This window comes from Joostella atrarenae (genome assembly GCF_021764745.1).
GTDB classification, from domain to species: domain Bacteria; phylum Bacteroidota; class Bacteroidia; order Flavobacteriales; family Flavobacteriaceae; genus Galbibacter; species Galbibacter atrarenae.
Window position 1 is genome coordinate 634386 of sequence record NZ_JAETXX010000001.1, and the last position, 57671, is coordinate 692056.

Sequence of the window (57671 nt, forward strand, 5' to 3'; positions counted from 1 at the left end):
TGATACGTTCAGGACGTATAATTATACGTGGTATAACGTATCCAGATAGGTCCCATACCCCTCCGTATCCGTTGCTGTACGTATCCAAATACATTCGGAAGCCCTATAAATAGGTGTATTGACGTGTTCGGAGGTGTTTTTCACCCCTTCAGATGGGTTTTATACGTATGGAAAGGGGTGTTGGATGTATATTTTGGGGTTGTTTGGTGCTTTTTATGGGGAGAAATATCTAAAAATGGTGACATCCTCAGGGTGATTGTGATGAAAATATGCATAGAGAAACTGGATTAATGCATCTCATAGGAATCGTTGTTGATTAATTTTTCTTTTGATCAATCAGTGTTCTTAAGCTTGTTATCGGATTCAAATTTTCAATATTTGATTCGTCCAATTTAACCCAATCAATCCAGTCTATCCCCATCGTAATATCATACTCTCCGATTAAACCGTCCAATAAGATATAAACAGCATTTTTCGTTTGATTATTTCCGTCATAGTCACTAATGTTTAATTCAATTCCAAGTTTTCCATATTGTCCATCTATGTATCTAAAATAGATGTCCGAATAACCAATTTTAAAATCCCCATATTGAATATGAATGTCATCTCCTGGAATTCTTTGTCTGAAAGCATTGAATTGCCAATTCTTAATTTCAGGTGCTTTTTCTATTAATTTCTCAACAGTAGGAAAAAGATCTTTAATCCCTTCTGCAGAAACGGTAAATTCTCTAATTCCATTTTTGTAGATCGGACTAAACTCAAAAACTAAATCTTGATTAATTTTTTTTAATTCAGTCGATAATTCACTAAATATTCTTTCTCTTATTTCAAGATTTTCGATTTCATCGTAATATACTTTCTGGTTTTTAGCAAACCAATTCCAAAACTTGTCCTCTTTTGTTTGTTTGGTGAATAAAGAAAATCCCATTGATAAAATTATGATTAGTAATATGATTAAGTCCGAAGCCGTATTGTTTATAGGTCGTCTTCGCTATAGTTCTTTTTCAAATTCACTTTTATTTTCTTTGAACACTTCTAAAAGTTCTGGAATAAAATCTTTCCACATTGGATATTTTTCTCGGTTATTTTCATATTCAAGTACTTTTTTTTCTAATTGAGGAATGAAGATAAAGTGTTCTTGATTTGTATGGTAATTACGTAAATATTCAGCTCGTTCTTTATCATTTTGGATTTCCGCAACTCTAATCTCTCCTAAACGTACAAGACTTTCTATTACATAAACTTTCCAAGTTTGTATACCTTTTGACTCCATCTTCTTTTTTAGTTTATCTGTAAATAGATATGAAGAGCTTTCAATTTTTTCTTGATACGATTCAAGTTCTGAATTCACAAAAGAATGCCCAAATTCGTGTACAGTTAGTGTTATTGCTCTTGGTTTGTAGTCAAAGCCAAATTGGTTGTAGTCTTCATTATCTGAGTCAAAAGGAACTTGTACGTATGGACTCATAATTTCATAAACAATCTTGCTATTTTTATGTTCGACTGTTGCCCCAATTCCACGACCTTCATTATCTTCTATTGGCCAAATCATCATAGGACTTACCAACGCAATGTATTTTTCTCTGCTGTCTCCGTAGTAAAATTCCATAGCATCTGTAAACCCTTTTGGTATATGGGATTTAACTTCATTGATTGCACCATTATAAAAGTTGGCATTTCTCGTGTAAAAATCTTCAAGTTTTTCGGTATGGTAAAAACCGAAAAGTGATTGTAGATAATTGGAAATTAACTGCTCCAATTGTATTTTCGGTTCGCCTTTTAAATGTGTTTGTGAAAATTTGAATTTTGAAGGTTCTTTTTCAAGGTTGAATTCAGGTTGTTCTAATAAGATTCCCATCATAACATCATTTCCATATCCAAAACTGGCCAAAGTGTCGTTCAATTTAGCAGTTTTTATTGCAATTTCACTATTTGTTTTATCACCAAAATGAGCTAAAGCGTTTCCAACAATCGGCTGATATTCTTTACAGGTTTTTAATTTGTATTCTTCCCATTGCTTATTAGTTTTTCTATGATCAATAGAAATTAACTCGGCAAGAAAATATGTTTCTATATTTCTATTGAACTCAACGTTGAATTTATCGGTATTCTTTTCTATTTTGCAAGAAAGGAATGAGATTAAAATACCTAAAATCATTAGTTTTCGCATTACGTTTGCTTTTATGTTCTATTATGATAGACGCAAGTTTTTGTGAAATGGTTGTATGATGACAGAATTTTTTTAGATCTGGCACAGCAACCATAACAAACGCAATTGCGTTTATTTATCATAAATATAGTCATTCAAATAAGAAACCGTTTACGGTAATCCACATTAAGAAGAATTAAAGTTTTTTAAGCATAAAGCATAAAGCTTAAGGCATAAGGCCTAAGGCCTTAGGCTTTATGCAATAGGCTAAAATCTACATCCCGCGTTCCTTCTGGATCTGTTCATAGGCGCGTTGTACTTCTTTAAACTTTTCTTCGGCACCTTTTTTAATAGCCTCATCGTTGGTACGGACTTTATCGGGGTGGTATTTTTTTACCATCTGTCGGTATGCAGCTTTTACATCGGCATTACTTGCCTCTTTCCTTACCTCAAGAATTTTATAAGCATTATCTGCAGACTCAATAAACATAGCCATAATACTTTCAAAATCTCTGTAATGCACTTTTAGGTATCCTGCAATTTCTCGGATCTTTAAAGTCTCCGATTCTGTAACAGCACCATCTGCTTTTGCTATTCCGAAGAGAAAATGTAGCAATTGTACACGTACTTCATAACGGGTACGCTGGTTTAAATAGGTGCAAATCCGCTCTGTAGAAATCTCTCTCTTTTTAATAACTTCATTAAAAGTTCTAAAAATAGCATTTGCCTTTTCTTTACCATAAGTAGACACAAAGTAGGCACGTACATATTGGAGCTCGTTATCGTTTACCTTTCCATCTGCTTTAATAACAATAGAACATAGCGAGAGTAAATTAAGTTCGAAATCTGCAGGAGATACTTCTCTACGGTCATTAAAAACGGTATCTACACTAATTCCGCCTCTTCTAAAGCTATCAATTACATTTCCTACTATAAAACCAATAATAGCCCCTGGGAACCTTAAAAAAAAGTATCCGGCAAAGGCAAGAATCCATTTAAACATAGTTTATTTTTTTCCCAAAAGGGGTTGTTTATAACGCAGTGCGTTTAAAAAAGTTTATTTATCTGTTTGTATACTTTTTGGGGTTTTATATCCGCACAAGTATTTAAAATAGAGTTCAAATATAAGTTTAATTTGTTTTTGAGTAAAGGAGATGCGCTTCATTGTTTATATTTAAAAGGAATCTTATTATTTTAGAGGATTGCTTTTTAATGAGATAGTCTAAAAAGTGTATGTTTTTCTTTACCTTTGCGACTTAGTATTATAACTGAAATAAAAACCTTAAAATATAGCGATATGTATCCAGCAGAATTAGTAAAGCCAATGAAAGAAGACCTTGTTGTTGCAGGTTTTCAAGAGTTACATACAATTGAAGATGTAGATGCTGCCATGAAAAAAGGAGGAACTACTCTTGTGGTAGTAAACTCTGTTTGTGGTTGTGCAGCTGCAAATGCAAGACCAGGAGCTAAAATGAGCTTAAAAAATGCAAAGACACCAGATAATTTATTTACTGTTTTTGCAGGTTTCGATAAAGAGGCTACAGATAAAGCAAGAGAGTATATGCTTCCATTTCCTCCATCTTCACCATGTATGGCGTTGTTTAAAGATGGTGAATTAGTGCATATGTTAGAAAGACACCATATTGAAGGTCGTCCTGCAGAAATTATAGCAGACAACCTTACAGAAGCTTATAACGAGAATTGCTAAGAATTAATAATTGTTTGATGCAATTTAAGAGTAAAAAGACCACGTTTATACGTGGTTTTTTTATTTTTGCTGAAGACTATTAAATCATAATTTTGGAAGAACGAATATTATTTATTTGTACTGGAAATTATTACCGAAGTAGATTTGCAGAAATGCTATTTGATCACTTAGCAGAAAAGGAAGGCCTGCCGTATAATTCATATTCTAAGGGATTGCGATTATCAAAACGGAATAAAGGACCGCTTTCTGTGTATACAACAGCGTATTTAAAAGATCATAATATAGATTCTTCTTATTTACTTAGAATGCCGATTCCAGTGTCTAGGCAAGATTTTGATTATTATGATCGTATCATTGCAATGGATGAAAAGGAGCATCGCCAACTGATGAAACAGTTTTTTCCGGAGCAAGCAAATAAGATAGAATACTGGTCTTTTGCAGATGATTATATTGAGGATCCTAAACTTGTATTACCAAAACTAGAAACCAAGGTTCGTGATTTTGTAAACCAATTAAAAAAATAATTTATTTCTATAACTTAAGATGAGAAAGATTCTTGCATACCCACTTACGGTAATATATTTACTCGTTTTCGGACTTTTCTTAGTGATTTTTCACCCTATTCAATGGATTTGCTTTAATGTATTTGGGTATCAAGCCCATAAAAAGAGTGTAGATGTGCTCAACTTCTTTTTAACATACTCTCTTTTATTATTGGGGGATAATGTAATTTTTAGAAATCCCCATAAAATAGCTACAGATAGACCTTGTATTATCGTTGCGAATCATCAAAGTATGTATGATATCTCTCCGATTATTTGGCATATGCGTAAACACCACCCTAAGTTTATTAGTAAAAAGGAATTAGGAAAGGGGATTCCAAGTATTTCATATAATTTAAGACATGGAGGTTCTGCTTTAATAGATAGAAAAGATAGAGAACAAGCTTTAAAAGCAATTATAAATCTTGCTAATTATGCTAAAGATAATAACCGATCGGTAGTTATTTTTCCTGAAGGTACTCGTAGTAGAGACGGAAAACCAAAGCCTTTTCAAACGGGAGGATTAAAGATTCTACTTAAGAAAATGCCAGATGCGCAAGTAGTTCCTATCTCTATTAATAACTCCTGGAAAACACTACGCTATGGTAAATTCCCAATGGGAATCGGTTCTAGTATTACTTTTGATGTACATGAGCCAATGGGAGCTAGAGATCTTCCTGCTGAAGAACTGATTGCCAAAATTGAAACTACCATAAGTAGCAGCATAAAATACTAAGTATGAATAATCCAGCTATTATTGAGCAGACTATTGCTTTTGTAAAGGAAACGCTAACAGATGCTGAAGGCGGTCACGATTGGTTTCATATCCAACGGGTTTTTAAGAATTCTCTTTTAATAGCCAAAGATGAGCCTAAATCGGATCCTCTGGTGGTAGCATTGGGAGCTTTATTGCATGATATTGCCGATGCTAAGTTTTATGACGGCGATGAAACTGTAGGCCCTAAAATGGCACAGGCTTTTTTGGAAAGTATAGATGTAGAGGCTTCCGTTATAGAGCATGTTGTAAATATTATTGAAAACATCTCTTTTAAAGGAGGTAATTTTAATCAGAAGTTTAAATCTTTAGAGCTCGATATTGTTCAAGATGCCGACCGATTAGATGCTATTGGTGCCATTGGTATCGCTAGATGCTTTAATTATGGAGGTTTTAAAAACAGAAAGTTATACGATCCTGAGATTGCTCCTAAAATGAATATGACTAAGGAGGAATATAAAAAAAGCGATTCTCCAACGATTAATCATTTTTATGAAAAGCTTTTATTGCTGAAGGATAAAATGAATACCAAATCTGGAAAGGCAATTGCCAAAAAGAGACACGCATACATGGAGACTTTCTTAAAACAATTTCATGATGAAATCAACGGAATCGTTTAAATATTTTACAGTAAAAGGCGAGCTTTCTGATGCCTTAATAACATCGATCTTAGATATTAATAACGCTGTTTTTGGAGCGTATCAATTGGAAGCTTTTGTTGAAAAAGTAACTGCTGCCAATAATTTATTTTGTGCTTTTGCTGAAAATGAAGGTGTTCTTATTGGTTTTAAAATAGGATATGAGCTCTCGGATGGTGTTTTCTATAGTTGGGTTGGCGGAGTAAGAGAATCATATCGCCAAATGGGAATTGCTAAGAAACTACAGGAGATGCAAGAAGAATATCTTGTTGCACATGACTATAAGATACTCCGTACAAAGTCTACAAATAACTTTAAACCCATGGTAATCTTTAACCTTAAGAATGGTTTTGATATTGTAGGTGTTGAGAATAGCGAACACGGTTTAAAAATTATGTTCGAAAAGGAATTGCCTTAGTTCAATTCCTTTAAAAACTCATGTAAGTTCTCTTCTGTCTCCAGATTTAGCTTTTTCCGTAGTCTATATCGCAATGTTTCTACTCCTCTAATAGAAATATTTAATAAAGGAGAAATCTCTTTATTAGTAAGATCCATTTTTATAAATGCACATAAACGCAAGTCTTTTTTAGATAACTTCGGATTTATTTTATTTAGCTTTTCAAAAAACTGATGATGTACATTTTCAAAATTCACATCAAAGACTTCCATGTATTCTTCTCCAATTTTATGTTGCTGTAGTTTTCGGAAGATGTCTGATATTTTATCTTTAGAAAGTTGTGTTTTTACAAGCTGTCTTAATTCTTTTAAATCTCCTTGGAGCTCTTGTACAATGTCCTTTTTATTGACCAATTGCATGGTATAATTGGCAAGTTCTTTACTCTTCGTAATAACGTCTTTTTCTAATATCTTTTTATCTTCTTCAACTTTTTCTTTATCGTGCTTTAATTTTAAACGCTCTATTTCTAGTTCGAGGAGCTTCTTTGCTTTTAAATTTTCAGCTTGAATCTTGCTATTCTCTTTTTCTAAACTTCTCCTAATTAGCAAGTATCCAATCCATAAAGAAAAAAGGAAGATTAAGATTAATAACACTTTAAATAACGTTGTTTGATACCATTTTGGAGTTACTGTAAATGTGTAAGAGGCAATGTTTCCTTTTCCTCCTTTTAAATCTCTACTTCTTACATTAAAAGTATAATCTCCTGGTTGTAGATGTGAATATTCTTTAAAGTTTGTCTCCGTCCATTCAGACCAGCCTAAATTAAGCCCTTCGAGTTGGTATTGGAACTCTATTTCGCTCCCTGAGATTAAATTTGGGGTTGCAAAATCTATTCTCAGTACATCGGTGTCGTTTGGAAGTTTATGAGAGCTCTCTTCTTTTATAGGAACTAAGGTTTTATGCTGACCTTGAAACATAGTAACTTTTGTGATGTTCGTTTCTACATTTTTATCCTTATTTGCGTTGAGGTTAAATAGGTATACTCCATCTGTAGTTCCTATTAAGACTCTATTTTCTGGTAATGGAAGGATGCTTTCCATCCCGCGGTTTAGTTGTCCTTTTGCTTTTAAAAATGGACGCGTATTTAGTTTGTGTAAAGAATCGCTTTCAGTAAGAAAAGTGATCTCATCATCTTGAACGGCCCATGTAGTATCCCTCTTTTGAAGAATTTTACGTGTGTTTTTTGAAGCATCGAAAATGGAATTTAGTTCCTCGTAAGGTTCAAAAGTATTAATGCTATTATTGTATTCAAAGATTCCCGTGTTACTGGTAAAAACTATATCTCCATTCCATCGGAAAACATTAATATTAAACGGAGATTCAAAGCCATTGGTATCTGTATAATGGTCAATGGAGTACACGTGGTTGTAGGCATTGTTGATTTTAATTTTAAAAACTCCCTTGTAACCATGGCAGATCCAGTAAGTATTCGCTTGATCTGCAGCAATAATATCTCTCGTAGACTCTTCAAAACCAATAATTTTATTTACTAGTTTAAAGCTGTCACCTTCTTTTTTTATTAATTGTAATCCGGTGTAACCACAAGCTAGTAATTCGTCCTCTTTATTAGGGATTATTATAGTTTTCCATGTTCCAGAAGTGGTAATTCTTTCTGCCTTATCGTCTATTATATGGTACAATCCTTTATGATGGCCTATTAATAGTTGCCCTTTGTATTCATCGAATGTCCATGCTTGCCCTTGAAGATCTTCTATTAATTTAAATGATACCTTTTTAGGGTTTTCTGCTTCAAAAGTGGATACATATACGCCTTTATTTGTAGCTACATAGAGTTTATCGTTGAATAATTTGAGGTCATAGATTTTAGAAGACTCAAAGAATTTAAATGAAGAGGTGTCGTAATTTATAAAATCTAGTCCATTGTATTGCATTACCCAAAGACCATTTTCTGTAGTCATAAAATTTAATACCGAGGGATTCTGGATCTCATTAAATGCTTCTGGGTGCGAGGTGAGTTTACCATTAGCATCAAGCATTTTTATTCTGGAACCTAATGTTCCAATTAAATAGTTATCGCCTTTTTTTATGGTACTAACTACAAGGTCTTTATGTTGGTCAGGGAATATGTCTTCCCATAAAGTAAGTTTCTTAGTTTTTAAATTTCCTTTATATATTTTTCCATTTTCTAAGATTATTAAGAGCTCATTAATGTTGTTTGTAGGGAGGATTCCTTTTACTGAAACATTTTTTAAGTCTTCGTTTTTTAATACTAAAGAGAGTTCATTTTTATTTGGGTCAAAGCTTAATATTCCAACGGTCATATCTTGCACATAGTAAGTATTATTCACTATAGAGGCGTGCATGAAATCTGTTGTGGAAGGAATAATAGTTTTTCTATTTTCACTCATCACGATGAGTTCTTTATAGAACCTGAAAATAATATTGTTATCTATTTCGTGTGCTTGTTCTAAATTTTCTAACTCTTGTCCTTCTAATCTAAGCTTTTTTATAAGCGAAGAGTAGTGGTAATTTCCTAAACTATCTCTTGATAATGTTCCGAATTCATTAAACCCTCCCGCATATATGGTACCGTCTGTAGTAGTAAGTAATGAGCGTACGGAAGAGCTGTTTGGAAGCTTTATTTTTTGCCAATCTTCACCGTTGTAAATGAGTATTCCGTCATTGTTTCCGAAGTAAAGTACCCCATCATTACCTATACAAGAGGACCAAAATTCGGTATCACCTTTAAAGTCGTTTCTATAGTAGTGGATAACTTCCGGCTGTGTCGAGATTTCATTAAATATTTCTGAAAAATTCGACTGTGAATGCGCCTCATACGCAAAAATGGATAGTAATAAATGAAAATATAGTAGGCTTAACTTCATCTTAACATTAAATAAATGCCAAAATAACGCTAATAATTTTTAAAATGCCAACGAAAAGTTAAAAAATGTGCTTTTTTAAATAGCTATAAATCAATTAAATATTCTATTTGACGTAGTAAATGAGTAGCTGTTTTTCTACTTGACGTAATTAAAGTGTATGGCTATGTTTATGCAGTAGATTGTTAAATTCTAATTTAGAACCACTAGAATTTATGTCGAAATCGTTTTCGCCTACGGCTAATTTATCAATATGATAATTATAGTCTTAAAAAATGCGATTTTGGCAACAAGCAAACTAACTCATTTAATTCTAACTATTTATGAAGATTAACAAGTATTTATGGTTGTTCTTTATGTTTACAGTAACCTTAGCGGTTGCCCAAACGAAAGAAATAACTGGAACTGTATCAGAAGAAGGTGGAGTCCCTCTACCTGGAGCTAACGTAATTGTAGAAAATTCATCTAAGGTTACTATTACAGATTTTGATGGAAATTATACTATTGAAGCTCAAGAAGGAGATGTATTGAAATTCTCTTACATCGGGTTTACTCCTAAAACGGTAACTGTTGGCGCTGAGGCAACAATTAATGTGTCTTTATCTACAGATACTCAAGCACTAGATGAAGTTGTAGTAGTTGGGTATGGTACACAAAAGAAAAGTGTGGTTACTGGAGCAATATCAAGTGTAAAGTCGGAAGATTTAGAAGATTTACCAATTACAAGAGTTGAACAATCTCTACAAGGTAGAACTTCAGGTTTAACTATTGCTGCCAATTCTGGTCAGCCAGGATCTGCTTCTACAGTTCGTGTTCGTGGAATCACGACTTTTGGAAATAACGATCCGTTATGGGTTGTAGATGGTGTAGTTGTAGATGCAGGTGGTATAGGTTACTTAAACCAATCTGACATTGAGTCTATTGAGGTTTTAAAAGATGCTGCTTCTCAAGCAATTTATGGTGCTCGTGCTGCAACTGGGGTAATTTTAATTACTACTAAGAAAGGTAAATCAGGGAAATTATCTGTTAATTATAACGGTTATACTGGTTTTTCAGGTCCTGCAAGAGAACTTGATTTATTAAATGCTGAAGAGTATGCAACTTTAATGAATGAATCTTCTGTTAACGGTGGAGGAAGTATTTTATATCCAGATCCTTCAGCTTTAGGAGAAGGAACAGATTGGCAAGATGTTATATTTAATAACAGTGCTAAGCGTATCGGTCAAGAAGTAAGCTTGAGTGGAGGTAATGATGTATCTACTTTTTATGCTTCTTTTGGATTGTTAGAGCAAGAAGGGATTGTAATGCCTGAAATCTCTCAGTATAACAGAAAAAATATCCGTTTAAATTCTTCTCATAAAATAACTAAGGCCATTACATTCGGTCAAACAGTTGGTTATTCTCATGAGAAAAATATTGGTATCGGAAATACAAATAGTGAGTTTGGAGGGCCTTTAAGTTCTGCAATAAACTTAGATCCTTTAACTCCAGTTGTAGAAACAGATCCAAATGTAATTAATAGAACTCCATATACAAATGAAGGGGTGATGAGAAATAGTGAGGGGTATCCATACGGAATATCATCTCTTGTTGGTCAAGAAATGACAAACCCGCTAGCTTATCAGCAGACAAGAATAGGAAACTATGGTTGGTCTGATAATTTTGTTGGGAATGCATATATTCAAGTAGAGTTTTTACCAGGATTAAAGTTTAAAAGTACTTTAGGTGGTAAGTTGGCTTATTGGGGTGGTTATAGTTATACTCCAGTTTCTTACCTTAATGCTTCTAATATTAATGCACAAAACAATGTTTCGAAAAACAGCAATAGAGGTTTTGGATGGAATATTGAAAATACATTAATGTATGATAAGAAGTTTGGAAAACATAATTTAAGCGTTCTTTTAGGTCAAGGTACTTATGTAGATAATGATACTAATGGATCTGGAGTTACTTATTATGATATTCCTGCAGATAATTTTTATGATTCTTCTTTTAATTTTGATGTTCCTACAGATCAAATCGATGCTTATGGATATGAAAATCCAGAGCACAGAGTGACATCATTATTCTCAAGAGTAAATTATGATTACGATGAGAAATATATTTTCACAGGAATTATAAGAAGAGATGGTTCTTCAAGATTTGGATCAAATAACAAATATGGTATTTTCCCTTCTTTCTCTTTAGGATGGGTGCTTACAAAAGAAGATTTTTGGAATCCTAGTGAAGTAATCAATCAGTTGAAAATCCGTGGAGGTTATGGTGTAACTGGTAGTGATGCTATTGGAGATTTTAGATACTTATCTACTGTTGGTGGCGGTAGAAATTATACCATCGGAACTTCAAGCTCTGTTACAATTGGTAACAGTCCGGATGCACCAGCAAATCCAGATTTAAAATGGGAAGAAACAAGTCAAACAAACATTGGTTTAGAGGCTCGTTTATTTAGTAATTTCAGCTTGGTTTTCGATATGTATGAGAAAACTACAAAAGGTATTTTACAGAGTGTGCCAATTCCAGGTTACGTAGGTGCGCCAGGATTGCCAGTTGGAAACGTTGCAGATATGCAAAACAGAGGTTTTGATATCGAATTAGGATATGATAGAACTTTTGGAGACTTTGGAATGTCTGTAAATGCAAACCTTTCTTATCTTGAAAATGAAGTTACAAACTTAGGTAACGGAATCGATTTCCTTTCAGGAGGAGAGACAGTTCAAGCAAGTACATATCCTATTACAAGAACTGCAGTTGGAGAAGCTTATAATTCTTTCTACGGATTTAAAACAAATGGAATTTTTCAAACACAAGCAGAAGTTGATGCTTATACAAACGCAGATGGTGATTTAATTCAGCCAAATGCAGTGCCTGGAGATTTCAGATGGACAGATACTAATGGAGATGGTACTATTACTGAAGACGATAGAGATTTCTTAGGAAGTTCAATTCCTAAATATACTTTTGGTTTTACAGTAAACTTAAATTATAAGAACTTCGACTTAATGGTATTTGCTCAAGGAGCTGCTGGAAACGAGATTTTCCAGGGGTTAAGACGTTTGGATATCCAGAATGCAAACTACCAAACTACAGCATTAAATCGTTGGGTAGGAGAAGGAAGCTCTAATAGTTATCCAAGGCTTACTACAAACGATACTAACAAAAACTTCAATAATCCATCAGATTTTTACTTAGAAGATGGTGATTATTTAAGATTTAAAACAATTCAATTCGGATACACATTCCCTTCTGATGTTATTAAAAACATAGGACTTCAAAGAGTTAGACTTTATGTAACAGGAGAGAACTTGTTCACATTTACAGAATACACAGGATATGATCCAGAAATTGGTGGTGGTGTATTTGGTATCGACCGTGGTTTCTACCCGCAAGCAAGAACTGGAATGTTAGGAATTAATGTTCAATTTTAAAATTTAGATTATGACATTTATCAATAGAAAACATAAAATATTAGCACTAGTATTGGTGGCTGCTTTGAGTTCTTGTTCTAAAGATTACTTAGAAGTAGATCCAAAAGGTACTGCTTTAGAAGAGAATTATTATTCTAACGAAACAGAGGCATATTCAGGTTTAGTTGCTGTTTATGATGTGCTCGGAAAGCAATCTAAAGGATTTGAAAACATGGTAACCATGATGAATGCAGGATCAGACGATCATTATGCAGGAGGTGGTGGTGCTACCGATGGAACTGGAATCCAATCTTTTTCTAACTATTCAATCGATGCATCTACTATTCCAGCAAGTTTTTGGAATGATTTTTATCAAGGTGTTTTTCGTGCGAACGTTTTATTACAAAAACTTCCAGACGTTCCAATGGATGAGAGTCTGAAAAAGAGATTTACTGCGGAAGCAAAAACGCTTAGAGCTTATTATTATTTTGAATTAGTAAGATTGTTTAGAAATGTTCCTTTATTAACGGAGCCTCTTGCTACTAGTGAAACTTATAACGTGGTTCAAGCAACTCCAGAAGAAGTATATGCTCAGATCGAAACAGATCTACAGGAAGCAATTTCAGATCTTCCAATGCAAATTACTGATCTTGAAAATGAAGCAGCTCGTTTTTCGGAGGGAACTGCAAAGGCTCTTTTAGGGAAAGTATATTTATACCAAGGTAAAAATGATCAAGCAGCAAATATATTAGCTGAAGTGAATGGTACTCCAGGGGGAAGTAATCCTTATGGGTATAAATTACTTGATAACTACGCAGATCTATGGGTTATTAGTAATAAATTTAATTCAGAATCAATCCTTGAGGTAGCTCATACAGATAAAAGTAATGCCGACTGGGGTAATTGGGGTGCAGGAGACGATGAAGGAAACTCTGTTAATATTATGGTTGGCCCTAGAAACTACTCTAATTCTGGAGGTCCAGATTATGTTTCTGGATGGAGCTTTAATCCAATAACACAGAATCTATATGATGCTTTAAAGAATGACCCTAGATTTGATGCTACGATTGCAGATATTAAGGCATTAAAAGCACAAGGATTAGCAGATTACTCGCCAGGATATTTAGATACAGGATATTTCTTAAAGAAATTCATGCCTCTTAATTCAGATACTTCTACTGGTGGTGGTGCATCAGCATTAAACTACAAGCAAAATGTATATGTAATCCGTTTAGCAGATACTTATTTAATGGAGGCCGAAGCATTAGGCGCTCAAGGAGCAAGAGCACAAGCGTTATTAGATGCAGTAAGAGCTAGAGTAGGATTGCCTTCTGTACCAGTTTCTCAAAATGCAATTATGCTTGAAAGAAGATTGGAACTTGCAGGAGAAGGACATAGATGGTTTGACCTAGTGAGAACAGGGCGTGCTTCAACTGTATTGGCAGATAGAGGTTTTACTGCTGGTAAAAATGAAATTTTCCCTATTCCTTTAAAAGAGATGGAAAACACGCTGATTGAACAAAATCCTAACTACTAAAAAGCAACGAAAATGGTATTTAAAAATATATTTAATAGAAAGACACTTGTAGCGGCTATTGCTGTAAGTGCTATTATTTCCAGCTGCCAGCCTGAGGAAATTAATGAAGGTAACGGGCTTTCAGACCCAAATGTAGATGCTTCTTTTATGATTACAGAAATTGAAGGGGAGTCTAATGTGTTTTTGTTTGAAGCACAAACAGAGAATGTAATTTCTTCTAAATGGGATTTTGGAGCAGGATTACTTCCTGGTAAAATGACAGAAGAAGTATTTTTTCCAGATGCTGGAACTTATGAAATAGTTCACCAAGCTATTGGTAGAGGAGGTTTAACAGGAACTGTAACTCAAGAGCTTGTTGTAGAAACTTCAGACCCTGTTGCAGGGAATATAGTTTTGGGAGGAACGTTTGAAACTTCAGAAGATCACTCAAATTGGAATACTTTGAAAATAAGTGATTCTGGTTCAGAATGGGTTTTTAACGAAGGCAGTGCTACAATTTTTTCTACAGAACAATGGAGTCAAACAGGAATTTATCAGGCTATTGAGGTAGAGAAAGATAAAGAATATTCTATCGATATGTTAGTCTCTGGTGAAGCGAATGGCGATACTTGGTTAGAAGTATATGCTGGAACTTCAGTACCTGTAGAAGGACAAGCATACGAGGACACCAAGATTATGGGAATAAGTACTTGGGACGGATGCGGTACAGCAAAATTCTCTGGAAAACTCTCTAATGTTGGCTGTATAGAAAACACACAAACAAAAACAGTATCTAATAAAGTGACTTTTGCTGAAAGTGGAACTATCTATCTTCTAATAAGAAGTGGAGGTGGATCTATGAATCCTGCTGGAATTACAATCTCAAATGTAGAAATGAGAGGTTCATAATGATATAATTTAATGTTAGCGTTAAGGCCCGTGTTTATCACGGGCTTTTATTTAACTCTTTAGTATGTTGTTAATTAAGTCAAATAGTATATGATCAAAGCAATAAAATATAACCACATAAATATAATGGCGCGAGGCTTACTATTCTTATTAGTTACTTTCTGCCTTATTAATTGCTCGTCATCTTCAGAAGAAGATCCAATAACTCCAGATCCCGATCCTGATCCAAACCCTCCGACTGAAATAACGAATGAAGTTGATTTTTGGTTAACTACAGGAGATAAACAAAACTTATTAAAAAAGCAATCTGATATTATTGCCTTTGAATCAAAAGCGAATAATTTCCAGACTATAGAAGTTAATAATCAAGAATCTTATCAAACAATTGATGGTTTTGGTTTCACATTAACTGGTGGAAGCGCTAAGGCTATAAATTCTCTACCTGCGGGAAATAAAGATGCATTGTTAAAGGAACTTTTTGGATTTAATGAGAATTCTATTTCCATAAGTTATTTAAGAATTAGTATAGGTGCTTCTGATTTAAATGATTATCCATTTACTTACAATGATATTTCTTTAGGAGAAACAGACGAATCGTTAAGTAAATTTTCATTAGAAGAAGATTTAGACGGTGTTATTGCTATACTTCAAGATATTATTGCAATAAATCCGAACATAAAAATATTGGGAACTCCTTGGACTGCTCCAATCTGGATGAAAGATAACAAGAGTTTTATTGGAGGGAGCCTATTGCCCGAATATTACGATGTATATGCGCAATATTTTGTGAAATACATCCAAGAGATGAAAAACTTAGGAATTACAATCGATGCGATAACTATTCAAAATGAACCGTTACATGATGGTAATAATCCTAGTATGTATATGACGGCCGAAGCACAAACTGAATTTATAAAAAATAGTTTAGGTCCTGCTTTTGAGGCTGCTAATCTACAAACTAAAATCATTGCTTGGGATCATAATTGCGATAATCCAGAATATCCTATTTCTGTTTTAAAAGACAATTTAGCATATCAATATACAGATGGTTCAGCTTTTCATTTGTACTCAGGAGATATTAGTGCGCTAACTAAAGTTCATAATGCTTTTCCAGAGAAAAACGTATACTTTACCGAGCAATACACATCTTCAGACGGAAGCTTTAGTGGGGATTTAAATTGGCATTTAAAGAATGTGATTATCGGTTCTATGCGTAATTGGAGTAAGAATGCTTTAGAATGGAATCTTGCCAATGATCAGAACTTCCAGCCCCATACCGATGGTGGTTGTACCGTATGCAAAGGTGGTTTAACTATTAATTCTTCTGGGAATATTACAAGAAATGTAGGTTATTATATCGTTTCTCATGCGTCTAAATTTGTTCCACAAGGTTCTATAAGAGTAGGAAGTAACATTTCTGGATCTCTAATAAATGTGGCTTTTAAAACACCTAATGGAGATACTGTTTTACTTGTTTTAAATGAAGGAAGTGTAGATGAGCAATTTAACGTAAAGCAAGGAGAAGAATGGTTTACTACATACCTAAAAGCTGGTGCGGTTGGAACTTTTATATGGGATAAATAAAATATTACAGATGAAAAAAATACTTTTTATAGCAATCCTTTTCGTAATTAATAATACCTATTCTCAAGGGTTTTTACATACGGAAGGGCAAAAAATAGTAAATGCTGAAGGGCAAAATGTTCTGCTGAAAGGTGTAGGACTTGGGGGTCATATGTTACAAGAAGGATATATGATGAAGGTTCCCTTTTCGGGTCAGCAATATGTTTTTAAACAACATATGGTAGATTTAATAGGAGAAGAGGCAACGGCAGAATTTTACGAAAAATGGCTTTCCAATCATACCCAAAAAGCAGATATCGATTCTCTAAAAAGTTGGGGCTTTAATTCGGTTCGCTTACCGATGCATTATAACCTTTATACACTTCCTGTAGATCAAGAGCCTGTAAAAGGAGCACAAACTTGGTTGGAGAAAGGATTCCAAATGACAGATTCTCTACTGAAGTGGTGTGAGCAGAATAAAATGTATCTCATTCTTGATATGCATGCAACGCCAGGAGGACAAGGACATGATGTAAATATTTCTGATAGAGACCCTTCAAAGCCTTCTTTGTGGGAAAGTGAAGCAAATCAAGAAAAACTAATAGCATTATGGGAAAAGTTAGCAGAAAGATATGTTGATGAAGAGTGGATTGGAGCTTATGATATTATAAATGAACCTAATTGGGCTTTTACGGGAGAAAATAAAAACGGAATTGACGAGCAAGAGAATAAGCCTCTAAAAGAATTAATGGTTTCTATTACAGAAGCGATTAGAAAAATAGATAACAATCATATTATAATCATTGAAGGAAATGGATGGGGAAACAACTATAATGGAGTTTTACCACCTTGGGACGATAATATGGTTATAAGTTTCCATAAATACTGGAACAATAATACTAAGGCTGATATACAAGGATTCTTAGATTTTAGAGAGAAATATAACACTCCTATTTGGCTTGGAGAATCGGGTGAGAATTCTAATGTTTGGTTTCGAGACGCTATAAGTTTAATGCAGGAGAATAACATTGGATGGTGTTGGTGGCCGCTAAAAAAGCTTGGTTTTAATAATCCGTTAGAAATAAAAGTTAATGATGGGTATAAACAAATCTTGAAATATTGGAAAGGGGAAGCTGAAAAGCCTTCTAAAGATACTGCTTATAATGCTTTTATGCAGCTTGCTGAAGACGCTAAGATTGAAAATAATATTTTTCATAAAGGGGTAGTCGATGCTATGATTCGTCAAACTACTTCAGAAGCAATAAAACCTTATGTCAATGTAACTATAAGTAAAAAAGGAATTCTGCAAGCTGCAGATTACGATATGGGACCTATTGGGAAAGCTTATTTTGATACGGGAGCTGGAAATTATTATATCTCTGTTGGCGGAGATAGAACTAGTTGGAATGATGGCTATACGTACCGTAACGATGGGGTAGACATATTTAAAGAAGACGATACAGAACACTTGTATGTAGGAGCTACAGAAGAGGGGGAGTGGCTTCATTATACTTTTAATGTTGCTAAAAAAGGAGATTATAATGTCTCTTTAATTTCTAAATCTACTTCTGAGGGGAACGTGAAAATCACACTTAATAATAAGGAAGTAACATTAGAAATACCTTCATCCGATGCTTGGAAAGCAACAGGTGAAAAACTTGAACTTCAGGAAGGAGAAAACAAACTAAAGGTTGAATTTCTAACAAAAGGAATTCAGTTAAAAGAGATAAAATTTAAAAGATTATAATTGATGTTGAGCTTAAAGAATGCCCTTCTTTTGGGGTTTGCTATTACCGCTATTGCTTGTCAGCAGAAAAAAGAGGAGAAAAATAATGCTTCATTATATATTACAACTTTAGATCAGCAAAAGTTGTTGGAGCAAACGGTAATTCAAGATGATGAAGCTGAAAAAAGTAACTATACAATTACGATTGATACTGCTAAGACTTACCAAGAAATAGATGGTTTTGGTTATAGTTTAACAGGTGGTAGCGCCATGTTGTTGCATAAAATGTCTTCAGAAAAAAGAGGAACCATTCTTCAGGAGCTTTTTGGAAATCGAGAAGAAGATATCAATGTTAGTTATTTACGAGTAAGCATTGGAGCTTCCGATTTAGATGAACATACGTGGTCTTATAACGATTTAAAAAAAGGGGAAACAGATGAGGATTTGAAGCATTTTTCACTTGCTTACGATACACTTTATTTAGTTCCTGTTTTAAAAGAAATTTTAAAGATCAATCCGCAAATAAAAATTATGGGATCTCCATGGTCACCGCCAACATGGATGAAAACAAATAATGATACGCGTGGAGGGAGTTTAAAGGAAGAATATCACCAAGTATATGCCGATTATTTTGTGAAATATATCCAAGCTATGAAATCTCATGGGATTAATATCGATGCGGTAACGATTCAAAATGAGCCTTTACACCCAGGAAATAATCCTAGTTTATTAATGTTGGCAGAACAACAGAAAGAGTTTGTTAAGAATAACTTAGGGCCAATTTTTGAAGCAAATGGGATTCAGACTAAAATTATTGTTTATGACCATAATGCAGATAGACCAGATTATCCGATTTCTATTTTAGACGATCCTGAAGCTGCGAAATATATAGATGGTTCTGCCTTTCATTTATATGGAGGAGAAATTAATGCTTTATCTGAAGTTCATGAAAAGCATCCAAGCAAGAATTTATATTTTACAGAGCAATGGGTAGGAGCTCCTGGTGATTTTTCTCAAGAAATGGAATGGCATACCGAGAACTTGATTATTGGAGCAACTCGTAATTGGTGTAAAACTGTTTTAGAATGGAATCTTGCAGCAGATGAAAATCAAGATCCGCATACCGATAGAGGAGGTTGTGACCGTTGTTTGGGGGCAATTACAATTAAAGGAGATGAAATAACGAGGAATCCTGCTTATTATATTATCGCTCAAGCTTCAAAATTTATAGCACCAGGAGCCATTCGTATAGCTTCAAATACTAGCGAATCACTTCCCAATGTAGCCTTTAAAACATCAGAAGAGATTATTTCTGTCATTCAGAATAAAACGGAAAAGACACAGCATATTTCCGTTAAAATTGGAGAGGAGAATCTAACAATAGAATTGCCTGCAAAATCTGTTGGAACATTAATCCAACCTACTACCATTAGATAAATTTCAATTAGTAAATAAGAAAATGAAACTAAAAAATATATCAACAGCCATATTAGCTAGCCTTTTAGGAGTTGTAGCAATGGCTCAGGAGAAGAAAAATAACCACGATCAAGAAATCAACGCGCTTATAAAGAAAATGACCGTTGAGGAGAAAGTGGGACAAATGGCGCAAATCACGCTAGATGTTATAGGAAAAGGGAACGACCGTTATACTAGTTTCGAACCTTTGCAGCTCGATCAAGATGAGATGAAAAAAGCATTGGGAGATTACCATATCGGGTCGGTTTTAAATACGGCAAATAACCGCGCATTATCTAAAGAAAAATGGTTTGATATTATTAAGGAGATTCAAGACTTTTCTATTGATAAAACTAGACTCGGGATTCCAAATATCTATGGGGTAGATGAAATTCATGGAGCTACTTATACAGCTGGAGCAACAATGTTTCCGCAGCAAATAGCGCAAGGAGCAGCTAGAAACCCTGAATTAACAAAAAGAGGAGCGGAGATTACTGCTTACGAAACTCGTGCTAGTAATATTCCGTGGTCTTTTTCTCCAGTTTTAGATTTAGGTATGGACCCAAGATTTTCAAGAATGTGGGAGTCTTTTGGTGAGGATCCATATTTATGTACAGTACTTGGAGTAGCTGCTATTGATGGATATGAAGGAGAGGATAATGATATTTCGGACCCTACAAAAGTGGCGGTAAGTTTAAAGCATTTTCTTGGTTATCACGCTACTATTTCTGGGAAGGATAGAACGCCGTCTTATATTCCTGAAGATGCATTAAGAGAATATCATTTACCTGCTTTTAAAGCTGCTATTGAGGCTGGAGCACACACTATTATGATTAATTCTGGAATTATAAATGGAGTTCCTGTACATGCTAATTATGAGTTGTTAACGAAGCTTCTTAAAGAAGAATTAGGTTTTGAAGGTTTGGTAGTTACCGATTGGGCAGATATTGAAAACTTGCATAGAAGAGACCGTATTGCTGCTACAGATAAAGAAGCTATTATGTTGGCTATAAACGCTGGGATAGATATGTCTATGATTCCTTATAATTATGAGGTTTTCTGTGATGGATTGATAGCATTAGTGAAAGAAGGTAAGGTCAAAGAAGCTCGTTTAGATGATGCTGTAAGGAGAATTTTAAAAGTAAAATATGCTCTTGGTCTTTTTGAAAACCCAAATACTAATCACAAAGATTATCCAGAGTTTGGGAGTAAAAAACATGAGCAGGATTCTTATGATATGGCAGCTGAAGCAATTACATTGCTAAAAAATGAGAATAATATTCTTCCATTGAAAAAAGGGACTAAGGTATTGGTAACAGGACCAAATGCTAATTCTATGCGTACACTTAATGGGGCATGGACATATTCTTGGCAAGGAGAGAAAACTCCTGAATTTGCAGAGCAGTATAACACTATTTTAGAAGCAGTACAGCAAATTAATGGAGAAGAAAATACTGTTTTTGTTGAAGGTGTTTCTTATAAAATGGACGGCAGTTATTATGAAGAGGAGAAAAATGATTTTGATAAAGCTATAGAAGCTGCCAAAGGTGTAGACGTTATTTTTCTTTGTTTAGGAGAGAATACCTATACAGAAAAGCCAGGAGATTTAAACGATTTATATATTTCTGATGATCAAACAGAGCTAGCATTGAAATTAGCGGAAACAGGAAAGCCTGTTGTCTTGATTTTAAATGAAGGACGTCCGCGAATAATTAGTAAGTTCGAAAGACAGACAAGTGCAATTGTACAGACGTATTTACCTGGGAATTTTGGTGGTGACGCATTGGCTGACATACTTTTTGGAGAGGTAAATCCTTCTGGGAAGTTACCATATACATATCCAAGATATCCTAATGCTACAATTCCATATATCCATAAACCTTCTGAAGAGCAAAAGAAAGCTGAAGGCGTTTATAACTATGAAGCAGATTACAATCCGCAGTTTCGATTTGGTTTTGGTTTGAGTTATACCACTTTTGAGTATAGTAATCTTAAATTAAGTGCTCAAACTATTAAAAAGGGAGCTGATGTTGAGGTTTCGGTGGAGGTAGAAAATATAGGTAAAAGAATAGGAAAAGAAGTTGTAGAATTATACACTTCTGATAAATATGCGAGTAGCGTTACTCCAGATGTAAAGAGACTCCGTAGATTCCAAAAAATAGAGTTGAAACCTGGAGAGCGTAAAACAGTGAAATTTGTTTTACATCCAAAAGACATGAGCTATTTTGGACAGAATGGAAAAGAAATTCTTGAAGCTGGTGCTTTTGAAGTTATAATTAATGACTTGGTAAAAGAATTTAACGTAACCCAATAACCTGACCTACTGGTTAATTTTCCCCTCAAAAAGATCTTAGATTTAATATAGTTAAGGTCAAAAAAAAGAGGCTTCGCAGAAGCCTCTTTTTGTATTTTTATTTTCCAGGGAAATCAGCTTTTCGTTTTTCTAAGAAAGCTGTAGTTCCTTCTTTAAAATCTTCAGTTCCGAAACACTCACCAAAGGATTCTATTTCTTTATTGTAACCGCTATTGCTAAATCCAGCATTTATAGAATTAATGGCGGCAGCAATTGCAACAGGTGAGTTTTTAATTATTTTACCAGCAATTCTTTTACAGAAAGGAATGAGTTCCTCTTGTGCAACCATATGGTTTATCAGTCCAGACATTAACGCTTGTTCTGTGCCTATCATCCCAGCGGTTAATATCATTTCCATAGCACGTCCTTTACCTACTAATTGTGGGAGTCTTTGCGTACCTCCATAACCAGGAATTACACCCAAAGAAGTCTCTGGAAGTCCCATGCGAGCATTGTCACTTGCAATTCTAAAATGGCAAGCCATCGCAAGTTCTAATCCGCCACCTAAAGCAAAACCATTTATGGCTGCAATTACAGGTGTTTGCATGCGCTCCACTTGATTAAATAGTAATTCTTGCCCTTTTGCAGCTAGTTGTGAACCTTCATAAACCGAAAAGTCAGCAAATTCTGCAATATCTGCACCAGCAACAAAAGCCTTTTCTCCAGCTCCAGTAATGATGACAAGGCGAACATCTTCGTTTTCATCTAAATCTTTAAAAGCATGATGAAGCTCTTCAATAGTTGCTCTGTTAAGGGCATTTAATTTTTTTGGTCTGTTGATAGTAATTAAACCGATTTGGTCTTCAATTTCAATCAATATATTTTTAGGATCCATACCTTTCTTTTATTTTTCTTATTCAGATTGTGCCTTAAATTTAGGAAAAGAAACTGTAAATACCGTGCCTTTACCTAAAACAGATGATAAACATATGTGTCCGTTATAAGTTTCCACAATATTTTTTACCATTCCTAATCCTAATCCCATTCCACTTGTTTTGGTGGTGAATTTAGGTTCAAATATTTTTTCTTGATTTTCTTCAGCAATACCAATCCCATTATCTGAAACAGAAATTTTTACTTCGTCTTCATCAGAATATACATTTACTACAATTTTAGGATCATCATTTTCTGTAATCGCTTGTGTGGCATTTTTCACTAGATTGGTAATTACTCTAATAAGCTGTGTACGGTCTAATTTGGCAATTATTTCTTTTTCATCAGTAATAAAACGGATATAATCTTCATTAAAAATATCTACTGATAGTTTTACAACTTCAATAACATTTAGTGTCTCATTTTGTTGAGCAGGCATGTTCGCAAAACTTCCAAAGGCGGATGCAATGCTGCTCATGGTATCTATTTGCTGAATTAGCGTTTTTGAAAACTCATCAATTTTATGTTTAGCATTCTCATCGGAAGGATCGAATTTTTGCTGAAAGCTCTGCACGCTTAAACGCATTGGAGTAAGTGGGTTTTTAATCTCGTGAGCTACTTGTTTAGCCATCTCTCGCCACGCTTGTTCGCGTTCGCTTTTTGCTAAGAGAGCTGCACTTTTTTCCAGTTCATCAATCATTCCGTTGTAACCATCTACAAGAGCTCCTATTTCTTCACTTGGATCGTCTAAAAGTATTTTCTGATTCTGTTTACTCAACCTAGTTTGCTGTAATTTCTCACTTATAGCTTTTAAAGATCTTGTGATGTATTTGGATATTATATAGGCCAACATTACTGCTAGCACTAATAATAAGACGTAAACTGCAGCCAAGCGAAGTAAAAATTCTTTTAGCTCGTCATTATTAAATGTATCGTCTTCGTAATATGGAATATGTAAAATCCCGATAGGTTTAAACTTAGGATCTAAAATATAACTGTATGCAGATTGGAATCTGTTTCCTGCAGTTTTAGTTTTCTCGATATATCTTTTTTTGGAACTAGCAGATAGTCCATGGATAATACTGTAGTCTAAATCGTCATAAAAATCATCCTGCTCTATTCTAGGTTTAGAGCTTAATATAAGTCTCCCTTCTAGGTCGTAAACATTAAAATTAATATCTAAAACATCGGAAGCCTCGTAGATTGCATGCTTATATTCCAGAATATATTTTAGATTGTCTGTCTTTACTTCCCAAGTAGTATTTTTTAAGATGTAATCTATTTGAGCATTAAGCTGGTCTTCCTTGCGTTGCAAGTATTCTTTGTGGTAATCTTCTGCTTGCTCTTTATATTGGTATATAGTAACGCCTGCAATTAGCACGGAGGCTAAAATCACAATGAAGATCATGGTGAAAAAAATGCGCGTTCTAAGCGATAATTTATTGTACACTGGCGTGGCTTTTCTTTTTTGTCAGCAGTAAAAAAAATTAATACTGATTTTAATTTTAAATATAACAATAATTAAGCCAACATATAATAGAAGCATATGCTTAATTAAAAGAAGAAAAAGAGTCCTAATATTTTGTAGCCAAACTATCACTACCTATGTAGTTAGGAAACGTTGGGTTTGTATTCTTAAGAATGTATGCTCTTTATAAAAATTAGGTTGGTATTTTATCGTGTACTTTAGTGTGCTTTCCATCATTCCAAAGTGTTAGAATATCTGTTCCAACTTGAGCGCCACTTCCAGCAGCAATTGCAAACTGACTACGCCAACCTGCTAATGTTCCAGCAACATAAATACCATCAGTAACAATATGATTTGTATTTTTTAACTGAATTCTATTCTTTTCAGCGGGACTTAAAGCATGTGGCTCCATGTATTGCTTCAGCCCTTCAATATCAAACATATCTGTATATCCAAGCGCTATTACAACAAGCTTAGATTGGTAGCTACTTTTGTTGGTTGTTACCGTAAAATTTCCAGCATTTCCAGTAATTGAAACAACTTTTTCTGAATGGATTTGAGAAACATGTGGGTACAGAGTAGCGAGTTGCTTTTTACCTTCATTTAAAATATCCATTCCTGTAGTACCAGGTGCAATTCCGAGAACGTTATTGAATAATGCAGATTGTAAGTGAGATGCTTTTTGATGCATTACAATCCCAATCTTTTTGTCTTTAGCATAAGCAGTTTTATTTGCAGAACCTACAACAAGTGCACATTGCATTCCTGCTGCGCCACCACCTATAATTAAAACATCGAACATTACTCTTTCTCTTTTATTTTTTGCTGAATTTTTTTAGACTGATAGAAAATAGCAAGCAGTAATATTGCGCAAAGAGCGGCAAATATTCCAATAACAGCAACAAGGCTATCTCCCTCTAATAAATTGTTATAATCTAACATGGTAACATTAAAAGCTATCATGGCAACTGCAGCTATAATAAGTATAATAGTAAGTACTTTCATGTGATTACTTTTTTGTCTTTCGACGTTTTTTTATTTTCTGATATTCTCAGAAAGGCTTCTTTTGTTTAAAATAATCCAGTAACGTTACTTGCAAATAACTTTACTGAAATTGCTAACAAAATTACACCAAAAATTTTACGAATAACAGCTAATCCAGATTTACCTAGCACCTTTCCGATTTTACTTGATGATTTTAACACTAGATAAACTATGCAAATATTTACAATAATGGCAACAATTATGTTTTCTACGTGGAATTCTGCACGTATAGAAAGTAACGTTGTCATTGTTCCGGCACCTGCAATTAATGGGAAGGCTAACGGAACGATTGAAGCCGTTTCTGGAGCGTCATCTTTATACAACGTGATTCCTAATATCATTTCTATAGCTAGAAAAAATAAAATAAATGCACCGGCTACAGCAAATGAGTTTACATCTATACCAATAAGGTTTAGAATTTCTTCTCCAATAAATAAGAAGGCAATCATAATTATAGCGGCAACAATTGAAGCCTTTTCAGACTGAATATGGCCTACTTTATTCCTTAAATCTACAATAATAGGTACGTTTCCAACGATATCTATAACTGCAAATAGAATCATTCCTGCTGTAAATATTTCCTTAAGATCAAAATTCATAACTAAAAATTTTAAAAAGCGTGCAAAGCTATAAATAACTTATTGATTTATAGCTCCTAAATCGAATAAAAAATAGAGATTTTTTTTACAGTTTCTGCTTGCCAAAATTGGTATATTTGCAGCATGTTTCAAATAGGAAAAACCATAGTATCCGAAGAGATTTTGGAGAACGATTTTGTATGCAACCTGTCGGCTTGTAAAGGGGCTTGTTGTGTAGATGGAGAGGCTGGTGCTCCAGTAGAAGATGAGGAAATTAGTGTTTTGGAAGAAATATATCCTAAAGTAAAGCCATTTTTACGAAAAGAGGGAATTGCTTCTATAGAGAAAAATGGTACGTATGTAAAAGGAGAAGATGGTGAGTGGGAAACTCCACTTGTTAACGGGAGTGAATGTGCGTATGTTACTTTTGCAGATAATGGAACCGCTCTTTGTGGAATCGAGCAGGCTTATAACGCGGGAGAAGTGTCTTGGAAAAAGCCAGTTTCTTGTTACTTATATCCAGTTAGAATAAAGCAATACCAAGAATTTGCAGCTGTAAATTATCATAAATGGCATATTTGTGATGATGCATGTTCGTTAGGAAAGGAACTTCAGGTGCCTGTCTATAAATTTGTAAAAAACGCACTTATAGAAAAATTTGGCGAAGATTGGTATAAAGAATTAGAAGTAGTAGCTAAAGATCTAGGATATTAATTTGTAGTCCTAAAAAGATAAAATTTATTTTATAAAAGTCTATGCAGTTACAACTGCATAGACTTTTTTTGTTTTGAACCGCTAGCGTTGTTTTTGTTTTTTGAAATGAATTTCAACCTTATTTATGGCTCTTTATCGTGATATTACATGAGTTCTCAGCGTTATTTTATATGGAATATCTTACTTTTCAACATTTTGATTAACAATGGCTTAACAGTCCGCTGTTTATCAGTACTTAAGATACATTTCAACAGTTCTTGTTAAAAACTTTTAAAATTATGTATGTTAATAACCTTTCAATTTAGCCGACATTTTTCAATCTTTGTTAGTCCCCGGCCACAAGAAAATTCAAATTTCAAAACGCTAAAAATCAGAATAAATGTCAGCAGAAGTAGAACCAATCTTACAAGAAAATAAAGACCGATTTGTTATTTTTCCAATTCAGCACCATGATATTTGGGAATGGTATAAAAAGCAAGAGGCTTGTTTTTGGACTGCAGAAGAAATTGATTTACATCAGGATTTATCAGACTGGAAAGATAAACTTAATGATGACGAGCGTTATTTTATAAAACACATTTTAGCATTTTTTGCTGCATCAGATGGAATTGTAAATGAAAATTTAGCTGAGAACTTTGTAAATGAAGTGCAGTATTCTGAAGCTAAATTCTTTTATGGTTTTCAAATAATGATGGAGAATATTCATTCAGAAACCTATTCGTTATTAATAGATACATATGTTAAGAATGAAAAAGAAAAGAATCAACTTTTTAAAGCGATAGAGAATTTTCCAGCTATTAAAAAGAAAGCAGATTGGGCTTTAAAATGGATTGAATCTCCAAGTTTTGCAGAGCGATTAATTGCTTTTGCTGCGGTAGAAGGGATTTTCTTTTCTGGAGCATTTTGTTCTATCTTTTGGTTGAAAAAACGTGGGCTAATGCCAGGATTAACATTTTCTAATGAGTTAATCTCTCGTGATGAAGGGATGCACTGTGATTTTGCAGTACACCTACATAATACACACTTAAAAAATAAAGTAAGCAAAGAGCGTATCAAGGAGATTATTGTAGATGCATTAGATATCGAAAGAGAGTTTATTACCGAGTCGCTTCCTGCGAGTTTAATTGGAATGAATGCTACTTTAATGACCCAGTATCTTGAGTTTGTTACCGATAGACTTTTAGTGGAACTGGAATGTGAGAAAATTTATAATTCTACAAATCCATTTGATTTCATGGACATGATTTCCCTACAAGGAAAAACAAATTTCTTTGAGAAGCGTGTTTCAGAATATCAAAAAGCGGGTGTACTTAGTAAAGATGATGAAGATCAGAAAATAAGCTTCGACGCAGATTTCTAAAGAGAAAATATAATTAGGAGGGAACTCCAAAATTCATAAATTATTTTAATATAGCTCAAGTTTGTAGAGGCTTGAGTAGGAATAACTATCCTTTAATTTTTAAATATTGTAGCGTATGTATGTACTTAAAAGAGACGGTAGAAGTGAGCCTATTATGTTCGACAAGATTACGGCAAGAGTTCGTAAACTTTGCTATGGGCTAAACGAGTTAGTAGATCCAGTAAAAGTCGCGATGCGCGTTATCGAAGGACTTTACGACGGAGTTACAACTTCAGAATTAGATAATTTAGCAGCAGAAATTGCCGCTACAATGACAACAACGCATCCAGATTATGCGCGTTTGGCAGCTAGAATATCTGTATCGAATCTTCATAAAAATACTAAGAAATCGTTTTCAGAAACGATGACCGATCTTTATGAGTATGTAAATCCACGTACAGGGAAAAAAGCACCTTTACTTTCTGATGAAGTTTATGATGTAATCAAAAAAAATGCTGATAAGCTAGATTCTTTGATTATCTATAATCGTGATTTTGGATATGATTACTTCGGATTTAAAACATTGGAGCGCTCTTATCTATTGAAATTAAATGGAAAGATTGCTGAGCGCCCGCAACATATGCTAATGCGTGTTTCTGTAGGAATCCATTTGGATGATTTAGACAGTGTTTTAGAGACGTATGAGTTGATGTCGAAAAAATATTTTACACACGCTACCCCTACATTATTTAACTCAGGAACGCCAAAACCACAAATGTCTTCTTGTTTTTTAATCACAACGAAAGAAGATAGTATTGATGGAATCTACGATACATTAAAGCAAACAGCGAAAATATCACAATCTGCAGGTGGTATTGGTCTATCTATTCATAATATCCGCGCTACAGGAAGTTATATTGCTGGAACCAATGGAACTTCGAATGGAATTGTTCCTATGTTGAAAGTTTTTAATGACACAGCTCGCTATGTGGATCAAGGAGGAGGTAAACGTAAAGGATCGTTTGCTATTTATATAGAACCTTGGCATGCTGATATTTTTGATTTCTTAGATCTTAAGAAGAATCATGGGAAAGAAGAAATGAGAGCGCGAGACCTTTTCTATGCAATGTGGATGCCAGATTTATTCATGAAGCGTGTAGAAGAAAATGGAGAATGGACGCTTATGTGTCCTAATGAATGTCCAGGTCTTTGTGATGTTCATAGTGAAGAATTTGAAGCTTTATATACAAAATACGAACAAGAAGGAAAGGGAAGAAAAACAATCAAGGCGCGTGAACTTTGGGAGAAGGTATTGGAGTCTCAAATTGAAACGGGAACGCCATATATGTTATATAAAGATGCTGCCAATAGAAAATCCAATCAAATGAATTTAGGGACGATTCGTTCTTCAAATCTTTGTACGGAAATTATGGAGTATACTTCTCCAGATGAGGTTGCGGTTTGTAACCTTGCGTCTATTGCATTGCCAATGTTTGTAAAAGGACATGAATTTGACCATAAGGAGCTTTTTAAGGTAACAAAAAGAGTAACAAGAAACTTAAACCGTGTAATTGATAGAAATTACTATCCAGTTAAAGAAGCTGAGAATTCAAATTTCCGTCACAGACCAATTGGATTAGGAGTGCAAGGATTGGCAGATACTTTTATAAAACTGCGTATGCCTTTTACTTCTGATGAAGCTAAAAAGTTAAATCAAGATATTTTTGAAACACTTTATTTCGCTGCTGTAACTGCTTCTATGGAAATGGCAAAAGAAGAAGGACCTTACCAAACATATGAAGGTTCACCAATTTCTAAAGGAGATTTCCAACACAATTTATGGGGAATTAATGATGACGAACTTTCTGGAAATTGGGACTGGGGAAAACTTAGAAAAGAAGTACTTAAGAATGGAGTTAGAAACTCACTTTTAGTGGCGCCAATGCCTACAGCTTCAACTTCTCAGATTCTTGGAAATAATGAGTGTTTTGAACCGTACACTTCTAATATTTATACACGAAGAGTTCTTTCTGGTGAATTTATTGTAGTTAATAAACATTTATTAGAAGACTTGGTAGATTTAGGTCTGTGGACAGAAGAGTTGAAGCAAGAGCTTATGAGAGCGAATGGTTCTATTCAGCATATAGAAACAATTCCTGAAGATATTAGAGAGCTTTATAAAACTGTTTGGGAGTTAAGTATGAAAGATATTATCGATATGTCTCGCCACAGAGGGTATTTTATCGATCAGTCGCAATCGCTTAATTTATTTATGGAAGGTGCAAACTACGCCAAACTTACTTCGATGCATTTCTACGCTTGGAAAAGTGGACTTAAAACAGGAATGTATTATTTAAGAACCAAGTCTGCTGTAGATGCCATTAAATTCACAGTAGATAACACGAAAAAGTCTGCTGTTGTTCCTGCCGAAGCTGCTAAAGTAGGTGCTAAAGCTGTTGCTTCAACACCAGTTGCTGTAGAGCCGTTGTCTCCACAAGAGTTAAAAGAGATGCTAGCTAAATCTAGAGATGGTGAAGATGACGATTGCTTAATGTGCGGATCTTAATCAAATAAATATTTTTGACACTATATAAAAGGGAAGTTGTTTTTTGCAGCTTCCCTTTTTGCATTACTCTAACAAGCAATGTAAAACTTACGTTAATCCATCTTAATATTTTGTCTGTGCTTATGAAATAGCCTATCTTATAGCTATGGAAAATGTATTAGTAGCAGGTGCCAACGGTACCACAGGAAAAATAATAGTAAATCTTTTAGATAAATCTCAATATTTCACGCCCATTGCAATGGTTCGTAGTAAAGATCAGCAATCGCAATTTGAGAGTAAGAATATAAAAACCATTTTAGGCGATTTGGAAGAAGATCTTTCGCATACCGTAAAAGATGTTGATAAAGTTATTTTTGCCGCTGGTTCGGGAGGTAAAAAGGTTGTAGAGGTTGATCAAGAAGGAGCAAAACGATTGATAGATGTTTCTAAAGTAGCAAATATCAAAAAGTTTGTAATGTTAAGTTCTATGGGAGCAGATAATCCTGAATCTGTAGATCAATTAAAAGATTATTTGATAGCTAAACAAAAGGCAGATCTTCATTTAAAAGAGAGTGGATTGCAATTTACAATTGTTCGTCCTGGAGCTTTAAAAAATGATGCTGGTGTTGGAATGATTCAGCTAAAGGAAAAATTAAATAAAAGAGGTGATATCAGTAGGGAAGATGTTGCACAAACTTTAGTTAGGGTATTACATGATGACGCTGCGAACAATGCAGTCTTTGAAATCTTAGAAGGTGATACTTTAATAGCAGAAGCCATTGATAAAGTGTAGCTTTCTATTGTAAGATATAAACAAAAGAGGGACATTGCGATACACAATGTCCCTCTTTATTTATTGATAATATTTATTATTTATCTTCATCAACAGTAATCTCTGCTTTTGGTACAGAGCTATCATATTGATCGTTGTACATTTCTAAAAGATTCATAGTAGCTACCACAAGATCTTTTGTTTCAGTTAATAAGCTAAAGTAAAGAGATGTGTTTTTCGGACTTGATTCTTCAGTACGAGTTCTTGAAATCTGTTTTTCAATCTTCTTACTTACACTTTCTAAAAGTCCTTGCTTCTCTTTAATAATTGTACTTATATCTTCAAAAGCACGCGCATCAAAACTCTTCTTAATATTCTTGAATAATGATTGAATATCATTCTGAAGTTCTAATAATTCTCGCGTTTGATTGAATTTTAGTTTCTTATGATTGTTATTAACGTGTTTGTATGATGATTTACCAATATATTCTAATGATTGAGCCATATCTTGAAGATATCCTAACACATTTATATAGAAATGGCTAGCTCCAACACTAGATTCATCTAAATTCTTTATAAAATAGAATACACTTTCTTGAAGTTCATCAATCTCTGAAGTCAGTTTATCATTACCTTTCTTAGACTTCTTAAGTTGTTTTAAGTCTTCTTTAGAAAGTCCAGTAATAGCGTCAGTATAAATTTTTGAAGCTCTGTTTGCAACAGCAGCTATATTATCTGCACTTTCTTCGATAACACCTTGAATAGAGCTACTTTCTGCTCTGTTAAGACTGTCTTCTTCTTTTATTCCACTAGATTTCTTTTTGTAGTTTAAGTAGTTTCTAACTAATAAAACAATAGCAAAGAATAACAGAATAGCGATTGCTGCTGGCCCTCCAATATAGATTAGGTATGCCATTACTGCTGCTGCAATAAATGCAGAAAATGCAGTAAAGAACCAACCTCCAATAACATTAAATACCCCTGCAACACGATATACAGCACTGTCTCTTCCCCAAGCTCTATCTGCTAAAGAAGTACCCATTGCCACCATAAAGGTTACATATGTTGTAGATAATGGTAGTTTCATTGAAGTTGCTACAGAAATTAGAATTCCAGCAATCATCAAGTTTACAGCTGCTCTAATAAGATCGAAAGCAGGTAAATCTGGGTCGTTTTTCTTATCTGCAGAAATTACAGGTTTTTCAAACTGTGCGTTTATTTTTCTCTGTGTTTCTTTAGGTAAAACTAAGTTTATTCCTTGGCTAGCTTTTGTAGAAGCTCTAACAATCCATCTTGATAATAAGTTAGGCTGAAACTTCTCTTTCCCTTCATCTTGTCTTGATAGTCCTATTTCTGTTTCAGCAACAGATCTAGCCTTTTTAGAGAACCATAATGTTAATACCATAACGCCACCTGCTATAAAAAGTAATAGAGGCTCTGTAGGTACTTTTTCAGCTAGCGATCCCATTGCAAATTGATCGGGAGCAACTCCAGATCCAGCCCATGCTTCGTATGAGTGGTAAGCCGCCATTGGAACTCCAATGAAGTTTACAAGGTCATTTCCAGAGAAAGCTAATGCTAATCCGAAAGTTCCCATCACAATAACAAGAACTAAAATATTCTTCTTAAAAACACGCATGTATAAGAAAGAAAATAAAGACCAAAATATAAAGCTTCCAATTAGTACTAATAATTCATTTCCCTCTGTAACACCTTTTATGTTATCGTAATAAGGAGTTCCTTTAAGACCTTTCATGAAAATGAAATAGGTAATTCCTGTAAGAGCAAAACCTCCAAATAAAGCTCCGAAATTTTTCATTCTTTTCTCATAATGAAAAGAAAATATAAGTCTCGATATAAATTGTACGATGGCTCCTACGGTAAAAGCAATTACTACGGAAAGTAAAATTCCAGAGATAATGACCAGTGCTTGGTCAGAATTGATGTATTTAGAAAGATCGGCTACTGTTTCGCTGTCTGACGCTCCAATTTTTATAAGTGCAACAGCTACAGCGGCTCCTAATAATTCGAAAACTATGGAAACAGTTGTTGAGGTTGGCATTCCTAGGGTGTTGAAGAAGTCTAACAGAAGAATATCTGTTATCATAACAGCCATGAAAATGATCATGATCTCATTAAACATAAATTCCTTGGGGATGAAAATTCCTTTTCGGGCAACCTCCATCATTCCACTAGAAAAAACAGCTCCGATAAAGATACCTAAGCTGGCAATAATCATGATAGATTTAAAGGATATTGCCTTAGAACCTATCGCGGAGTTAAGAAAGTTAACGGCGTCGTTACTAACTCCGACAATTAGATCGGCGATAGCTAGAATCGCTAAAGCTACAATCATTAACAAATAAATATTATCCATAATATCAAATATAATTATTCTGTTTTATATAACTACTTACTATTCAGTTTTTTGCCCGTAAAGCTTTTCAAGCTTCAAAAATCAATATTTTATTCGGGTTATTACTATATCTTTTTACCTTTTTTGGTGTTTTTTTAAAAATGTACTTCTAACTGCAACCTTGCCATTAATTGATTTGTGTTTTCGTATACTGACAAATAGCTAAAATCTGTTTGAACTTTTAATTTATGACCTACAATATATTTTGAAACTCCTAATGTGTATTGGTTTTGTGTGCTTTTTAATGTTAAAGATCTGTCCAAATCTATGTTTGTGTAACGAGTACTTACTTCCCAATTATTTTTAAATAGATAACCAGCTTGTAAGTTTACAGCATTCCCAACCTGTACAATGTCTTCAGTTGCAGTTCCGTCAGAATTTTTAGCTATGGGATCGTCAGCATTTCGATCTGCATATTCTCCTAGAAAAGAAAAGCCTTTATATTTAAACACGGCATCTATAAATAGGGTGGAAATATCCGTTTGGTATTCTCCTATATCATTTTCCATAAAGCTCCCCATATTGCTCCTCGTTTTTATGGCATCATCATTAAAATCGTACGAGGCTGCAATCATTAGTTTGGGTACTTCTTCACGATTTAATGCGCTTCCTTGATATTCATTGTTTCCTTTAAAAGCTCCAAATGGAAGCAATTCTATTCTTCCCGTGTATTGGTATCCTCCTTTGTTTCCTACGGTTACATTTCTTCCTTCTCCTTGAGAAAAAGCAAATATATCTCTGATTAAAAATTTTGGGGTGATATTGAAATGATGTCTTATTTGTGCTCCTATATCTCTGTCGATGTTAAATTCAGCATTTAGTAAAGAACGATCTACAAATTGTAAATTTCCTGAAGAAGTTACACGCTCCACATTTCCAGGTAATTTGGTTTGTCCTACCCATAAGCTGAAATTTTTGTAAAAATTCCATTTCACTAATGCATCATAAATATATCTTGGGGTGTTGTTTGTATATTTTGAAGCTCCAGAAATATCTCTGTTGGATAATCCAATTTCTATTTTATAAGTCAACTTTTCATCGAGAATAAAACCATCGAATTTTAAACGTGCTCTACGGATTAAGAAGTTGGTGTTAGCATCGCCTATATTACCATCTTCTTCACTCCATGTTGCACTTCCAAGTAATTGCATTCTGGTACCAAACTTCATACTCCAAGTGCTGTCTTTTCCGACAATATTTAAAATTCCCTTGCCAAAACGAGGCGCCTTAACTTCTTGAGCATTTATACGCATGCAGAAGAAGCTAAACAGCATAAATACTGTTAATAAATACTTCATTTATTTCTTAGTTTTTGTCGCTGCAAAGAACAGATTGTAATGTTAAGAAATTGTTTCCTGTATATTATTTAATTAAGAATAATATACGAAAAAAAAGGCTGCCAAAAGGCAGCCCTCATATTTCTATAACGAAGTCGACAAAAACTAAGTGTTAATGAAATATCATATAATTAAATGAAGCAGCAAAAATCTAGTTTTAACTTCAATTATATGTAAACAAATAATTAAGTTAGTATTAATTTTTCTTTTGAAGTTAAACATTGATATGGTTGCATTCTATTTTTACTAATGTCTTTATTGCAGCTTAGTTGCAACAAGTAATTTACATAATGTGCTATTATAAATTTACACAATGTTCCTTTTTAAGGAATCTGTAATGTATCTTGCAATCCTAAATTTATAGTATGAATTGGGAAGAATTATTGTCGCTTAAAAGAGCAAATGATACACACAAAAGACTTCGTAAAGAGGAAAACGAAACTCGATTAGGGTTTGAAGTTGATTATGACCGAATTATATTTTCTTCTGCCTTTAGAAGCCTACAAGATAAAACTCAAGTAATCCCTTTATCAAAAACCGATTTTGTACATACACGATTAACTCACAGCTTAGAAGTTTCTGTTGTTGGAAGGAGTTTGGGAAGAACCGTGGGGAAAGCTATTTTAGAGAAACATCCTTATTTATCTGAAGTTCATGGTTACAAATTTAATGATTTTGGTGCCATTGTTGCTGCTGCTGCGTTGTCTCATGATATTGGAAATCCTCCTTTTGGACATAGTGGAGAGAAAGCAATAGGAGAGTACTTTAAAAATGGAAATGGATTAAATTATAAACCTCAATTAACGGATAAAGAATACCAAGACTTAATAGATTTCGAAGGGAATGCAAATGGATTTAAAATTTTGACTGAAAGCCGAGAAGGTATTATTGGTGGTTTACGATTAAGCTACGCTACTCTTGGAGCTTTTATGAAGTACCCAAAGCAATCGCTTCCCAAAAAGCCTACAAGTAAAATTGCAGATAAGAAGTTTGGTTTTTTTCAATCTGAAAAAGAAGTTTTTGATGATGTAGCTAAGGAGTTAGGCTTGATTGAAACGACAAGAGGTGAAGATTTTTCTTACGCGCGTCATCCATTGACTTTTTTAGTTGAAGCTGCAGATGATATTTGTTATACTATTATAGATTTTGAAGACGGAATTAATCTTGGTTTGATTCAAGAGGAATATGCCTTGGAGTATCTTATCAAATTAGTAAAAGATTCTATTAATACTGATAAATACCATTCTTTAACAACCAAAGAAGATCGATTGGGTTATTTACGAGCGCTATCAATAAGTACATTAATAGCAGATGCAGCACGGATTTTTATTGAAAACGAAGAGGCTATTTTGAATGGGGGTTTTCATGTGTCATTGCTTGAAAAATCAAAGTACAAAGCGCAGATTGAAGATATTATTAGCTTAAGTATCCAGAATATTTATCGTAGTAATGAAGTTATTCAGAAGGAAATAGTAGGTTATAAGATAATTAATCAACTTTTAGATGTTTTCTGCGGAGCTGTAATGAGAACTAGTGATGGAACTGCTACAAATTATGATAAATTAATTTTAAATATTCTTCCAGAAAAGTATAAAGTAATGTCTGGAGGTTACCTTTCATTATTATCTGTAGCGCAGTTTGTGGCAGGTCTTACCGATGGAAACGCATTGATGATATTCAATAAAATAAACGGGAGTTTAGTATAGCGTAATAAACTACTGAAGCGATATTGTAAAAAGGTTCCATTTTTAAATTGGAGCCTTTTTTAGGTTTTAAAATAGATTTTCTGAATAGTGCAAGGGAATTAAAAATTGTAAATAACACCCACTCCTAAAGCTTGCTTAAACTGAATTCTAGGACCATATGTTATTTTCTCTCCGGAAGGCGCTTCATATTCTTCAAACTTAACATCGTTATCATAAATAACTTGGGTTCCAATATTTGCAACCACATAGTCATTTACCTTAAGTTCTACATCTAATAACCAGTTAATATCCACATTTCCAAAACTGTTTAGATAATCGGTATACAACGTTAGTCTATTAGAAAGAAACATGTTTTTATAGATCTTCGTTTGATATGAATTTGTGATTAAAAAACCGAGTTCTGTTACTACTTGTTTACCGTCTCTAATTTTCACTCCATTTGCATCGTAAACAGCTTTATCTACACCGAAAGCACCTTGATCTGCCAAATCTTGATCTAAAACAAACGTAGATTTTTGAGTGATAGGAGAAACGTATAATTCAAAATCTTTGTCTTCTGGAGAGTATTCGCTACCAAAACCAAATAAGAAATACCCTGGAGCCATAAAACCTGAAATAGGGGTGTCTGTATCCGGATATTTGTAACCATTTGTAAACTGAGTATTGAAATTGGCTTTAGCAGAGAAATACCAATTAGATAGGTCTTCCATTTTAAAACCTAAAGTAGAATTTATAGCAAATGCATCCTCCGTTTTTCTAATTTTTTGACCTTCTTGTACGTTAAGACCATAACGCATTATCATTTCGTTATTCCACTGTACTTTTTTGTGCTTATAGTTTCTTTCAAACTTGGCATTTCCTAATCCGCTAATAGAGTTATTTCCCCCAGCATTCCAGTTTACAAAAGCAATCTCACTAATGTTCATTCCAACCTTATTGACACGTGACCAACGAGGAGGTAAAGGTTTATATTCTTTAATGATTTTTGTGAGGTTGATGGTGTCTCTTCCAGAGATAATAAAAACTTCTTTTGTTTTCTCATTAGTGTACACTTGCTGATCATCATCTTGAGCTTGCGCTAACGCTAAGAACATGAAAAAGAAGATAGTAAGAGAAATTCTCATTGTTAAGGTCAGAGTATTAGTTAGGATTAACAAAAATGGTGAAAAAAGATATCTTATAAAAATTTATTAAGCTTTTGGGCTATATTTTTTGAATTGATACCTATAATTTCCTGTAATTCTTCAACGCTTCCCTGTTCTATAAATTGTTTAGGAACACCTAAAATTACTATTCTGTTGGAATATTGATGCTTAATTGCAAATTCTGATATAGCGCTCCCCATTCCTCCATCTATAACGCCATCTTCTACAGTGAAGATAGTTGCGTATTTTGAAAATATATCGTGTAGTATTTCTTCATCTAAAGGAGCTACAAATCTTAAGTCGTAATGAGAAATTTTATCTGTATCCAAGCTGTCTATTGCTTCAGAAACATTTTGAGCCATATTGCCAATACTTATAACAGCAATTTCACTTCCTTTTTTTAGTAACAGCGCTTTTCCTATTTCAATTTCGGTAAAAGGCTGCCTCCAATCAATAGTTACACCTCTTCCTCGCGGATATCGAATTGCAATAGGAAGATTTAATCCTAGTTGTGCGGTGTACATTATATTTCGGAGTTCGATTTCATTTCTAGGAGCAAAAATTATAAGGTTAGGAATACATCTTAAAAAAGCAATATCAAATACTCCATGATGCGTAGCACCATCTTCTCCCACTAGTCCGGCTCGATCCAGACAAAATATTACAGGAAGCTTTTGGATGGCTACATCGTGAACCACTTGATCGTAAGCTCGCTGTATAAAAGTAGAATAGATATTGCAAAAAGGAATCATGCCTTGTGTGGCCATTCCTGCGGCAAGAGTAACAGCATGCTGCTCTGCAATACCAACATCAAAAGCACGATCTGGGAACTTTTCCATCATATATTTTAAGGAGCTTCCAGTTGGCATAGCTGGAGTGATACCAACAATTTTATCGTTTTTTTCTGCTAATTCTATTATTGTGGCTCCAAATACGTCTTGGTATTTTGGAGGTGTAATTTTGTTAGGTTTTATGATGAGTTCTCCAGTATTCTTATCAAACTTCCCTGGAGCATGGTATTTTACTTGATCTTCTTCAGCCTGCTTTAATCCTTTTCCTTTGGTAGTAATTACATGTAAAAACTTCGGTCCACTCATGTTTTTTAAGCGTTCCAGCTCTTTTAATAAACGAGGTATATTATGACCGTCTATCGGACCTCGATAATCGAAATTAAGCGCTTTTATTATGTTAGTTTTAGCAAGCTGTCTGTCTGTCTTTACATTGGTAAGATATTCTTTTAGAGCACCTACACTAGGGTCGATTCCAATAGCATTGTCATTTAGAATAATCAGTAAGTTAGCGTCACTCACACCAGCATGATTAAGTGCTTCAAAAGCCATCCCGCTTGCTATGGAGGCGTCTCCGATAACTGCTATATGTTGTTTTTCTTTTTCTCCTTTTAGATTAGAAGCGATCGCCATCCCTAGGGCTGCAGAAATAGAAGTAGAGCTATGTCCAACACCAAAAGTGTCATAAATACTTTCTTCTCTCTTTGGGAAACCACTAATTCCATTTAGTTGACGATTGGTATGGAAAACCGATTTTCTTCCTGTTAATATCTTATGTCCATAAGCTTGATGTCCAACATCCCAAACCAATTGGTCTGTCGGAGTGTTGAAAATGTAATGGATAGCAATAGTTAGTTCTACAACGCCTAAACTGGCTCCCAAATGACCTTCTTTTGTAGAGACAATATCTATAATATAATCTCGCAGCTCCTTAGCAACGGTAGGAAGGTCTTCTTTTTTTAATTTCCGAAGATCTTCAGGGAGTGTTATCGTATCTAAAAATGCATAATCCATAGTGCAAAAGTACAAACTATGTGTCGTTATTGTACATTATTTATTGGTACATCTTGGCTTTTTATTTCCTAAATACTTTTGTCTTTTTATGAGTTTTATATTTAAATATTATCCTATATTTGTAACCATTGTATAAGGTTGTGTAATATGGTTATTAAAGATTATTATTCTCTTTCAGAGGCGGCGGAAATTCTAGGAAAAAGTAAAGAGACTTTAAGGAGGTGGGATAGATGTGGCAAATTAAACGCTTTTAGGGAGCCAATTAGTGAATATAGAGTTTATAGAATGGACGATATAAATGCATTAATTGAGCCTATGTTTCCAAATTCTAATAATGAAGACCTTAATTATGAAGAGCCTTCTAGAGACTATAAGGTCTTAGAGTTATTTGCAGGTGCTGGAGGATTAGCGGTAGGGCTAGAAAAGGCTGGAATAAGTTGTGTTGCATTAAATGAAATTGATAAATGGGCTTGTCAGACATTGAGAGAAAATCGTCCTAAATGGAATGTTTTAGAAGGAGATGTTAGAAATTTTGATTTTTCAGAGTATAGTAATGAAGTTGATATTGTTACGGGAGGATTTCCTTGTCAAGCTTTTAGTTATGCAGGGAAAAAATTGGGATTAAATGATGCAAGAGGAACTCTTTTTTATGAGTTTGCAAGAGTTGTTAAAGAGGTAAACCCTTTAATATGTGTAGGTGAAAATGTAAAAGGACTACTTAGCCATGAAAAGGGAAAGACAATTCAAGGAATGATATCAATTTTAGATGAGATTGGGTATAATGTAGTTCCTGTTAAGGTATTAAAGGCTGTTCATTATAGAGTACCTCAAAAGAGGGAGCGAGTGATTCTTGTTGGAATAAGGAAGGATATCGATGTGCAGTTTGAGTATCCAGCTCCTCATAGTGGTGTTTTTACACTTAAGGATGCTCTAAAGAAAGGGAGTTTGTATAGTTGTGATGTTCCAATTTCTGAAGGAGCAAAATATCCCATTCATAAAAAGGAAATTCTTGATTTAGTTCCACCAAAGGGTTATTGGAGAGACCTTCCTGTAGAAATTCAAAAGGAGTACATGGGGAAGAGCTACTATTTGGGAGGTGGAAAAACTGGAATGGCAAGAAGAATAGGCTGGGATGAGCCTTCGTTGACTTTAACCTGTAGTCCTGCCCAAAAACAAACAGAACGCTGTCACCCTGATGAGACAAGACCGTTTACAGTTCGAGAATATGCTCGTATTCAAACTTTTCCAGATGAATGGAAATTTATGGGATCTGTATCTCAACAATATAAACAGATAGGAAATGCAGTGCCATGCAATCTAGGAGAGGAAATAGGATATTCTATTATTAAATTTTTAAATCAATATTATAAGGAGGGTCATGAAAACTTAGAAGAAATTTCTAATGCAAGTGCTTCTATGGTCTGATTTAAAACATTTGTTCCATCTACCTCTAAAGCTACTTCGCCAACAGCATCTATTAAATCTAAATAAAAATCTTCTTTTCCAGTAAGTCGGCGCCAAAAGTCTTTACCAATAATTACTGGGTATCGTTCTTTGATTCTTTTGTAGTGTGAACTCAATTCAGAATCTTGGCCATATATGACACCAACTATCATATCGTTAATCCCAATATTTAAATTATTAGTTCTAGCAAGATTTATGGTGCTTTGGAAGTGCCCAAAAATAGTTTCTACGTCATCATGATTAATAGTATTTGGACCTGATTTTAATTGGCAATACTTCTTTCTTCCATCTAATGCATCGATGAATTCAATATCTATTCCAGGAGTTGTAGAACCATAGCCTTCAAAAAGTTCACTAATTAATTTTTGGATTCTCATTCCAAACGATGTGTTAATGGAAGAGCCTAGTACTCTTGGTAATACCAATGCAGAAGCTATACTTTTAGAATCATCATTGCCTTTTAGAAAATTTGCTAAATATTTAAATAGAAAGGGGTTTACATTATAGTTAGAAAGCTTTGCTGCTTTTTTGCAGGCTACGTTGATATGAGAATCTACGATTTCATCTCTGAAGAAATCTTTAGCTTTCTCTAGTAGTAATATTCTTTCTTTTTCATCCATAATCAAATATAGTTAATTGTGATGGGTATAAAAGTATTGTACCTTGATAATTTTAAAGGATAATTTTCATTTCGAATCGTATCTTTGTTTTATGATAGATCCTTTTGACGATTCTTATTTTATGAAAAAAGCCCTTCAAGAAGCAGAAATAGCTTACGAAAAAGGGGAAATACCTGTAGGGGCAATTGTGGTTGTAGAAAACAGGATTATTGCACGTGCTCATAATTTAACTGAAACATTAACCGATGTTACCGCGCATGCCGAAATGCAGGCAATTACTGCGGCTTCAAATTTTCTAGGAGGGAAATACTTGTCAGGTTGTACATTGTATGTTACGCTGGAGCCTTGCCAAATGTGTGCAGGAGCTTTGTATTGGAGTCAGATTTCTAAGATTGTTTATGGAGCTACAGATGAACAACGTGGATATAATGCTATGCAAACAAAATTGCATCCTAAAACACAGGTAGTTTCTGGAATTCTGGAGCAAGAAGCAGCAAACTTAATGAAGCGTTTCTTTATCGAAAAGAGGAATCTTAACTAATACTATTTGTTATATAAATCCTTAAGGGAAAAGCTTGTAAAGCTAATCTTTAGTTTTATATCTGTAAGTTAAATAGATAAGGCCTATTATAAAACCGATGGCTAGCAACACATAAGCTACTATTTTTAGCGTAAAAACAAATAGCGCTATTAAGCCAGCTAGTGTGCAAAGAAGTCCTATGATAAAGAGTGTAGATTTCATATTCAATTTTTAATGAATTTAAGAATAAGAAAACACTAAAACAAAAAAAGTCGCCCTTTAGGACGACTCTAATTCTACAAAAATAAAATATCTTTAGCCGATTACTTGCACGTGTGCAGCAACCATACCTTTTCTTCCTTCTTCTTCTTCGTATTCTACTTTGTCACCTTCGTTTAGCTCAACACCTTTAAGTTCAGTTACGTGAACAAAAATGTCTTTACCTGTTTCGTCGTTGGTAATGAATCCGTAACCTTTTGATTCATTGAAAAATTTTACTGTACCAGTCATTATAAATTGTAATAAAAATTAAAGTACCAAATGTACCAATTAAATTGTAAGGACAAATAAAATATGTCACTTTTATTTTAAAAATTATTGATTTTCAGTGTTTTCGGGCTTTTTGTCGTTCATTTTATCAATATTATCCTTGGTTAACATGTAATCTGTTATCTTTTTATCCTTGGATCTCGAGAATAGAAACAAAGGAATCAGTAAAAATGAGAATGATAAGACGCCAATTCCTATAATTCTGTCTCCAATTAAGTCATTGTCTTGCCATTTATAATAATATCCTACTATAAATGCGATTAGGATTGCAATAAATAATATCTGTACAACTCTTTTCATAAGATTCAGAAAATATGTTTTATAATTTATTATTGTTTTGAAATATGACTTTTGGGATGTTTAAACATGCAATTGTAAACGTATTCCCTTCAGCAATAAAAACCTTTTTATATAATTATTTGGTGAAAGTTATTAATTTTCTTCTGTATGCAGTTAGTAATTTTGATTTTGATACAAAGCCATAGTATTTTCCATCTTTTAATACTGGAAGATTCCATGCGCCGCTATCTTGGAATTTCTGCATAACACGTGTCATATTATCTGTTTGCATCTTGATAACTGCTGGAGGGTTTTGCATTACATCGGAAGCAGTTATTTCTTCATATAGATTCTGATCGAACATTATAGAACGGATATCATCTAATAAAATAACTCCTTCTAAATAATTCGTCTCCCTATTTAGTACAGGGAAGATATTTCTATTAGATTTCACTACTGCATTGTGAACAATATCTCCTAAATTCATGTCTGGATATAATGGAACAAAATTAGTTTCTATTACTGTTCTTATATCCATTAATGTGAGAACGGCTTGGTCTTTATCGTGCGTAATAAGTTCCCCTTTTCTAGCAAGCTCCATTGTATATACCGAATGTGGGATAAAATACTTGGTGATGGCAAAAGATATGGTGGCAGTAATCATTAAGGGTACAAATAGTTCATAGCCTCCTGTGAGTTCTGCAATTAGGAAAATTGCCGTAAGGGGAGCGTGTAAAACTCCAGCCATAAGCCCTGTCATTCCTACTAATGTAAAGTTGCTTTCTGAAATAGGACTATTTAAAAAGCCGATGTTGTTTAAAATTTTAGCAAGGCAGTTACCCATAATACTCCCCATAAAAAGGGTAGGAGCAAAAATACCTCCAACTCCACCTGCACCAAAAGTTATAGCACTCGCTACAATTTTGAATAGTATGAGTCCTGTTAATAAAGCCACAACAACCCAAACATTGTCTAGATCTATGTTGAAAAAGTTGCTTTCTAACGCTGCTTTAGGGTTTCCTTGTACCAAATGATTTATAACTTCATAACCCTCACCATAAAGAGGTGGTATAAAGAAAACAATTATTCCGATGGCGACACCACCAATAATCAATCTCTTGACGGGGGAATCTATCTTTTCGAAAAAATCGTGGATTTTAGCATATACTTTAGTGAAATATATAGATGTAAAACCAGCAACAACTCCTAGTAATATAAAGAAAGGAACATCATTGAGAACAAAGCTATCTTCAAGTTTAAAAGGGAGTAAAATATCACTTCCAAAGAAAAAATAGGAGGTGATTACTCCAGAAAGCGAAGCTAGCAATAAAGGCAATAGTGAAGCTAAAGTTAGATCAAGGCTAAATACTTCAATAGCAAAAATAATAGCAGCAATAGGGGCTTTAAAGATAGATGACATTGCACCTGCAGCTGCAGCACCTATTAATAAAGTTCTGTTGGCTTGATTCATATGAAAAAGCCTAGCGATATTAGAACTAATAGCTGCACCTGTAGCAACGGTAGGACCTTCCAGTCCAACAGATCCTCCAAAACCTACTGTAAATGGTGCAGTAAGAATACTTCCTATCATTTGAAATCTTCTCATAATTCCTTTTCGCTTAGAAATAGCAAAAAGCGTTGATGGGATTCCGTGACTTACTCGATGTCTTATTACATATTTCATAATAAGAAATGTAAGTGTCAAACCTATAAGAGGATATACAAAGTAAAAGGCATGGTGATATTGTTGAATAAGTTTCCCTTCTAACAGAAGTTGTATAAAATGCGTTAGATTTTTAAGAACTACTGCACCAACTCCAGAAGTAAATCCGACGAGAATACTTAAGATGTAAATAAACTGTTGCTCAGAAATATGTTTAGCACGCCATATTAATATGCGGGTAAATAAGTTTTTTTTAGACTGTGGCATCACCCATAATATTTAATTTTGCGACATTTTTTAAAGATGTCGATTTTCGGTTAGTTCCTCCGTTTATACTAAAGATAATCTAATAGCTAAATATAAATCCCTTAAAATAAGAATTTTAAGGGATTTTTCTGTTATTCTTGAATATTCAGTTTAATATGAAGTTCTTTTAATTGATCATTGTCAATTTTTGCAGGAGCATCTATCATTACATCGCGGCCAGAATTGTTTTTTGGGAATGCGATATAATCACGAATAGTTTCTTGTCCGCCTAAAATAGCAACAAGTCTATCAAATCCAAATGCAAGTCCTCCGTGTGGTGGCGCTCCGTATTGAAACGCGTCCATTAAGAATCCAAATTGTGCTTTTGCTTCTTCTTCTGTAAACCCTAAATGTTTAAACATTAAAGATTGTAAGTCTTTGTCGTAGATTCTTATGGAACCTCCACCTATTTCATTTCCGTTAAGAACTAAGTCATATGCATTTGCTCTAACGCTTCCAGGTTCTGTATCTAATAATTTAATGTCTTCTGGTTTAGGAGAAGTAAATGGGTGATGCATTGCATGGAATCTCTCACTTTCTTCGTCCCATTCTAAAAGAGGGAAGTCTAATACCCATAATGGTGCAAATTCTTCTGGATTTCTTAATCCAAGACGTTCTGCCATTTCCATTCTTAGGGCGCTAAGCTGACTTCTTGTTTTGTTAGCCTGCCCCGAAAGTACACAAATAAGATCTCCAGGTTTCGCTCCAGTAGCCTCTGCCCATGCCTTTAGATCTTCTTGATCGTAAAACTTATCTACAGAAGATTTATAAGAACCATCTTCATTACATTTTACATAAACCATTCCTAAAGCACCTACTTGTGGGCGTTTTACCCAGTCTATAAGTTTGTCAATTTCTTTTCTTGTGTAAGAGCCACCGCCAGGAATTGCGATACCTACTACAAGTTCAGCGTCATTAAATACTTTAAATTCTTTATGTTGAGCAACGTTATTTAACTCACCAAACTCCATTCCGAAACGAATATCTGGTTTGTCATTTCCATACTTACGCATTGCTTCATCATAAGTCATTCTAGGGAAGTCTTTAATTTCAATCCCTTTTATTTCTTTTAGAAGATGACGGGTAAGTCCTTCGAAAACATTTAAAATATCCTCTTGTTCAACAAAAGCCATTTCACAATCTATTTGTGTAAATTCAGGCTGTCTGTCGGCACGTAAATCTTCATCTCTAAAGCATTTTACAATCTGGAAATACTTATCCATTCCACCAACCATAAGCAATTGCTTAAAAGTTTGTGGCGACTGCGGAAGTGCATAAAATTGACCTTCATTCATTCTAGAAGGAACAACAAAGTCTCTAGCTCCTTCTGGAGTAGATTTAATAAGATACGGTGTTTCTATTTCTATAAAATCTTGATTAGAAAGATAGTTTCTAACTTCGATTCCTACTTTATGTCTAAAAATAAGACTGTTTTTAACTGGATTTCGACGAATATCTAAGTAACGATATTTCATTCTTAAATCATCACCTCCATCAGTTTCATTTTCAATAGTAAAAGGAGGGGTTTTAGATTTGTTTAAAACAGTGATGTTTTTTACTAATATCTCAATGTCTCCAGTATCGATATTTGGGTTTTTAGATACCCTTTCGATTACAGTTCCGTTTACCTGAATAACAAATTCTCGTCCCATTTGTTGGGCAGTTTCTAGAACATCTTTTGGAGTACGCTCCTCATCAAATATTAACTGTATGATTCCATAACGATCTCTAAGGTCTATCCAGACCATAAATCCTTTATCTCTAACTTTTTGTACCCAACCAGAAAGAGTTACTTCTTCGTTTATATGTTCTTTGCGTAACTCGCCACAAGTATGACTTCTATACATGAATTTTAACATTTAATGAGCTGCAAAGGTAATAAGTTAGAAGAGGTAAAAGAAACTTTTCATCTGTAAATATTTAATGTTTTTTCTGAATATATTTTATTGTTTTTTAAGCTTTTTATTGTCATTTGAAGGGCTAAATAATACATAATGCTAAGGATTTTTACTTTCCAATGTTAAATCTTTACTCGAATATGATCTTTTGTAAAAATCAATCAATTGATAATTAGTTAGTTATGAGCTTAATGTTAATTTAACGTTAAGTGAATGTTTTTTTTATGTAAATTAATTAGTTATATTTGTTATGATAATGTAAAGTAGTAGATGTTTAATAACTAAAAATATAAAATCATGAAAAAGTCGATATTAATTTTTGCAATGCTTTTTTCGTTTGTAATGGTAGCTCAGAACGTTGAGAATAAACCAAAGCTAGAAAAAGAAGGAGATATGGTAAAAGCTACTTATTTCCATGATAATGGAGCAGTTTCTCAAACGGGGTATTACTTAGAGGGGAAACTACATGGAGAATGGAAGTCTTATAATGAAGAAGGAAGAAAAACTGCTATGGCAGAATATAATAAAGGAGAGAAAACTGGTAAGTGGTTTTTTTGGAATGATAACACTTTAAAAGAAGTAAATTATCAAGATAATAGGATTACAAATGTTACCACTTGGAATAGTTCAAATCCTGTAGTGATTAACAACTAGAAAACATAATAATAGAAGATTAGAAAAACCATGCGAAAGCATGGTTTTTTTGTTTTTTAGGAATATTTATTCATAAATAATGAGAGTACTCTAGATTATGGTTTTTAAAACTATACTATTTTGTACTTTTGTCGACAGATAAAACAGAATCATGATACATTCAATGACCGGTTTTGGGAAGAATATCATTCAGCTTCCTTCAAAAAAAATCACAGTAGAGTTAAAATCATTAAATAGTAAAAATTTAGATCTAAATGCTAGAATACCTTCTGCATATAGAGCTAAAGAGATAGAGCTAAGAAATGTAATTGCAAATAGCCTTGAAAGAGGAAAGATAGATTTTAGTCTTTTTGTGGAGGTAACGGGAGAGGTTTCTAATACGCAAGTAAATGTGAATGTTGTTAAGCAATACATGGAACAATTACGTGCGGTGAATTCTTCTAATTTCACTGAAAATGATGATGTTGAGTTATTGAAGATGGCTGTAAGAATGCCAGATGCATTAAAGGCAGAGCGTGAAGAGATTGATGAAGAGGAATATAAAATAATTAAGAATGCTGTAATTGAAGCGCTTAAAGATATTAATGTTTTCCGTGCGCAAGAAGGTGCTGTTTTAGAAAGAGATTTTGTTTCTAGAATTGAAAGTATACTCTCTTTGCTTAAACAAGTTGAGGTTATAGATGCTGAAAGGCTAGCCGCTGTTCGTGAGCGTTTAGATAGAGCTGTAGCAGATATAAAAGAGAATGTAGATGAAAATCGTTTCGAGCAAGAGCTTATTTATTACTTAGAGAAATTCGATATTACAGAAGAAAAGGTGCGTTTAGCAAACCATTTAGATTATTTCTTAAAAACGCTTAATTCTGATGGTTCCAACGGGAAAAAGCTTGGCTTTATTAGTCAGGAAATAGGAAGAGAAATAAATACCATAGGTTCTAAAGCTAATTATGCTCCAATGCAACAATTAGTAGTTCAGATGAAAGACGAATTGGAGAAAATTAAAGAACAGATGTTAAACGTATTGTAGTATTTACAAGCGATAATAAATATTTTTAAAGCAAAATAAGTCACCTATGCAAGATCGTAATACCGGAAAGGGAGGAAAACTAATTATATTTTCAGCTCCTTCGGGGAGTGGTAAAACAACCATTGTAAGGCATCTGTTAGAATATCCTGAATTAAATTTAGAGTTTTCTATTTCTGCTACTTCAAGAGAAGCTAGGGGAGAAGAAGTGGATAAAGAGAATTATTATTTTCTTTCACTGAAGGATTTTAAAGATCATATTAAGAATGACGATTTCTTAGAATGGGAAGAAGTCTACCGAGATAATTTCTACGGAACATTAAAGAGTGAAGTGGAAAGAATCTGGGCGCTAGGAAAGAATGTTATTTTTGATATTGATGTTTCTGGTGGACTTAGAATAAAAAAGAAATTCCCAGAGCAGACACTTGCTGTATTTGTAAAACCTCCAAGTGTAGATGAGCTTAAAATAAGACTTAAGAAAAGAAAAACAGAAAGCGACGATAAGATCAATATGCGTATCGCTAAAGCTTCTGTGGAGCTAGCAACGGCTCCTCAATTTGATAAAATCATTAAAAATTATGATTTGGATGTTGCAAAAAAAGAAGCTTACGATCTTGTAGCAGATTTTATAGGTTTAGATAAAAAGTAACCACTAACTTTTTATAAGAGCCAAAAAGAGTATATAAGAATTTAGATGAAGAAAATCGGGTTATATTTCGGAACATTCAATCCTATCCATATGGGGCATTTGGTTATCGCAAATCATATGGTAGAGTTTAGCGATTTGGACGAAGTTTGGCTTGTTGTTACTCCTCATAATCCATTAAAGAAGAAAAGCACTTTGCTAGATAACCATCATCGTTTGGAAATGGTTTATCGTGCTACAGAAGGTTATAGCAAGCTTAAACCAAGTGACATTGAATTTGGATTACCGCAACCTAATTATACGGTAAATACGCTTGTATATTTAAAGGAAAAGTATCCTAAACATCATTTTTCTTTAATCATGGGAGAAGATAATCTTAAGAACTTTCATAAATGGAAAAATCATGATGTTATCTTAAAAGAGAATGATATTTATGTTTATCCACGTATTACAAAGGGGCAAACAGAGGAGAGTAGGTTCGATTCACATCCTAGTATAAATAAGGTAGATGCGCCAATTATGGAGATATCTTCTACTTTTATTCGTAATGCAATTGCAGAACAGAAGAATATTAAACCTTTACTGAATGCTAAAGTTTGGGAATATATTGATTTAATGAATTTTTATAAATAAACTAAAAATATCCTCTAAAAAGAATATAGGAAGCTGAAAACTTCTAATTTTCTTGTGTACAGAATTTATTTTTAAAATTCCTTCAACCTTTAATTTGTGCCAAATAAAAAAGCCCAGATGTAAAATCTGAGCTTCGAAATGTATTTTAAGTCAAAGTTATCCTTTTATAACAGGAATACGTAAAACTTGACCTGGGTAAATCTTATCAGGATCGGTTAGCATAGGTTTGTTAGCCTCAAAAATCTCAGGATATTTCATAGCATTCCCGTAGAATTTTTTAGCAATTTTTCCTAATGTGTCTCCGCTTACAACTGTATGAAATTGTGCTTCTGGCTCTACATTTTCAACATCTAGTAAATCATCTACAACAGCTATTCCAGCGCTATTTCCTACAACTAAAATAACTTTTTCTTTGGTACTTTGATTAAATGCTTTTCCTCTTACCGTAGCAGTATCTCCAGAAATTTCAATATTTAAAACTTCTACTTTTAAGCCTAAATCGCCGATAGTTTCAGTAAGACTAGCTGCTGCTGCTGTATTTGCCGCTTTTATTGCAGCTGCTTTATCTGCTGCTGCTTCCGCAGCTTCTTCTGCTGAAGTTTTTCCTCCGAAAATCTTTGCTCCAGCATCTTTAATAAATGAAAATAATCCCATTGTTTATCTTTTTTTTAAATTGAAAGTTAACAGCTACCAATTTACGAAAATTATCACGCCAAAACAAAGAATTTATTCAATATAAAGAAGGATATATAAACAATTGGAAGTATAATTTTCGACAAAGAACAAAGCCGCCTTTTGAAATATCAAAAAGCGGCTTTGTTTAAAATAACCAACCAAAAAAATCAACTAACTTTACTTAATTATATAGAACAATTCTATACTTACTAAACGGTGTATTTCAACATATAATTGTATGAGAACTCATAATCTATTGTTAAAGATGTTTTAATACTTTCTTATTTGTAAATAAAAAATTAAACTACTGATAATCAATAAGTAATATCATATTTTAAAAATTAATTACATTTGACTTTTAAATGAATGAAAAACGGATGAATAATACGATAAAAGTTGCTGTTTTAGGTGGCGGTAGTTGGGCTACAGCATTAGTGAAAATGTTGTGTGAAAACTTAGATGAAGTAGGTTGGTATATGCGTAATGAAAATGCTATAAACCACATTCTAACAAATCAGCACAATCCAAATTATTTGAGCTCTGTAGAGTTTAATACAGACAAGCTGAAGCTTAGTAAAGACATAAATGAAATCGTGGAATATGCTGATTATCTTATTTTCGCTATTCCATCTGCTTTTTTACATGAAGAGCTCACTAAATTAACAGCCTCTCTAGATGATAAAGTGGTTTTTTCAGCAATTAAAGGGATTGTTCCTGAGTGCGGACTTATTGTAGGAGAATATTTTAATGAGCTTTATAAAGTTCCTTTCTATAGAATCGGAATCATTACCGGGCCTTGCCACGCTGAAGAGGTTGCTTTAGAACGTCTTTCATACATTACGGTGGCTTCTTCAGACGAGAATAAAGCGGTAACATTGGCAGATAAACTCGCTGGACCATATATTAAAACTAAAATTAGTGATGATATTATAGGTACGGAGTATGCTGCGGTGCTTAAAAATATATATGCTATTGCCGCAGGAATTGCTCATGGATTAGGTTATGGAGATAACTTCCAATCTGTTTTAATGAGTAATGCTATCCGAGAAATGAAGCGTTTTATTAAGAGGATTCATAAAATGAAGCGTAATATTAACGATTCAGCCTATTTAGGAGATCTTTTAGTTACTGGATATTCGATCTTTAGTAGAAATAGAATGTTTGGAAACATGATCGGAAAGGGGTATACCGTTAAAAGTGCGATGATGGAAATGAATATGGTTGCTGAAGGGTATTATGCTACAAAAAGCGCTCATATTATCACATCAAAGCAAAAACGTAAGTCTAAAACTCCAATTATTGATGCAGTTCATGCTGTACTTTATGAAGGAAAAGACCCTAAGCAAACGTTTTTAAAGTTAACTGAAAAATTAGATTAACAACGACAGTTATATACTTATTTAAAAACCCACTAGTTAATTCTTTATAGAGGAGCTAGTGGGATTTTTGTTGAAATTAGTTTTTAATTTCACTGTGCTTTTTAATCAGCATTAAAATTTCATCTCTATATTTTTCTACTTCGGATATTTCAACATTAAACAGCTCTTTGTATTCTTGAAGTATTGCTGGAAGATATTTTTTAACACTTTCAATATCAAAATACATACGCCCTGTTCTTCGGATAAAGAAATCTATTGGGTTTTCTACAAGTTCGTATTTTGCCGAAAATAAAAATTCTGCTCTTAGGAGTTTCTGGTAGGCATCACTATCGATAAGTTTTTCATAAATTTTTAAAATCTCATCTGTTTGCTTACCGTATGTAGTCACTAAATATAAAGCGTCATATTTTGAGAATCCATCGTCTTGAAGACGTTTGTATAGTGCCTTTTTATATTTTTTTACTTCTTTATAGTTTTTCCATGGTCCCCCAGAAAGAGGTATTTTATCTGTGTTGCATTTCGGAATTTTTATAGAAAAATCTTCCTCAATCCTTTTAGTAACTTTATCGACAGTACGCTCGGCCATTTTTCGGTATCCAGTGAGCTTTCCACCAGCAATACTTATAAGTCCGCTTTCAGAAATAAAGATTTCATCTTTCCGAGATAACTCTGAAGGAGATTTGCCTTCTTCATGAATTAAAGGTCTTAAGCCTGCCCAAGTAGATTGGATGTCTTTCAATGATAAGTTCACAGTTGGAAACATATGGTTCACTGCTTCAATAATATATAAAGCATCAGTTAAATTGGTATAGACTTCATTTTTATTCTCCGTGTAGTTTGTATCGGTGGTTCCTACGTATGTTATTTTACCTCTCGGAATTGCAAATATCATTCTGCCATCTGGAACATCAAAATATACCGATTGCTTCACTGGAAACTTCTCGTGTTTAAAAACGAGATGTACTCCTTTTGTAAGATGTAAACTGTCTCCTTTTTTGGAGTTGTTTATAAGGCGTAAATCATCCACCCAAGGTCCAGTAGCATTGATTACATATTTAGCATGGATTTCATATTTATCTCCAGTTGTATTGTCTGTTACGGCAACACCCTTTACTTGCCCATCTTCATATAAAAAATCATTTACTTGGGTGTAGTTTATTGCTGTTGCATCGTATTGTAAGGCTGTTTTAATATTTTCTAAGGTTAACCGAGCATCATCAGTTCTATATTCAGCATAATAACCCGCACCTTTTAAAATTTTCTTCGGAAGCAAGGGTTCTAAAGTCATTGCCTTTTCTTTATCTACCATTTGCCGCTGATCTTCATCCTCTACTTGTGCTAATAAATCGTATACTTTTAATCCGATTGAAGTGAGCCATTTTCCGTAAGATCCATTCTCAACTAAAGGGAGTAACATTTTTTCAGGAATTACCAGATGCGGCGCTAGTTTATGTACAATCGCTCGCTCTGTACCAACTTCCTTTACAAGCCAAAAATCGAACTGCTTGAGGTAGCGTAGTCCGCCATGAATAAGTTTGGTAGACTTACTACTCGTTCCTGAGGCGAAGTCTTCTTTTTCTACAAGAGCCACTTTTAATCCCCTTGAAGCGGCATCTAAAAGTATTCCAGCACCTGTAATACCACCTCCAATAACGATAAGGTCGAATGTTGTGCTTTTTAACGTTTCTGTTATTTGTGCCCGTTGGAGATTTGAGAAGTTATATAATTTCATCTATTGCTTTTTCCTTTAAGAAATATACAATTTTTACGCTTCTAAATATTAAGAAGTTTTTTCAATTTCTATATGAACCGTTTTTTCATTTCCTAGCTCATCAATAACGGTAATTCGATGTTCCCCTTCAGAAGGGAGAATAGCTATTTCATGGAAAGTTTTCGTTTCCCCAATATAAACATCATCTAAATACCAAAAAACCGTTGCATTCCTTCTAGGATGAACAATTTTACAAATAATTTCATTCGTTTTTCCACGGAAACCTTTGGTAAGAATAATTTTATTATTGTTTTTAGGGTATATAAAATCCATTAAAAGTTCGTCATTATTTTTGCAAGCGATATTTAGCGGAGGTATACTTTTATAATTTGCATTGCTGCTTTTGTAGTAAAACTCCATTAATGGGGGTAAAACAAACCAAGATTCTGTAATTATTTTATCCATTGGATAACATGAGTTATTCACTCTAAATTGCTTTTTAGCATCCAAATGGATGAGCCTATGATAAGGGCAGACCTTAAAATTAGTTCCTGAAATTGGAACTTTTACCTCCGTTTTAGGACAAATTGGAGCGGCTAAATAACCGCTATCACTACATACTTTTATTGCTGCCAACGCATCAAAAGGAGTATCAAACCAAGTGGTTTTTGGAAGAGCGTCAAAAACATCAAATAATATTGGAGCCGCACTGTTTACACCCGTTAGTTCAGGCCTTCCTTCGCCATCGGCATTTCCAACCCAAACGCCAACTAGATATTTTTTGGTAACTCCAATAGCCCAAGCATCTCTGTTTCCATAACTGGTTCCTGTCTTCCAAGCAATTTCTTTTGAGGAATCGAAAAATTCCCAAGCCTCTTCCCCTTCAGGACGATTTACTTCTTTTAAAGCTTCAAGGGTTAGAAAAAAACTACCCGCATCGAAAACGGATTTTTCTTGTGTCTTTTTTCCGAAGTTATATTTTTTCTGTTGAAGGAAAATAGGATCTCCAAATTCATTTGAAAAATATTCACTTGATGTTTCTGTATAATGATTTACAGTCGAAGCCATCCCAGCATAAGCCTTGCATAAATCCCATAGATTACTCTCTGCACCTCCTAAAATGAGGGAAAGACCGTAATAATCGGAGGATCTATTAATGTCTTTTTGATTAAAATACTTTAATTGTTCTCTAAATTTATCTAAGCCATAATCTTGTAATAAGCGTACCGCGGGAACATTTAAAGAACGGGCTAATGCTTTTTTTGCTTGTACAGCGCCAGTATATTGTTCGTTATAATTGGTGGGTTTATAACCTGCAATTTGTGTAGGCACATCGGCAACTAGCGTGTTAGGAAGTAACTCACCGCTATCTAACATAGCAGCGTATAAAAAGGGTTTTAAAATGCTTCCTGTGCTGCGCGGTGCCTGAACAATATCTACATCTTTTTGATGACTTTTGGTTGTTGGAGTGTTTCCCACATATGCCAATACTTCTTTGGTTTTGATGTCTAAAACGAGCACACCAGCATTAAAAACTTGATTCTGACGTAATGTTTCGTAATGCCTCTTTACAATATTATTGGTTCGCTTTTGAAGTTCATAATCTACAGTAGTCTTTAGTTTTTTTCCTCTTTTCTTCGTCGCTGTATATTGTAAAAAATGTGGTGCTAATTGAGGTAATGCGTATGGCTTCTCTGGTAGAGTTTCTGTTATCGCTAGTTTATAAGTTAGGGAATCTATAATGTTTTCTTGATGTAGCTTTTTTAGTAACCGATTTCGTTTTTCTAATAAACGTTTTTTATTTTTTCCTGGATAAATCAGTGCTGGAGCATTTGGCAATACAGCGAGAGTAGCACTTTCTGCCCATGATAATTTATCTGCTGGGATCCCAAAATAGCGCCAAGAAGCAACCTCCAAGCCAACTACATTTCCACCAAAGGGGGCATGAGCAGTATACAGGCTTAAAATCTCTTCTTTATTATACCTAAGTTCTAAACGGGTTGCCTGGATGAGCTCTATTATTTTTTCAAAATAGGTTCTTTTCTTACCATCTCTAGAGAGTCGAATTACTTGCTGTGTAAGCGTACTTCCTCCGCGAACAACTTTTCCAGATTTTACATTAGCAATAAAAGCTTTTACCATAGAAACAGGATTAAATCCTGGATGGTTATAAAAATAGCCATCTTCAAACTGTGTAATACACTGTTTGAATTTTATAGGAACGCTATCGCTTGCAGGAAATCTCCATTGCTCATCACTTGCAATTTGAGCCCCTAATAACCGTCCTTCACGACTCTCAATAACCGATGAGGTTGGATTGTTAAAAAGTTGCTTCGGAAGTGCAAAATAGTATGCAATTAACAATCCAATAATTACAACACTTTTTATTCGGTGTTTTACGAACAAAAATGTTAGTATTCGATTAATTTTTGATGTCTTCCCGTTTATGGAGTCGCTTTTAGGTTCTTTATTTTTTATTGAACTACTTCTACCCATTTACCTTTTGTTCTCACCATATAATCATTATCATACATTGCTTCTGCTTGGATCCCTGGTAAATAATACTTTCCTAAATACGATGCGTTTAAAAGAATTCTAAAGGTTTTACTTTTGTTCCCGCCCATATCAAAATAGAAATTTGCACGGTCGTCTCTTAAATCTGTATAATTAACTTGATTCTCTTCAAAAGCTCCAAAATCGGTAAAGCGGGTATTAATTATTTCCCATCCGCTAGGGAATATTTCGGTTAAGGCTACATTTTCTAGTGCTTCAGAATTAGTATTTGTTATGGTTACTTCCGCAATAAAATTTGTACCCTGCGTTAATTTGTTTACCTCCAAAGGCGTTCCGTCTTTTCCTTTAAAGCTTACAAGTGCATTTAGGTTTCTTCGAGCAGCTTTTTCTTCTCCTACAGGAAGCTTTCCTGTATTCAATACTCTTACAAAAAGTGTATTATCAGCTTTATTGTTTAGCGTGATAGAATTGCTTCCTTTTTTAATAACGAGATTCCTATTAGCAAGTGTTTTTCCTGAATTAACATTATTAGTACCATTGCTATTTACATTGTATGATACTTGTATCCCTTTACCACCAATATAATCAGCAAATTTGGCCATTCCTAGAAGGCTATATGCCGTAGTTTGTGTGCTCATCCATTTTTCAGAAACTAGAGATTTAGCTACGCTCTTTGCCATTTCTTGAGCACGTCCTTTCTCTTTTAGAAGCACCAATGTTTCTAATGCCATCGCTATATTTCTTTCAGTAGAACCATAAGTATATGAGTCGTAATTTACAGGTTGAAAATCGATATTAGCATTATTAAAAATTGTTTTTGCAACTTGAGTTTGCCCAATAATAGCATATGTTGCAGAAAGTCTGTGTTTCGCTTCGTTAGAAATATTCGGTGTCTCTAGTAATCTGTTCATAGAAGATACGTCTGGTTTTCCAGCCAGTGCTAAAGAATAGAGTCTGTATGCCTGCGCCAAGTCTGATGAAGAGCTGGAAGACCGCCATTGTTTTGCCTCTTGCTGCTGATAATGAATCCATTTTTCTTTAAATCCAATTGGTAATACATATCCTTTACTTTCAGCCTCTAATAAAAAGTGTCCTGCATAGGAAGTTCCCCAATCATTAGGAGCATTTTGTCCCTGCCAATAAGAGAATCCTCCATTTGGAAGTTGGAAATTACTAAGACGTTTAATTCCCTTTTCGATATTGGTTTGGATACGCTGTTTCTTATCTATAGTAAGATCAAAAATATCTGCTAGATATAACTGCGGAAATACTGCTGAAGTCGTCTGCTCAATGCATCCGTGTGGATATCTAATTAAATATTCTAGTCTGCTAGTGAAATCCATAGGAGGAAGCGTAGAAAAT

47 protein-coding genes (1 of these 47 only partly in view) are annotated in these 57671 nt (G+C 34.0%); 24 read left to right on the plus strand and 23 right to left on the minus strand.

The genetic code is table 11. The annotated features are described in order from the left end of the window. Positions 1-316: 316 nt before the first annotated feature. From JM658_RS02795 to JM658_RS02805, 3 genes are all read right to left on the minus strand, one after another. Positions 317-928: a hypothetical protein gene (locus JM658_RS02795; RefSeq protein WP_236957702.1), complete on the minus strand. Its 612-nt coding sequence runs from the start codon at positions 926-928 to the stop codon at positions 317-319. A gap of 63 nt (positions 929-991) precedes the next feature. Further along, on the minus strand, positions 992-2170 hold the full coding sequence (locus JM658_RS02800; protein ID WP_236957703.1) for a DUF4932 domain-containing protein: 1179 nt from the start codon (positions 2168-2170) through the stop codon (positions 992-994). A 253-nt stretch (positions 2171-2423) separates the two neighbouring features. After that, positions 2424-3152, minus strand: a complete 729-nt coding sequence (locus tag JM658_RS02805) for a tellurite resistance TerB family protein (protein ID WP_236957704.1) — start codon at positions 3150-3152, stop codon at positions 2424-2426. 294 nt (positions 3153-3446) lie between these two features. Here JM658_RS02805 and JM658_RS02810 point away from each other — a divergent pair, with 294 nt between their 5' ends. The 5 genes from JM658_RS02810 (at position 3447) to JM658_RS02830 (ending at position 6230) form a co-directional block, all read left to right on the plus strand. Then, positions 3447-3857: a BrxA/BrxB family bacilliredoxin gene (locus JM658_RS02810; protein WP_236957705.1), complete on the plus strand. Its 411-nt coding sequence runs from the start codon at positions 3447-3449 to the stop codon at positions 3855-3857. 92 nt (positions 3858-3949) lie between these two features. Then, on the plus strand, positions 3950-4381 hold the full coding sequence (locus JM658_RS02815) for an arsenate-mycothiol transferase ArsC (RefSeq protein ID WP_236957706.1): 432 nt from the start codon (positions 3950-3952) through the stop codon (positions 4379-4381). Between the two features lie 19 nt (positions 4382-4400). Next, a complete protein-coding gene (locus tag JM658_RS02820) occupies positions 4401-5135 on the plus strand; it encodes a lysophospholipid acyltransferase family protein (protein ID WP_236957707.1) in 735 nt (244 codons plus the stop codon). A 2-nt stretch (positions 5136-5137) separates the two neighbouring features. Next, entirely contained in the window at positions 5138-5794 is a 657-nt protein-coding gene (locus tag JM658_RS02825; protein ID WP_236957708.1) for an HD domain-containing protein, read from the plus strand. After that, positions 5769-6230, plus strand: coding sequence for a GNAT family N-acetyltransferase (locus JM658_RS02830; RefSeq protein ID WP_236957709.1), 462 nt, complete (start codon positions 5769-5771; stop codon positions 6228-6230). The genes JM658_RS02825 and JM658_RS02830 overlap by 26 nt, the downstream gene beginning before the upstream one ends. Here the strand turns inward: JM658_RS02830 and JM658_RS02835 are convergent. Next, positions 6227-9115: a helix-turn-helix and ligand-binding sensor domain-containing protein gene (locus JM658_RS02835; protein ID WP_236957710.1), complete on the minus strand. Its 2889-nt coding sequence runs from the start codon at positions 9113-9115 to the stop codon at positions 6227-6229. The genes JM658_RS02830 and JM658_RS02835 overlap by 4 nt on opposite strands. A gap of 320 nt (positions 9116-9435) precedes the next feature. On the opposite strand from JM658_RS02835, the gene JM658_RS02840 reads away from it, so the two are divergent. From JM658_RS02840 to JM658_RS02870, 7 genes are all read left to right on the plus strand, one after another. Beyond that, positions 9436-12537 (plus strand): SusC/RagA family TonB-linked outer membrane protein, encoded by a 3102-nt coding sequence (locus JM658_RS02840; RefSeq protein WP_236957711.1) that lies wholly within the window; start codon positions 9436-9438, stop codon positions 12535-12537. Between the two features lie 10 nt (positions 12538-12547). After that, positions 12548-14053, plus strand: coding sequence for a RagB/SusD family nutrient uptake outer membrane protein (locus JM658_RS02845; protein ID WP_236957712.1), 1506 nt, complete (start codon positions 12548-12550; stop codon positions 14051-14053). A gap of 12 nt (positions 14054-14065) precedes the next feature. Then, positions 14066-14941 (plus strand): hypothetical protein, encoded by an 876-nt coding sequence (locus JM658_RS02850; protein ID WP_236957713.1) that lies wholly within the window; start codon positions 14066-14068, stop codon positions 14939-14941. 90 nt (positions 14942-15031) lie between these two features. Further along, entirely contained in the window at positions 15032-16525 is a 1494-nt protein-coding gene (locus JM658_RS02855) for a glycoside hydrolase family 30 protein (protein ID WP_236957714.1), read from the plus strand. A 10-nt stretch (positions 16526-16535) separates the two neighbouring features. Then, positions 16536-18251, plus strand: coding sequence for a cellulase family glycosylhydrolase (locus tag JM658_RS02860; RefSeq protein WP_236957715.1), 1716 nt, complete (start codon positions 16536-16538; stop codon positions 18249-18251). Between the two features lie 3 nt (positions 18252-18254). Beyond that, positions 18255-19667, plus strand: a complete 1413-nt coding sequence (locus tag JM658_RS02865; protein ID WP_236957716.1) for a glycoside hydrolase family 30 protein — start codon at positions 18255-18257, stop codon at positions 19665-19667. A 22-nt stretch (positions 19668-19689) separates the two neighbouring features. Continuing rightward, positions 19690-21999 (plus strand): glycoside hydrolase family 3 N-terminal domain-containing protein, encoded by a 2310-nt coding sequence (locus JM658_RS02870; protein WP_236957717.1) that lies wholly within the window; start codon positions 19690-19692, stop codon positions 21997-21999. Between the two features lie 97 nt (positions 22000-22096). On the opposite strand, the gene JM658_RS02875 is transcribed toward JM658_RS02870, so the two are convergent. The 5 genes from JM658_RS02875 to JM658_RS02895 all read right to left on the minus strand — a co-directional run bounded on the left by JM658_RS02875 (position 22097) and on the right by JM658_RS02895 (position 26022). After that, on the minus strand, positions 22097-22873 hold the full coding sequence (locus JM658_RS02875; protein ID WP_236957718.1) for an enoyl-CoA hydratase/isomerase family protein: 777 nt from the start codon (positions 22871-22873) through the stop codon (positions 22097-22099). An 18-nt stretch (positions 22874-22891) separates the two neighbouring features. Further along, a complete protein-coding gene (locus tag JM658_RS02880) occupies positions 22892-24319 on the minus strand; it encodes a sensor histidine kinase (RefSeq protein WP_236957719.1) in 1428 nt (475 codons plus the stop codon). A 253-nt stretch (positions 24320-24572) separates the two neighbouring features. Continuing rightward, complete coding sequence (locus tag JM658_RS02885; RefSeq protein ID WP_236957720.1) at positions 24573-25181, minus strand: FAD-dependent oxidoreductase; 609 nt, start codon at positions 25179-25181, stop codon at positions 24573-24575. Further along, entirely contained in the window at positions 25181-25384 is a 204-nt protein-coding gene (locus JM658_RS02890; RefSeq protein WP_236957721.1) for a hypothetical protein, read from the minus strand. The genes JM658_RS02885 and JM658_RS02890 overlap by 1 nt, the downstream gene beginning before the upstream one ends. 65 nt (positions 25385-25449) lie before the next feature. Further along, a complete protein-coding gene (locus JM658_RS02895; protein ID WP_236957722.1) occupies positions 25450-26022 on the minus strand; it encodes a MarC family protein in 573 nt (190 codons plus the stop codon). A 123-nt stretch (positions 26023-26145) separates the two neighbouring features. Between JM658_RS02895 and JM658_RS02900 the strand changes: the two genes are divergently transcribed. From JM658_RS02900 to JM658_RS02915, 4 genes are all read left to right on the plus strand, one after another. Continuing rightward, positions 26146-26715 (plus strand): DUF3109 family protein, encoded by a 570-nt coding sequence (locus JM658_RS02900; protein ID WP_236957723.1) that lies wholly within the window; start codon positions 26146-26148, stop codon positions 26713-26715. Positions 26716-27094: 379 nt separating this feature from the next. Continuing rightward, positions 27095-28075, plus strand: coding sequence for a ribonucleotide-diphosphate reductase subunit beta (locus tag JM658_RS02905; RefSeq protein ID WP_236957724.1), 981 nt, complete (start codon positions 27095-27097; stop codon positions 28073-28075). 115 nt (positions 28076-28190) lie between these two features. After that, positions 28191-30620, plus strand: a complete 2430-nt coding sequence (locus JM658_RS02910) for a ribonucleoside-diphosphate reductase subunit alpha (protein WP_236957725.1) — start codon at positions 28191-28193, stop codon at positions 30618-30620. Between the two features lie 145 nt (positions 30621-30765). Next, a complete protein-coding gene (locus tag JM658_RS02915) occupies positions 30766-31392 on the plus strand; it encodes an SDR family oxidoreductase (protein ID WP_236957726.1) in 627 nt (208 codons plus the stop codon). 76 nt (positions 31393-31468) lie between these two features. Here JM658_RS02915 and JM658_RS02920 read toward each other — a convergent pair whose 3' ends face one another. Both JM658_RS02920 and JM658_RS02925 read right to left on the minus strand, forming a co-directional pair. Next, positions 31469-33748 carry an inorganic phosphate transporter gene (locus tag JM658_RS02920; RefSeq protein WP_236957727.1) on the minus strand — a complete coding sequence of 760 codons (2280 nt, stop codon included), beginning with the start codon at positions 33746-33748 and terminating at the stop codon, positions 31469-31471. A 134-nt stretch (positions 33749-33882) separates the two neighbouring features. Continuing rightward, positions 33883-35085, minus strand: coding sequence for a porin (locus tag JM658_RS02925; protein ID WP_236957728.1), 1203 nt, complete (start codon positions 35083-35085; stop codon positions 33883-33885). 404 nt (positions 35086-35489) lie between these two features. Between JM658_RS02925 and JM658_RS02930 the strand changes: the two genes are divergently transcribed. Then, positions 35490-36830 carry a deoxyguanosinetriphosphate triphosphohydrolase gene (locus JM658_RS02930; protein WP_236957729.1) on the plus strand — a complete coding sequence of 447 codons (1341 nt, stop codon included), beginning with the start codon at positions 35490-35492 and terminating at the stop codon, positions 36828-36830. A gap of 98 nt (positions 36831-36928) precedes the next feature. On the opposite strand, the gene JM658_RS02935 is transcribed toward JM658_RS02930, so the two are convergent. Both JM658_RS02935 and dxs read right to left on the minus strand, forming a co-directional pair. After that, entirely contained in the window at positions 36929-37954 is a 1026-nt protein-coding gene (locus JM658_RS02935) for a DUF3078 domain-containing protein (protein ID WP_236957730.1), read from the minus strand. Between the two features lie 53 nt (positions 37955-38007). Beyond that, positions 38008-39777 carry a 1-deoxy-D-xylulose-5-phosphate synthase gene (dxs, locus tag JM658_RS02940; RefSeq protein WP_236957731.1) on the minus strand — a complete coding sequence of 590 codons (1770 nt, stop codon included), beginning with the start codon at positions 39775-39777 and terminating at the stop codon, positions 38008-38010. Between the two features lie 147 nt (positions 39778-39924). Between dxs and dcm the strand changes: the two genes are divergently transcribed. After that, positions 39925-41202: a DNA (cytosine-5-)-methyltransferase gene (gene dcm, locus JM658_RS02945; protein ID WP_236957732.1), complete on the plus strand. Its 1278-nt coding sequence runs from the start codon at positions 39925-39927 to the stop codon at positions 41200-41202. Here the strand turns inward: dcm and JM658_RS02950 are convergent. Then, on the minus strand, positions 41154-41861 hold the full coding sequence (locus JM658_RS02950) for a PmeII family type II restriction endonuclease (protein WP_236957733.1): 708 nt from the start codon (positions 41859-41861) through the stop codon (positions 41154-41156). The two genes, dcm and JM658_RS02950, sit on opposite strands and share 49 nt — an antisense overlap. 91 nt (positions 41862-41952) lie before the next feature. On the opposite strand from JM658_RS02950, the gene JM658_RS02955 reads away from it, so the two are divergent. Then, entirely contained in the window at positions 41953-42402 is a 450-nt protein-coding gene (locus tag JM658_RS02955) for a nucleoside deaminase (protein ID WP_236957734.1), read from the plus strand. A gap of 42 nt (positions 42403-42444) precedes the next feature. On the opposite strand, the gene JM658_RS02960 is transcribed toward JM658_RS02955, so the two are convergent. The 5 genes from JM658_RS02960 to aspS form a co-directional block, all read right to left on the minus strand. Next, positions 42445-42603 (minus strand): hypothetical protein, encoded by a 159-nt coding sequence (locus JM658_RS02960; protein ID WP_236957735.1) that lies wholly within the window; start codon positions 42601-42603, stop codon positions 42445-42447. Between the two features lie 93 nt (positions 42604-42696). Then, on the minus strand, positions 42697-42891 hold the full coding sequence (locus tag JM658_RS02965) for a cold-shock protein (RefSeq protein WP_008611726.1): 195 nt from the start codon (positions 42889-42891) through the stop codon (positions 42697-42699). 84 nt (positions 42892-42975) lie between these two features. After that, a complete protein-coding gene (locus JM658_RS02970) occupies positions 42976-43230 on the minus strand; it encodes a hypothetical protein (RefSeq protein ID WP_236957736.1) in 255 nt (84 codons plus the stop codon). Positions 43231-43345: 115 nt separating this feature from the next. Beyond that, entirely contained in the window at positions 43346-45139 is a 1794-nt protein-coding gene (locus JM658_RS02975) for a chloride channel protein (protein ID WP_236957737.1), read from the minus strand. A 131-nt stretch (positions 45140-45270) separates the two neighbouring features. Continuing rightward, a complete protein-coding gene (gene aspS / locus JM658_RS02980; RefSeq protein WP_236957738.1) occupies positions 45271-47025 on the minus strand; it encodes an aspartate--tRNA ligase in 1755 nt (584 codons plus the stop codon). 348 nt (positions 47026-47373) lie between these two features. On the opposite strand from aspS, the gene JM658_RS02985 reads away from it, so the two are divergent. The 4 genes from JM658_RS02985 (at position 47374) to nadD (ending at position 50030) form a co-directional block, all read left to right on the plus strand. Then, complete coding sequence (locus tag JM658_RS02985; RefSeq protein ID WP_236957739.1) at positions 47374-47730, plus strand: toxin-antitoxin system YwqK family antitoxin; 357 nt, start codon at positions 47374-47376, stop codon at positions 47728-47730. Positions 47731-47881: 151 nt separating this feature from the next. Beyond that, on the plus strand, positions 47882-48754 hold the full coding sequence (locus JM658_RS02990) for a YicC/YloC family endoribonuclease (protein ID WP_236957740.1): 873 nt from the start codon (positions 47882-47884) through the stop codon (positions 48752-48754). A gap of 46 nt (positions 48755-48800) precedes the next feature. Continuing rightward, a complete protein-coding gene (gmk, locus tag JM658_RS02995) occupies positions 48801-49400 on the plus strand; it encodes a guanylate kinase (protein WP_236957741.1) in 600 nt (199 codons plus the stop codon). A 45-nt stretch (positions 49401-49445) separates the two neighbouring features. Beyond that, positions 49446-50030 (plus strand): nicotinate (nicotinamide) nucleotide adenylyltransferase, encoded by a 585-nt coding sequence (nadD, locus tag JM658_RS03000; protein ID WP_236957742.1) that lies wholly within the window; start codon positions 49446-49448, stop codon positions 50028-50030. 156 nt (positions 50031-50186) lie between these two features. Here nadD and lysM read toward each other — a convergent pair whose 3' ends face one another. Continuing rightward, on the minus strand, positions 50187-50684 hold the full coding sequence (gene lysM / locus JM658_RS03005; RefSeq protein WP_236957743.1) for a peptidoglycan-binding protein LysM: 498 nt from the start codon (positions 50682-50684) through the stop codon (positions 50187-50189). A gap of 398 nt (positions 50685-51082) precedes the next feature. Here lysM and JM658_RS03010 point away from each other — a divergent pair, with 398 nt between their 5' ends. After that, on the plus strand, positions 51083-52084 hold the full coding sequence (locus JM658_RS03010) for an NAD(P)H-dependent glycerol-3-phosphate dehydrogenase (RefSeq protein ID WP_236957744.1): 1002 nt from the start codon (positions 51083-51085) through the stop codon (positions 52082-52084). 76 nt (positions 52085-52160) lie between these two features. Here JM658_RS03010 and JM658_RS03015 read toward each other — a convergent pair whose 3' ends face one another. The 3 genes in view from JM658_RS03015 to JM658_RS03025 are tightly spaced (at most 48 nt apart) and all read right to left on the minus strand, a layout consistent with a single transcriptional unit that may run on beyond the window. Then, the gene (locus JM658_RS03015) at positions 52161-53816 is read right to left on the minus strand and encodes a glycerol-3-phosphate dehydrogenase/oxidase (protein WP_236957745.1); all 1656 of its coding nucleotides are present in this window, start codon (positions 53814-53816) and stop codon (positions 52161-52163) included. A 48-nt stretch (positions 53817-53864) separates the two neighbouring features. After that, positions 53865-56291, minus strand: a complete 2427-nt coding sequence (gene pbpC / locus JM658_RS03020) for a penicillin-binding protein 1C (RefSeq protein ID WP_236957746.1) — start codon at positions 56289-56291, stop codon at positions 53865-53867. Next, positions 56270-57671, minus strand: partial view of an alpha-2-macroglobulin family protein gene (locus JM658_RS03025; protein ID WP_236957747.1) — the end only. Its footprint extends 4133 nt past the window's final position; only the last 1402 of its 5535 coding nucleotides appear in the window; its start codon lies beyond the right edge, outside the window; it ends in the stop codon at positions 56270-56272. Before JM658_RS03025 ends, pbpC begins: the two co-directional genes overlap by 22 nt.

What these genes read in the sequence shown, in the direction of transcription:
- JM658_RS02795 (WP_236957702.1), bottom strand. Translation starts at nt 928, where the DNA reads ATGGGATTTTCTTTATTCACCAAACAAACAAAAGAGGACAAGTTTTGG.
- JM658_RS02800 (WP_236957703.1), bottom strand. Translation starts at nt 2,170, where the DNA reads ATGCGAAAACTAATGATTTTAGGTATTTTAATCTCATTCCTTTCTTGC.
- JM658_RS02805 (WP_236957704.1), bottom strand. Translation starts at nt 3,152, where the DNA reads ATGTTTAAATGGATTCTTGCCTTTGCCGGATACTTTTTTTTAAGGTTC.
- JM658_RS02810 (WP_236957705.1), top strand. Translation starts at nt 3,447, where the DNA reads ATGTATCCAGCAGAATTAGTAAAGCCAATGAAAGAAGACCTTGTTGTT.
- JM658_RS02820 (WP_236957707.1), top strand. Translation starts at nt 4,401, where the DNA reads ATGAGAAAGATTCTTGCATACCCACTTACGGTAATATATTTACTCGTT.
- JM658_RS02825 (WP_236957708.1), top strand. Translation starts at nt 5,138, where the DNA reads ATGAATAATCCAGCTATTATTGAGCAGACTATTGCTTTTGTAAAGGAA.
- JM658_RS02830 (WP_236957709.1), top strand. Translation starts at nt 5,769, where the DNA reads ATGATGAAATCAACGGAATCGTTTAAATATTTTACAGTAAAAGGCGAG.
- JM658_RS02835 (WP_236957710.1), bottom strand. Translation starts at nt 9,115, where the DNA reads ATGAAGTTAAGCCTACTATATTTTCATTTATTACTATCCATTTTTGCG.
- JM658_RS02840 (WP_236957711.1), top strand. Translation starts at nt 9,436, where the DNA reads ATGAAGATTAACAAGTATTTATGGTTGTTCTTTATGTTTACAGTAACC.
- JM658_RS02845 (WP_236957712.1), top strand. Translation starts at nt 12,548, where the DNA reads ATGACATTTATCAATAGAAAACATAAAATATTAGCACTAGTATTGGTG.
- JM658_RS02850 (WP_236957713.1), top strand. Translation starts at nt 14,066, where the DNA reads ATGGTATTTAAAAATATATTTAATAGAAAGACACTTGTAGCGGCTATT.
- JM658_RS02855 (WP_236957714.1), top strand. Translation starts at nt 15,032, where the DNA reads ATGATCAAAGCAATAAAATATAACCACATAAATATAATGGCGCGAGGC.
- JM658_RS02860 (WP_236957715.1), top strand. Translation starts at nt 16,536, where the DNA reads ATGAAAAAAATACTTTTTATAGCAATCCTTTTCGTAATTAATAATACC.
- JM658_RS02865 (WP_236957716.1), top strand. Translation starts at nt 18,255, where the DNA reads ATGTTGAGCTTAAAGAATGCCCTTCTTTTGGGGTTTGCTATTACCGCT.
- JM658_RS02870 (WP_236957717.1), top strand. Translation starts at nt 19,690, where the DNA reads ATGAAACTAAAAAATATATCAACAGCCATATTAGCTAGCCTTTTAGGA.
- JM658_RS02875 (WP_236957718.1), bottom strand. Translation starts at nt 22,873, where the DNA reads ATGGATCCTAAAAATATATTGATTGAAATTGAAGACCAAATCGGTTTA.
- JM658_RS02880 (WP_236957719.1), bottom strand. Translation starts at nt 24,319, where the DNA reads ATGATCTTCATTGTGATTTTAGCCTCCGTGCTAATTGCAGGCGTTACT.
- JM658_RS02885 (WP_236957720.1), bottom strand. Translation starts at nt 25,181, where the DNA reads ATGTTCGATGTTTTAATTATAGGTGGTGGCGCAGCAGGAATGCAATGT.
- JM658_RS02890 (WP_236957721.1), bottom strand. Translation starts at nt 25,384, where the DNA reads ATGAAAGTACTTACTATTATACTTATTATAGCTGCAGTTGCCATGATA.
- JM658_RS02895 (WP_236957722.1), bottom strand. Translation starts at nt 26,022, where the DNA reads ATGAATTTTGATCTTAAGGAAATATTTACAGCAGGAATGATTCTATTT.
- JM658_RS02900 (WP_236957723.1), top strand. Translation starts at nt 26,146, where the DNA reads ATGTTTCAAATAGGAAAAACCATAGTATCCGAAGAGATTTTGGAGAAC.
- JM658_RS02905 (WP_236957724.1), top strand. Translation starts at nt 27,095, where the DNA reads ATGTCAGCAGAAGTAGAACCAATCTTACAAGAAAATAAAGACCGATTT.
- JM658_RS02910 (WP_236957725.1), top strand. Translation starts at nt 28,191, where the DNA reads ATGTATGTACTTAAAAGAGACGGTAGAAGTGAGCCTATTATGTTCGAC.
- JM658_RS02915 (WP_236957726.1), top strand. Translation starts at nt 30,766, where the DNA reads ATGGAAAATGTATTAGTAGCAGGTGCCAACGGTACCACAGGAAAAATA.
- JM658_RS02920 (WP_236957727.1), bottom strand. Translation starts at nt 33,748, where the DNA reads ATGGATAATATTTATTTGTTAATGATTGTAGCTTTAGCGATTCTAGCT.
- JM658_RS02925 (WP_236957728.1), bottom strand. Translation starts at nt 35,085, where the DNA reads ATGAAGTATTTATTAACAGTATTTATGCTGTTTAGCTTCTTCTGCATG.
- JM658_RS02930 (WP_236957729.1), top strand. Translation starts at nt 35,490, where the DNA reads ATGAATTGGGAAGAATTATTGTCGCTTAAAAGAGCAAATGATACACAC.
- JM658_RS02935 (WP_236957730.1), bottom strand. Translation starts at nt 37,954, where the DNA reads ATGAGAATTTCTCTTACTATCTTCTTTTTCATGTTCTTAGCGTTAGCG.
- dxs (WP_236957731.1), bottom strand. Translation starts at nt 39,777, where the DNA reads ATGGATTATGCATTTTTAGATACGATAACACTCCCTGAAGATCTTCGG.
- dcm (WP_236957732.1), top strand. Translation starts at nt 39,925, where the DNA reads ATGGTTATTAAAGATTATTATTCTCTTTCAGAGGCGGCGGAAATTCTA.
- JM658_RS02950 (WP_236957733.1), bottom strand. Translation starts at nt 41,861, where the DNA reads ATGGATGAAAAAGAAAGAATATTACTACTAGAGAAAGCTAAAGATTTC.
- JM658_RS02955 (WP_236957734.1), top strand. Translation starts at nt 41,953, where the DNA reads ATGATAGATCCTTTTGACGATTCTTATTTTATGAAAAAAGCCCTTCAA.
- JM658_RS02960 (WP_236957735.1), bottom strand. Translation starts at nt 42,603, where the DNA reads ATGAAATCTACACTCTTTATCATAGGACTTCTTTGCACACTAGCTGGC.
- JM658_RS02965 (WP_008611726.1), bottom strand. Translation starts at nt 42,891, where the DNA reads ATGACTGGTACAGTAAAATTTTTCAATGAATCAAAAGGTTACGGATTC.
- JM658_RS02970 (WP_236957736.1), bottom strand. Translation starts at nt 43,230, where the DNA reads ATGAAAAGAGTTGTACAGATATTATTTATTGCAATCCTAATCGCATTT.
- JM658_RS02975 (WP_236957737.1), bottom strand. Translation starts at nt 45,139, where the DNA reads ATGCCACAGTCTAAAAAAAACTTATTTACCCGCATATTAATATGGCGT.
- aspS (WP_236957738.1), bottom strand. Translation starts at nt 47,025, where the DNA reads ATGTATAGAAGTCATACTTGTGGCGAGTTACGCAAAGAACATATAAAC.
- JM658_RS02985 (WP_236957739.1), top strand. Translation starts at nt 47,374, where the DNA reads ATGAAAAAGTCGATATTAATTTTTGCAATGCTTTTTTCGTTTGTAATG.
- JM658_RS02990 (WP_236957740.1), top strand. Translation starts at nt 47,882, where the DNA reads ATGATACATTCAATGACCGGTTTTGGGAAGAATATCATTCAGCTTCCT.
- gmk (WP_236957741.1), top strand. Translation starts at nt 48,801, where the DNA reads ATGCAAGATCGTAATACCGGAAAGGGAGGAAAACTAATTATATTTTCA.
- nadD (WP_236957742.1), top strand. Translation starts at nt 49,446, where the DNA reads ATGAAGAAAATCGGGTTATATTTCGGAACATTCAATCCTATCCATATG.
- lysM (WP_236957743.1), bottom strand. Translation starts at nt 50,684, where the DNA reads ATGGGATTATTTTCATTTATTAAAGATGCTGGAGCAAAGATTTTCGGA.
- JM658_RS03010 (WP_236957744.1), top strand. Translation starts at nt 51,083, where the DNA reads ATGAATAATACGATAAAAGTTGCTGTTTTAGGTGGCGGTAGTTGGGCT.
- JM658_RS03015 (WP_236957745.1), bottom strand. Translation starts at nt 53,816, where the DNA reads ATGAAATTATATAACTTCTCAAATCTCCAACGGGCACAAATAACAGAA.
- pbpC (WP_236957746.1), bottom strand. Translation starts at nt 56,291, where the DNA reads ATGGGTAGAAGTAGTTCAATAAAAAATAAAGAACCTAAAAGCGACTCC.